This is a genomic window from Halorubrum sp. GN12_10-3_MGM (genome assembly GCF_005435235.1).
Classification (GTDB): Archaea; Halobacteriota; Halobacteria; order Halobacteriales; family Haloferacaceae; genus Halorubrum; species Halorubrum ezzemoulense.
Genome location: NZ_SGUB01000010.1, coordinates 1 through 54566 on the forward strand (window position 1 = coordinate 1; position 54566 = coordinate 54566).

Annotated in this window: 62 protein-coding genes and 1 tRNA gene (1 of these 63 running past the window's edge); 30 read left to right on the forward strand and 33 right to left on the reverse strand. The window is 66.4% G+C overall.

Features of this window, described 5'->3' with window-relative positions:
- Positions 1 to 67: 67 nt before the first annotated feature.
- Positions 68 to 1270 carry a methionine adenosyltransferase gene (locus EXE47_RS09070; RefSeq protein ID WP_137708197.1) on the reverse strand — a complete coding sequence of 401 codons (1203 nt, stop codon included), beginning with the start codon at positions 1268 to 1270 and terminating at the stop codon, positions 68 to 70.
- Between the two features lie 182 nt (positions 1271 to 1452).
- On the opposite strand from EXE47_RS09070, the gene EXE47_RS09075 reads away from it, so the two are divergent.
- Positions 1453 to 2442, forward strand: a complete 990-nt coding sequence (locus tag EXE47_RS09075; RefSeq protein ID WP_137708198.1) for a hypothetical protein — start codon at positions 1453 to 1455, stop codon at positions 2440 to 2442.
- A gap of 25 nt (positions 2443 to 2467) precedes the next feature.
- Here EXE47_RS09075 and EXE47_RS09080 read toward each other — a convergent pair whose 3' ends face one another.
- The 4 genes from EXE47_RS09080 to EXE47_RS09095 all read right to left on the reverse strand — a co-directional run bounded on the left by EXE47_RS09080 (position 2468) and on the right by EXE47_RS09095 (position 5976).
- A complete protein-coding gene (locus EXE47_RS09080) occupies positions 2468 to 3589 on the reverse strand; it encodes a pyridoxal phosphate-dependent aminotransferase (protein WP_049929396.1) in 1122 nt (373 codons plus the stop codon).
- 84 nt (positions 3590 to 3673) lie between these two features.
- The gene (locus tag EXE47_RS09085) at positions 3674 to 4753 is read right to left on the reverse strand and encodes a DUF5821 family protein (protein ID WP_137708199.1); all 1080 of its coding nucleotides are present in this window, start codon (positions 4751 to 4753) and stop codon (positions 3674 to 3676) included.
- A gap of 75 nt (positions 4754 to 4828) precedes the next feature.
- Complete coding sequence (locus tag EXE47_RS09090) at positions 4829 to 5569, reverse strand: tRNA (adenine-N1)-methyltransferase (protein ID WP_137708200.1); 741 nt, start codon at positions 5567 to 5569, stop codon at positions 4829 to 4831.
- On the reverse strand, positions 5566 to 5976 hold the full coding sequence (locus EXE47_RS09095) for a nascent polypeptide-associated complex protein (RefSeq protein WP_137708201.1): 411 nt from the start codon (positions 5974 to 5976) through the stop codon (positions 5566 to 5568). The genes EXE47_RS09090 and EXE47_RS09095 overlap by 4 nt, the downstream gene beginning before the upstream one ends.
- A gap of 142 nt (positions 5977 to 6118) precedes the next feature.
- Between EXE47_RS09095 and EXE47_RS09100 the strand changes: the two genes are divergently transcribed.
- Positions 6119 to 6901, forward strand: coding sequence for a creatininase family protein (locus EXE47_RS09100; RefSeq protein ID WP_137708202.1), 783 nt, complete (start codon positions 6119 to 6121; stop codon positions 6899 to 6901).
- A gap of 6 nt (positions 6902 to 6907) precedes the next feature.
- Here the strand turns inward: EXE47_RS09100 and EXE47_RS09105 are convergent, their stop codons facing one another.
- The 3 genes from EXE47_RS09105 to EXE47_RS09115 form a co-directional block, all read right to left on the reverse strand.
- Positions 6908 to 7633, reverse strand: a complete 726-nt coding sequence (locus EXE47_RS09105) for a 6-hydroxymethylpterin diphosphokinase MptE-like protein (protein WP_137708203.1) — start codon at positions 7631 to 7633, stop codon at positions 6908 to 6910.
- A gap of 162 nt (positions 7634 to 7795) precedes the next feature.
- On the reverse strand, positions 7796 to 9058 hold the full coding sequence (gene folP, locus EXE47_RS09110; RefSeq protein ID WP_199237881.1) for a dihydropteroate synthase: 1263 nt from the start codon (positions 9056 to 9058) through the stop codon (positions 7796 to 7798).
- 405 nt (positions 9059 to 9463) lie between these two features.
- A complete protein-coding gene (locus EXE47_RS09115; RefSeq protein ID WP_049929391.1) occupies positions 9464 to 10036 on the reverse strand; it encodes a DUF192 domain-containing protein in 573 nt (190 codons plus the stop codon).
- 231 nt (positions 10037 to 10267) lie between these two features.
- On the opposite strand from EXE47_RS09115, the gene EXE47_RS09120 reads away from it, so the two are divergent.
- The 4 genes from EXE47_RS09120 to EXE47_RS09135 are packed head-to-tail and all read left to right on the forward strand — an operon-like array spanning position 10268 to position 12718.
- Entirely contained in the window at positions 10268 to 10855 is a 588-nt protein-coding gene (locus EXE47_RS09120) for a hypothetical protein (protein WP_137708204.1), read from the forward strand.
- Positions 10852 to 11673 (forward strand): RNA methyltransferase, encoded by an 822-nt coding sequence (locus tag EXE47_RS09125; protein ID WP_086215588.1) that lies wholly within the window; start codon positions 10852 to 10854, stop codon positions 11671 to 11673. Before EXE47_RS09120 ends, EXE47_RS09125 begins: the two co-directional genes overlap by 4 nt.
- A 2-nt stretch (positions 11674 to 11675) precedes the next feature.
- A complete protein-coding gene (locus EXE47_RS09130) occupies positions 11676 to 12365 on the forward strand; it encodes an AzlC family ABC transporter permease (protein ID WP_049929387.1) in 690 nt (229 codons plus the stop codon).
- On the forward strand, positions 12362 to 12718 hold the full coding sequence (locus tag EXE47_RS09135; RefSeq protein ID WP_137708205.1) for an AzlD domain-containing protein: 357 nt from the start codon (positions 12362 to 12364) through the stop codon (positions 12716 to 12718). Before EXE47_RS09130 ends, EXE47_RS09135 begins: the two co-directional genes overlap by 4 nt.
- Positions 12719 to 12750: 32 nt before the next feature.
- Here the strand turns inward: EXE47_RS09135 and EXE47_RS09140 are convergent, their stop codons facing one another.
- Complete coding sequence (locus EXE47_RS09140; protein WP_137708206.1) at positions 12751 to 13083, reverse strand: hypothetical protein; 333 nt, start codon at positions 13081 to 13083, stop codon at positions 12751 to 12753.
- 99 nt (positions 13084 to 13182) lie between these two features.
- A complete protein-coding gene (locus tag EXE47_RS09145) occupies positions 13183 to 15114 on the reverse strand; it encodes an aldehyde ferredoxin oxidoreductase family protein (protein WP_049929384.1) in 1932 nt (643 codons plus the stop codon).
- A gap of 278 nt (positions 15115 to 15392) precedes the next feature.
- Here EXE47_RS09145 and EXE47_RS09150 point away from each other — a divergent pair, with 278 nt between their 5' ends.
- Positions 15393 to 15875, forward strand: a complete 483-nt coding sequence (locus EXE47_RS09150) for a VanZ family protein (protein ID WP_394348128.1) — start codon at positions 15393 to 15395, stop codon at positions 15873 to 15875.
- Positions 15876 to 15887: 12 nt separating this feature from the next.
- On the opposite strand, the gene EXE47_RS09155 is transcribed toward EXE47_RS09150, so the two are convergent.
- Entirely contained in the window at positions 15888 to 17780 is a 1893-nt protein-coding gene (locus EXE47_RS09155; RefSeq protein WP_089308078.1) for a bifunctional UDP-sugar hydrolase/5'-nucleotidase, read from the reverse strand.
- Between the two features lie 275 nt (positions 17781 to 18055).
- Between EXE47_RS09155 and EXE47_RS09160 the strand changes: the two genes are divergently transcribed.
- Both EXE47_RS09160 and EXE47_RS09165 read left to right on the forward strand, forming a co-directional pair.
- Positions 18056 to 19150: an archaeosine biosynthesis radical SAM protein RaSEA gene (locus EXE47_RS09160; protein ID WP_089307568.1), complete on the forward strand. Its 1095-nt coding sequence runs from the start codon at positions 18056 to 18058 to the stop codon at positions 19148 to 19150.
- 264 nt (positions 19151 to 19414) lie between these two features.
- On the forward strand, positions 19415 to 19618 hold the full coding sequence (locus EXE47_RS09165; RefSeq protein ID WP_086215585.1) for a hypothetical protein: 204 nt from the start codon (positions 19415 to 19417) through the stop codon (positions 19616 to 19618).
- Positions 19619 to 19645: 27 nt separating this feature from the next.
- On the opposite strand, the gene EXE47_RS09170 is transcribed toward EXE47_RS09165, so the two are convergent.
- Positions 19646 to 20395: a 5-formyltetrahydrofolate cyclo-ligase gene (locus EXE47_RS09170; RefSeq protein WP_137708207.1), complete on the reverse strand. Its 750-nt coding sequence runs from the start codon at positions 20393 to 20395 to the stop codon at positions 19646 to 19648.
- A gap of 86 nt (positions 20396 to 20481) precedes the next feature.
- On the opposite strand from EXE47_RS09170, the gene EXE47_RS09175 reads away from it, so the two are divergent.
- The gene (locus EXE47_RS09175) at positions 20482 to 21177 is read left to right on the forward strand and encodes a DUF4013 domain-containing protein (RefSeq protein WP_137691087.1); all 696 of its coding nucleotides are present in this window, start codon (positions 20482 to 20484) and stop codon (positions 21175 to 21177) included.
- 53 nt (positions 21178 to 21230) lie between these two features.
- Positions 21231 to 21851 (forward strand): GTP-binding protein EngB, encoded by a 621-nt coding sequence (gene engB / locus EXE47_RS09180; RefSeq protein ID WP_049929379.1) that lies wholly within the window; start codon positions 21231 to 21233, stop codon positions 21849 to 21851.
- A gap of 492 nt (positions 21852 to 22343) precedes the next feature.
- On the opposite strand, the gene EXE47_RS09185 is transcribed toward engB, so the two are convergent.
- Positions 22344 to 23390, reverse strand: coding sequence for a hypothetical protein (locus EXE47_RS09185; RefSeq protein ID WP_137708208.1), 1047 nt, complete (start codon positions 23388 to 23390; stop codon positions 22344 to 22346).
- Between the two features lie 59 nt (positions 23391 to 23449).
- Complete coding sequence (locus EXE47_RS09190; RefSeq protein ID WP_094552592.1) at positions 23450 to 24157, reverse strand: DUF1405 domain-containing protein; 708 nt, start codon at positions 24155 to 24157, stop codon at positions 23450 to 23452.
- 112 nt (positions 24158 to 24269) lie between these two features.
- On the opposite strand from EXE47_RS09190, the gene EXE47_RS09195 reads away from it, so the two are divergent.
- The 8 genes from EXE47_RS09195 (at position 24270) to EXE47_RS09235 (ending at position 29215) form a co-directional block, all read left to right on the forward strand.
- Positions 24270 to 24893, forward strand: a complete 624-nt coding sequence (locus EXE47_RS09195) for an FxsA family protein (protein WP_094582827.1) — start codon at positions 24270 to 24272, stop codon at positions 24891 to 24893.
- A 104-nt stretch (positions 24894 to 24997) separates the two neighbouring features.
- Positions 24998 to 25071 (forward strand) — tRNA-Ile (locus tag EXE47_RS09200).
- 175 nt (positions 25072 to 25246) lie between these two features.
- The gene (locus tag EXE47_RS09205; RefSeq protein WP_137708209.1) at positions 25247 to 25486 is read left to right on the forward strand and encodes a hypothetical protein; all 240 of its coding nucleotides are present in this window, start codon (positions 25247 to 25249) and stop codon (positions 25484 to 25486) included.
- A 324-nt stretch (positions 25487 to 25810) separates the two neighbouring features.
- Positions 25811 to 26113: a hypothetical protein gene (locus tag EXE47_RS09215; protein WP_199237882.1), complete on the forward strand. Its 303-nt coding sequence runs from the start codon at positions 25811 to 25813 to the stop codon at positions 26111 to 26113.
- Positions 26110 to 26586, forward strand: coding sequence for a hypothetical protein (locus tag EXE47_RS09220; protein ID WP_137708212.1), 477 nt, complete (start codon positions 26110 to 26112; stop codon positions 26584 to 26586). Before EXE47_RS09215 ends, EXE47_RS09220 begins: the two co-directional genes overlap by 4 nt.
- Entirely contained in the window at positions 26583 to 26945 is a 363-nt protein-coding gene (locus EXE47_RS09225) for a hypothetical protein (RefSeq protein ID WP_137708213.1), read from the forward strand. The genes EXE47_RS09220 and EXE47_RS09225 overlap by 4 nt, the downstream gene beginning before the upstream one ends.
- The gene (locus EXE47_RS09230; RefSeq protein WP_137708214.1) at positions 26942 to 28558 is read left to right on the forward strand and encodes a hypothetical protein; all 1617 of its coding nucleotides are present in this window, start codon (positions 26942 to 26944) and stop codon (positions 28556 to 28558) included. Before EXE47_RS09225 ends, EXE47_RS09230 begins: the two co-directional genes overlap by 4 nt.
- A gap of 435 nt (positions 28559 to 28993) precedes the next feature.
- Positions 28994 to 29215: a hypothetical protein gene (locus EXE47_RS09235; protein WP_137708215.1), complete on the forward strand. Its 222-nt coding sequence runs from the start codon at positions 28994 to 28996 to the stop codon at positions 29213 to 29215.
- A 160-nt stretch (positions 29216 to 29375) separates the two neighbouring features.
- Here the strand turns inward: EXE47_RS09235 and EXE47_RS09240 are convergent, their stop codons facing one another.
- Positions 29376 to 30002 (reverse strand): DUF3267 domain-containing protein, encoded by a 627-nt coding sequence (locus tag EXE47_RS09240; RefSeq protein ID WP_137708216.1) that lies wholly within the window; start codon positions 30000 to 30002, stop codon positions 29376 to 29378.
- A 208-nt stretch (positions 30003 to 30210) separates the two neighbouring features.
- On the opposite strand from EXE47_RS09240, the gene EXE47_RS09245 reads away from it, so the two are divergent.
- Positions 30211 to 30978 carry a hypothetical protein gene (locus EXE47_RS09245; protein ID WP_137708217.1) on the forward strand — a complete coding sequence of 256 codons (768 nt, stop codon included), beginning with the start codon at positions 30211 to 30213 and terminating at the stop codon, positions 30976 to 30978.
- 34 nt (positions 30979 to 31012) lie between these two features.
- Here the strand turns inward: EXE47_RS09245 and EXE47_RS09250 are convergent, their stop codons facing one another.
- From EXE47_RS09250 to EXE47_RS09275, 6 genes are all read right to left on the reverse strand, one after another.
- Positions 31013 to 31411, reverse strand: coding sequence for a hypothetical protein (locus EXE47_RS09250; RefSeq protein WP_137708218.1), 399 nt, complete (start codon positions 31409 to 31411; stop codon positions 31013 to 31015).
- 189 nt (positions 31412 to 31600) lie between these two features.
- Positions 31601 to 32692, reverse strand: a complete 1092-nt coding sequence (locus tag EXE47_RS09255) for a hypothetical protein (RefSeq protein ID WP_137708219.1) — start codon at positions 32690 to 32692, stop codon at positions 31601 to 31603.
- Positions 32682 to 33452 carry a hypothetical protein gene (locus EXE47_RS09260; protein ID WP_241997569.1) on the reverse strand — a complete coding sequence of 257 codons (771 nt, stop codon included), beginning with the start codon at positions 33450 to 33452 and terminating at the stop codon, positions 32682 to 32684. The genes EXE47_RS09255 and EXE47_RS09260 overlap by 11 nt, the downstream gene beginning before the upstream one ends.
- Complete coding sequence (locus EXE47_RS09265; protein ID WP_241997570.1) at positions 33449 to 34021, reverse strand: hypothetical protein; 573 nt, start codon at positions 34019 to 34021, stop codon at positions 33449 to 33451. Before EXE47_RS09265 ends, EXE47_RS09260 begins: the two co-directional genes overlap by 4 nt.
- Before the next feature lie 2 nt (positions 34022 to 34023).
- Positions 34024 to 34203 carry a hypothetical protein gene (locus tag EXE47_RS09270; protein ID WP_137708220.1) on the reverse strand — a complete coding sequence of 60 codons (180 nt, stop codon included), beginning with the start codon at positions 34201 to 34203 and terminating at the stop codon, positions 34024 to 34026.
- A 1-nt stretch (position 34204) separates the two neighbouring features.
- Positions 34205 to 34597: a hypothetical protein gene (locus EXE47_RS09275; RefSeq protein WP_137708221.1), complete on the reverse strand. Its 393-nt coding sequence runs from the start codon at positions 34595 to 34597 to the stop codon at positions 34205 to 34207.
- A gap of 138 nt (positions 34598 to 34735) precedes the next feature.
- Here EXE47_RS09275 and EXE47_RS09280 point away from each other — a divergent pair, with 138 nt between their 5' ends.
- Positions 34736 to 35620 (forward strand): IS1595 family transposase, encoded by an 885-nt coding sequence (locus tag EXE47_RS09280; protein ID WP_137708222.1) that lies wholly within the window; start codon positions 34736 to 34738, stop codon positions 35618 to 35620.
- 1 nt (position 35621) lies between these two features.
- Here EXE47_RS09280 and EXE47_RS09285 read toward each other — a convergent pair whose 3' ends face one another.
- Genes EXE47_RS09285 through EXE47_RS09300 form a run of 4 tightly spaced genes read right to left on the reverse strand, consistent with a single transcriptional unit; the run spans position 35622 to position 37964 of the window.
- Complete coding sequence (locus tag EXE47_RS09285) at positions 35622 to 36782, reverse strand: hypothetical protein (RefSeq protein ID WP_137708223.1); 1161 nt, start codon at positions 36780 to 36782, stop codon at positions 35622 to 35624.
- A complete protein-coding gene (locus tag EXE47_RS09290) occupies positions 36779 to 37255 on the reverse strand; it encodes a hypothetical protein (protein ID WP_137708224.1) in 477 nt (158 codons plus the stop codon). The genes EXE47_RS09285 and EXE47_RS09290 overlap by 4 nt, the downstream gene beginning before the upstream one ends.
- A gap of 38 nt (positions 37256 to 37293) precedes the next feature.
- Positions 37294 to 37557, reverse strand: a complete 264-nt coding sequence (locus tag EXE47_RS09295) for a DUF378 domain-containing protein (protein WP_137708225.1) — start codon at positions 37555 to 37557, stop codon at positions 37294 to 37296.
- On the reverse strand, positions 37554 to 37964 hold the full coding sequence (locus tag EXE47_RS09300) for a hypothetical protein (protein WP_199237883.1): 411 nt from the start codon (positions 37962 to 37964) through the stop codon (positions 37554 to 37556). Before EXE47_RS09300 ends, EXE47_RS09295 begins: the two co-directional genes overlap by 4 nt.
- A gap of 113 nt (positions 37965 to 38077) precedes the next feature.
- On the opposite strand from EXE47_RS09300, the gene EXE47_RS09305 reads away from it, so the two are divergent.
- Positions 38078 to 38287 (forward strand): hypothetical protein, encoded by a 210-nt coding sequence (locus EXE47_RS09305; protein ID WP_137708226.1) that lies wholly within the window; start codon positions 38078 to 38080, stop codon positions 38285 to 38287.
- A 239-nt stretch (positions 38288 to 38526) separates the two neighbouring features.
- Positions 38527 to 38784 carry a hypothetical protein gene (locus EXE47_RS19275; protein WP_137708227.1) on the forward strand — a complete coding sequence of 86 codons (258 nt, stop codon included), beginning with the start codon at positions 38527 to 38529 and terminating at the stop codon, positions 38782 to 38784.
- A 94-nt stretch (positions 38785 to 38878) separates the two neighbouring features.
- On the opposite strand, the gene EXE47_RS09315 is transcribed toward EXE47_RS19275, so the two are convergent.
- On the reverse strand, positions 38879 to 39238 hold the full coding sequence (locus EXE47_RS09315) for a type IV pilin (protein WP_137708228.1): 360 nt from the start codon (positions 39236 to 39238) through the stop codon (positions 38879 to 38881).
- 198 nt (positions 39239 to 39436) lie between these two features.
- On the opposite strand from EXE47_RS09315, the gene EXE47_RS09320 reads away from it, so the two are divergent.
- Positions 39437 to 40213: a hypothetical protein gene (locus tag EXE47_RS09320; protein ID WP_137708247.1), complete on the forward strand. Its 777-nt coding sequence runs from the start codon at positions 39437 to 39439 to the stop codon at positions 40211 to 40213.
- 14 nt (positions 40214 to 40227) lie between these two features.
- Here the strand turns inward: EXE47_RS09320 and EXE47_RS09325 are convergent, their stop codons facing one another.
- The gene (locus tag EXE47_RS09325; RefSeq protein ID WP_241997571.1) at positions 40228 to 40473 is read right to left on the reverse strand and encodes an ArsR family transcriptional regulator; all 246 of its coding nucleotides are present in this window, start codon (positions 40471 to 40473) and stop codon (positions 40228 to 40230) included.
- A 402-nt stretch (positions 40474 to 40875) separates the two neighbouring features.
- Between EXE47_RS09325 and EXE47_RS09330 the strand changes: the two genes are divergently transcribed.
- Positions 40876 to 41136: a hypothetical protein gene (locus EXE47_RS09330; RefSeq protein WP_137708249.1), complete on the forward strand. Its 261-nt coding sequence runs from the start codon at positions 40876 to 40878 to the stop codon at positions 41134 to 41136.
- 102 nt (positions 41137 to 41238) lie between these two features.
- Complete coding sequence (locus EXE47_RS09335) at positions 41239 to 42261, forward strand: site-specific integrase (RefSeq protein ID WP_137708229.1); 1023 nt, start codon at positions 41239 to 41241, stop codon at positions 42259 to 42261.
- A gap of 635 nt (positions 42262 to 42896) precedes the next feature.
- Here the strand turns inward: EXE47_RS09335 and EXE47_RS09340 are convergent.
- The 3 genes from EXE47_RS09340 to EXE47_RS09350 form a co-directional block, all read right to left on the reverse strand.
- Positions 42897 to 45572, reverse strand: a complete 2676-nt coding sequence (locus EXE47_RS09340; RefSeq protein ID WP_137708230.1) for a DEAD/DEAH box helicase family protein — start codon at positions 45570 to 45572, stop codon at positions 42897 to 42899.
- A 2-nt stretch (positions 45573 to 45574) separates the two neighbouring features.
- Entirely contained in the window at positions 45575 to 47458 is a 1884-nt protein-coding gene (locus EXE47_RS09345) for a site-specific DNA-methyltransferase (RefSeq protein WP_137708231.1), read from the reverse strand.
- Positions 47459 to 47579: 121 nt separating this feature from the next.
- Positions 47580 to 50279, reverse strand: a complete 2700-nt coding sequence (locus tag EXE47_RS09350; RefSeq protein ID WP_137708232.1) for a DNA methyltransferase — start codon at positions 50277 to 50279, stop codon at positions 47580 to 47582.
- 101 nt (positions 50280 to 50380) lie between these two features.
- Here EXE47_RS09350 and EXE47_RS09355 point away from each other — a divergent pair, with 101 nt between their 5' ends.
- Positions 50381 to 51112: a hypothetical protein gene (locus tag EXE47_RS09355; protein ID WP_089307559.1), complete on the forward strand. Its 732-nt coding sequence runs from the start codon at positions 50381 to 50383 to the stop codon at positions 51110 to 51112.
- A gap of 70 nt (positions 51113 to 51182) precedes the next feature.
- On the opposite strand, the gene EXE47_RS09360 is transcribed toward EXE47_RS09355, so the two are convergent.
- Positions 51183 to 52187, reverse strand: coding sequence for a Gfo/Idh/MocA family protein (locus EXE47_RS09360; protein ID WP_137708233.1), 1005 nt, complete (start codon positions 52185 to 52187; stop codon positions 51183 to 51185).
- 162 nt (positions 52188 to 52349) lie between these two features.
- On the opposite strand from EXE47_RS09360, the gene EXE47_RS09365 reads away from it, so the two are divergent.
- Positions 52350 to 52961 (forward strand): peptide-methionine (S)-S-oxide reductase, encoded by a 612-nt coding sequence (locus EXE47_RS09365; RefSeq protein ID WP_049930071.1) that lies wholly within the window; start codon positions 52350 to 52352, stop codon positions 52959 to 52961.
- A gap of 82 nt (positions 52962 to 53043) precedes the next feature.
- Here the strand turns inward: EXE47_RS09365 and EXE47_RS19360 are convergent, their stop codons facing one another.
- Complete coding sequence (locus EXE47_RS19360; protein WP_233127176.1) at positions 53044 to 53217, reverse strand: hypothetical protein; 174 nt, start codon at positions 53215 to 53217, stop codon at positions 53044 to 53046.
- Between the two features lie 24 nt (positions 53218 to 53241).
- On the opposite strand from EXE47_RS19360, the gene EXE47_RS18940 reads away from it, so the two are divergent.
- A complete protein-coding gene (locus tag EXE47_RS18940) occupies positions 53242 to 53688 on the forward strand; it encodes an MBL fold metallo-hydrolase (RefSeq protein ID WP_256370618.1) in 447 nt (148 codons plus the stop codon).
- Positions 53689 to 53807: 119 nt separating this feature from the next.
- Positions 53808 to 54404 carry a GNAT family N-acetyltransferase gene (locus EXE47_RS09375; protein WP_086220053.1) on the forward strand — a complete coding sequence of 199 codons (597 nt, stop codon included), beginning with the start codon at positions 53808 to 53810 and terminating at the stop codon, positions 54402 to 54404.
- Positions 54405 to 54459: 55 nt separating this feature from the next.
- Here EXE47_RS09375 and trpB read toward each other — a convergent pair whose 3' ends face one another.
- Positions 54460 to 54566, reverse strand: partial view of a tryptophan synthase subunit beta gene (trpB, locus tag EXE47_RS09380; RefSeq protein WP_094495299.1) — the 3' end only. Its footprint extends 1057 nt past the window's final position; 107 of the gene's 1164 nt are visible here — the last part of the coding sequence; the start codon falls outside the window, past its right edge; its stop codon occupies positions 54460 to 54462.

Here is a 54566-nt window from a genome sequence, read left to right on the forward strand (position 1 = left end):
GTGGAGGGCGGGGTGGTCGCGGTCGGCGGGCGGTGTAGGGGAGAGATCGCGACCGGCGGCGCCCGGCTCAGAACGTCGAGACGTCGCCCTCGATGACGCTGCGGGTCACGTCCGTCACGTCGGCCAGCTCGCGGTCGACGATGTCGACGACGTCGGCCTCGATGTCGCTCAGCGTGACGCCGTCCTCGGTGACGATCTGCGCGTCCGCGACGTGCGGCTCGTCGATCGGCCGGCCGATCTGCGAGAGGAGCCTGACCTGGAGGTCGCGGATCCCGTCGACCTCCTCGGTGACGGACTCGGCGACGCGGGTGGAGAGCAGGTTGTAGATCTTCCCGATGTGGTTAACGGGGTTCTTCCCAGAGGTCGCCTCCATCGACATCGGGCGGTTCGGGGTGATGAGGCCGTTGGCGCGGTTGCCGCGCCCGACGGAGCCGTCGTCGCCCTGCTCGGCGGAAGTGCCGGTGACAGTCAGGTAGACGGAGCCCTCGTCGTAGTCGTCGGCCGTGTTCACGTCGACGTTGACCTCGCGGTCGGTGTACTCGCGGGCGAGGTCGTCGACGTACTCGCGGACGGACGCGACCGCGTCGTCGTACTCGTCGAGCCCGTCGACGTAGGCGTCGACCATCGCGGCGGCGACGGTGATGTCGATCCGGTCGCCCTCGCGTTTACCCATGATCTTCACGTCGGGGCCGAGCTCGGGGTGGTCGTCGTGGTAGGTCGTGTTGAGCGCGCGCTCGGCCTCGCGGACGATCGTCTCCGTCTCGGTGAGCGGCGCGTGGCCGACGCCGAAGGAGGTGTCGTTGGCTATCGGAACCTCCTGCGTCTCCTCGCCGAACACGTCCTGGAGGTCACCGGAACCCTCGCCGAGCTTCACGTCGACGACCACGTCGGTGCCGTACTCGAGCTCAGGGATCGCCTCGGCGAGGTAGTCGCGGGCGGCCGCGAGCGCGGTCGAGTCGACCGGGAGCTGCTCGCCGTCGTACTCCTTCGTGGCGCGGCCGACGATGAGGATGTAGACGGGCTCGACGACCTCGCCGCCGCCGAACGCGGGGGCCGCGCGGCCGGCGACCAGCTGCGTCTCGTCGGTGTTGTAGTGGAGCACCTTGCCGACGCGGTCCAAGTAGAGCTGCGAGAGCGCCCGCGAGACCGACTCCGCGACGCCGTCGCAGATCGAGTCTGGGTGACCGATCCCCTTTCGCTCGACGATTTCGACCTCCTGGTCCTCGACCGCCTGCCGGTCGAGGCGGCTGACCTGTATGTTCCGGTCCATTACGCACCGATACTGCGCCGTCGGCACTATAACTTGCGGAAACTCTCCACCGGCAGTGAATAACCTGTAGTTATTTATAGGCGGCTTCGGCGGCCCCGGCCCGGTCCGCGTCGCGCCGGGTGACACAAGCGGGCGCTTGAGTTTCGGCAAGGACTTTGCCGCGGCGAGTGCGACTGCCCCGTATGGACGAACTCGCGCCCTCCCGCCGTCGACTGCTCGCCGGTGCGCTCGCGGGCGGCATCGGCGCCGCCGCCGGCTGTCTCGGGACCGATAGCGACGACGAGTCAGACGACGGGCCGGAACTGCGGCTCTCGCTCTCGCGGGTCGAGGGCTCGCTGCGCGACCGGTACGTTCGCGACCCCGACGCCCCGCCCGAGCGGTGGGACGGGGCGGCGCTCGACGCCGCGCTGGCGGGCGAGCCGTACACGATCCGACACCGGAAGCCGTTCTTCGCGGAGCCGGACGACCCCGCGTACGTCCGCTTCGAGGGGACCTACTACCGGCTCGGGTCGGTGATCGTCGACGAGGTCGCCGAGACCTACCCGGTTCTCCGGCTCTTCGAGGCCGAGAGCGACGGAGCGTCAGCCGGCGACGGCGGCGAAGACGGGGATCTCCCGGAGGCCGACCAGCGGGCCGTCCACATCGCGCACTTTGCCGCGCGGGCCCGCGGTGGCGTGGGCGGCTATCCCGTCGGACTGGTCGAGCGCGGCGGCTACGCGTATCGGGCCGAAGCTTCGCGCGCGGAGAGCGCGCTGCTCGACGACGACGGTCCCGACTACGTGACCTACCGAGACACCACCTACCGGGTCGAAATCGAACGGGAGCGGTTTCACGAGGCCGTCCACCGGCCGACCGCCGAGGCGGTCGCCGAGAGCCCCGAGCGAATGGAGTCGATCCTCCGGGCGGCGCTCGTCGGTCCGAGGCTCGAGCGGGACGAACTCTCCGCGGAGGCCGGACGGATCGTCGATCGGGCCGAGGCAGAGGAGTACGGCGAGACGCACCCGTACTCCGACGCGTACGCCGAACTGCTCCGCGCGATCGACGCGCGCCACTACCTCGACGGGAACGTTCGCAAGGACGCCGGCGTCCGCGAGACCGAAGAAGCGATGATCCGGCACGGCGACGAGTACTACGAGCGGTACCTCCGGATCGTGAACGACGGGGAGAACTGATCGGCCGAGGCGCTTCGCCGTCGCCTCAGCGGGCCGCCTCGTACGCTTCCGCCATCACGTCGAGCGCCTCGCGCAGGTCGCTCTCGTCGGTCGCGTACGAGACCCGCGCGTGACCGGCGCCGTTCTCCCCGAACGCCTCGCCGGGGACGACGACCACGCCGCGGTCGAGACACTCGTCGACGAATCCCTCGGGCACCCGCGGCATCGCGTAGAAGGCCCCCTTCGGGGTGGGACAGTCGAGGCCGATCTCCGCGAACCCCTCCAAGACGATGTCGCGGCGGCGCTCGAAGGACGCCGTCATCTCGTCGACCACGCCGCGGTCGCCCCGCAGCGCGGCCTCGGCGGCGTACTGCGCCGGCGCCGAGGCGCACGCCTGCGCGTACTGGTGGACGCGCAGCATGCGCTCGACGCGCCCCTCGGCGCCGTACACCCAGCCGAGCCGCCAGCCGGTCATCGAGAACAGCTTCGAGGCCGAGTTGACGACGACGACGTTGTCCGTCTCGGCGAACTCGATCGGCGAGTGATGTTCGCCGTCGAAGACGGTGTACTCGTACACCTCGTCGGAGAGACAGAGCACGTCGTGCTCGTCGGCGATGCGCGCGAACTCCCGGACGTCTTCCTCGGAGGAGACCGCCCCGGTCGGATTCCCTGGAGAGTTGACGACGAACGCCGCGGTGTCCTCGGTGATCGCCGCCTCGACCGCGGCCGGGTCGATCGTGAGGTCGTCGCGGAGCGGCACGGGGACGGGTTCGCCGCCGGCCAGCTTCGTCAGCGCGTCGTAGGAGACGAACCCGGGGTCCGGGATCAGCACCTCGTCGCCGGCGTCGACGTGCGCCTCCAAGGCGACGTGGAGCGCCTCGCTGCCGCCCGCGGTCGCGATGACGTTGTCGGGGTCGAGGTCGATCCCCTGATCGGCGCGGTGCTTCTCGGCGATCGCCTCCCGCAGCGCGGGGGTCCCCTTGTTCTCGGTGTACGCGTCCGCCTTTCCGGACTCGATCGCGTCGACGGCGGCTTGGCGGGCGTGGGGCGGCGTCGGGAAGTCGGGCTGTCCGAGCCCGAGGTTGATCGCGTCGTCGCCGGCCGCCTCGAACACCTCGCGGATCCCGCTTATCGAGATCCGTTCGACCCTGTCGGAGAACGTCGTCATACCGTTCTGAGGGCGCCGCCGCGAGTTAGTTCTTGTCACGTCGGATCGACGGGCCGCCTCCGACGGCGAGTCGCGGGCCCGCACTCACCGACGCTTCCGCTCCCAGACCGGCCGGCGTTCGCCGCGGCCGGCGTCGTGTCGGGTCCGCCCGTCCGCGTCGGTCGGCAGATCGAACCGCCCTTCGAGGACGCTCGGCACTTCCTCGGCGCGGGCGCGCAACAGGGCGTCGTCGACCGCGCGGAGGCGGAGCATCGGCCGCCCCGGTCCCGCCGGCACCTTGATCGACTCGATCAGCTCCCGCTCAACGAGGGCCTGCCGGTCGCCGGTGAACTCCTGTGCCGGGGCGATCCCGATGCCGTCGGCGCCGGCCCACGCCCGGAGGTCGCGGAAGAGGTGGTCGTGTCGGGCCGCGAGCGCGACGAGGAGCGACCGGTCCGACGGCTCCGTCGCGCGGCCGAACTCGCCCGGCGGAAGCGACTCCAGCACGGTCGCGAGGTCGTCGGCGAAGCGGTCGTCGAGGATCTCCCGCGCCACCGCGAGCAGTCGCCGCCGAGAAGGCATCTCGACCGGCTCGACCGTCGCGGCGTCGAACCGCGCCGCAGCGGTCGCGCGCGCGGCGCCGACCGCCTCCGGACGGGCACCGGCCGCCGTCGTCGCGAGCGAGCGGTCCCCGCGGGGACCGACCACGGCGTCGGCGCGCTCCGGGGTCGCGAAGAGCGTCCCGCCCGTCCCGTGCCCGAGCGGGTCGCCGGTCCGGACTCGTATTTCGTCGCGTTCGACCGCCTCGGCGACCGCGGTGCCGAGGACCGGCGCGCGAGCGAGCGCGTCGACGACGCCGGGCCGACACGCGACCCGCCACAGCGGTCCCGGCGATCGCTTGCGGGCCGCGAGCACCGCCGGGAGGAGTCGGAGCGGGACGCCGACCGCGACGACCCCGGAACGCCCCGCCAACGCGGCCTCGACCGACTCGGTCAGGGGGTCGTCGGGACGCGGAAGGGCGTCAGCGACCTCCGTCGCGTCGCCGACGCAGTCGGGGTCGGCAGCGGCAGGAGCACCTACCGAGGCGGACCCGTCGCTTCCGGCGTCCTCGGGGGTGCGTGACGACCCGGACCCGTCGCTTCCGGCGGCTGCGTCGGTCTCGGGTTCAGCGTCGTCCGCGCCCACACCGTTTCGACCGTCGCGATCCGAAAGAGCGTTGCGCCGACCGGGGTCGGGAGGAGAGAGGTGTCGGCGGCTGGGTCAGGGGGCCCGGGCGAACACGAGGTAGCCCGTGTGGCCCACGCCCGCGGTGGAGGGGCGCGAGCCGCGGTCGGAGAAGTCCATCTCGCGCTGGATCGTCTCTAACGTCTCGACCTCGGTGAAGCCGGCCTCACGGGCCGCGAGCGCCGCCTCGCGGGTCCCCTCGACGAACGGCGAGTAGACGGCGAGGCGGCCGCCGGGCGCGAGCAGGTCGTCCGCGTGCTCGACGACCGCGGGAGCGTCGCCGGTGTCGAGCGTCAGGGCGTCGAACGGCTCGCCGTCGGCGAGCGCGTCCAGCTCGTCGGTGAGGTCGCCGGTCCGGACGTCGACGCGGTCGGAGACGCCCGCCGTCGCCATGTTCTCGCGAGCGACGTCGGCGAACTCGGGGTCGATCTCGTAGGTGGTCACGTCGGCGCCAGCGCGCCCCAGGTACGCGGCGAGGATCCCGGTCCCGGTGCCGGCGTCGAGGATGCGGTCGCCGCCGGACGCGCCGGTATGCCCCATCACGAGGCCCACGTCGCGGGGCATCATCGGCGCGCCGGTGCGTTCGAGGTGGTTGAACAGGTCCGGGCCGCGGAGCGCGCGGACCTCGAAGACGGTGCCGAGGTGCGTCTCGACCTTGTCGCCGGCCGAGACGTCCTCGGGGACCTCGATCACGCCGAGGTCGGTGCCGAACTCCTCGCCCGGCTCCAGTAGGTACTCGCGGTCCGCGTGGACGAGCAGGTACGCGGCGTCCGTCACTGGAGGTCCGAGATCGCCCGCGCGGGCTCGCCGTTGGCCGCCTCCAGCGCCTCGCGGGCGTCGTCCTTCGAGACGCCAGCCTGCTCGGCGACCAGCCGGACGTCCTCCTCCGGAATGCCATCGTCTTCGTCGGCCGCGTCCTCGGCTTCGATCACGCTCGCGTCCGCACCGCCCTCGACTGCGGCCGCGCCGCCCGCGTCGGCCACCGCGTCGGGCGACCCGACGATCTGGTACGTCTCCTGCCCTTGGGCGTCCATCTTGGTGACCTGCGCGCCGTCGAAGACGAGGTCGTCGCCGTCGGCCGTCTCGATGACGACCCGCTCGGCGTCGAGCTCCTCGACGTCGATCCCCATCTGTTTCATCATCTGTTTCATCTTCCGCGGGTTCATGCCGCCGCCTCCGAACATGGTCACCGGTTCGGCCGGACGACACAAAAAGGGTGTCGACACGGGTCGAAGCAACGGCGCGTCGCGGACGCTCGCCGGTCCCGATCGCGGCGAACCGGACCGAGAGAGCGGGGTTGATACGTGTCGCGCGCGAGGCGGTGATATGTACCTCGCGGACCGCACCTGGCCGGAGCTCGGCGACGCGCTGGCTCCCGGCTCCGTCGCGCTCGTCCCGCTCGGCTCGACCGAACAGCACGGCCCGCACCTTCCGCTCGGGACCGACCACCTGATCGCCGAGGGGCTGGCGACGGCGGCCGCGGACCGATCCGACGCGTTCCGGACGCCGACGATCAACGTCGGCGTTAGTCCCCACCACCGCCAGTTCCCGGGGACAATGTGGGTCGACCCGCCGGAGTTCCGCGACTACGTCGAGTCGTTCGCCCGGAACCTCGCGTACCACGGGATCGACCGCGTGGTGTTCGTGAACGCCCACGGCGGCAACGTCCAGCACCTCCGAGAGGTCGGCCGCCGGCTCCACGAGGATGAGGTCGCCTACGCTGTCGAGTGGATGTGGGACGAGTCGATCCCGGAGCTGGTCGACGACCTCTTCGAGCGCAACGGCCCCCACGCGGGCCCCAAGGAGACGGCGATGGTCACCCACCTCGCGCCCGACCTCGTCCGCGAGGACCGGATCGAGGACGCGCGCGACGGCGGGCTCGTCGACCTCGAAAGCGCCGAGACGACCGTCCACGGCGCGCGAACCTTCTACGACGCGGTCGACAACTCAGCGAACGGCGCGTTCGGCGACCCGACCGACGTGACGCCGGAGAAGGCCGAGCGCCTGTTCGAGGCGGCCGCCGACCAGCTCGTCCAGCTGGCCAAGTGGATCGGCGAGCGCGACGAAAGCGAGCTGTTCCCTGAGCCGCGCGTGGAGCGGTCGGACTGACGCGGGCTACTGGTCGGCCGCGTCTCGGGCGAACGCCTCGCCGAGTATCTCTCGGAGCGCCGCGTCGGCGTCCGCACGCCGCCCGTCGAGCACCGCGAACCGCTCGTCGCGGCGGCGTTCGAGCCAGCGAAGCAGTCTGGCCGCCCAGTCGAGCTTCCGCGCCTTCATCGGGTCGACCGTGGGGTCGTCGAACTCCCACCCCGGAAAGACCAGTTTGCCGGCCCCGAGGTGGTCGGCGAGGAACGCCGCGCGGTCGCCGTCGGTGAACCCGCCGGGGTTGCGGAGCGGCCCGACGGGCGCCGCCTGCGTCGTCGCCAGCGTCCACTCGTCGGCGAAGCGCGGGAGCCACTCGCGGACCGCCGGGAGGTTGTCGCCGTGGGCGTGCGCGGCGACTGGGACGCCATCGCGCGTCAGTTCCGCGGCCGTCTCCGGGTTCTTGTCGAGGTCTGTCACCATACAGTCGACCGCGACGCCGCGGTCAGCGAGCGCGTCCGCCGCGGTCGAGGCCGCGACGACGACATCGGCGTCGCGGGCGAGTTCGACCTCGTCGGCGAGACAGGGGGCCGCGCCCGCGACGGCGACCGTCTCGTCCGCCCAGTCACCGAGGCGGCCGAGCGAGAACGGAGTCGCGAGGTCGGCGGCAGTATCGCGGACGCGCTCGTCGTCGGCCCGGTCGAACCCGAAGTCGGCGAGGATCGCCTCGTAGACGGGCTCGAAGGTCGCGAAGTTCACGTGCGGGCCCCCCTCGGGACGCGCGACTGGGCGCCCGTCGATCGGCGCCGCCGCTCAGCGGGCGAGATATGGTATGGGCCGGAGTGGCACAGAGTACCCCTACCCGCGTGCCCCTCCGGCGTCCGGTCGATCGGTTGTCTACACGAGGGCATAAACTTTCTCTTAACTCACGTGTCGGTCGATACCGTCGATCGCGGCGTCAAGCGCCCGTGAAGCGCCGGATACCGCCTCTCTAACCGAGTCGAGCGCCGCGGGCGTCGCGATCAGGAGCCCGCGGCGGCCGTCAGCGGGGTCGTCACCGCCTGACGACGCCCCGCCGGTGCCGCCGTCGGTCGCGGACGGGGTCGCCGCGGCCGCCCGGTTCGGATCGCCCAGCGCGAACGTCGCGCCGGTCGCGTCGTCGCCGACGGTCGCGGCGCGGAGGGCACCGACGGCGGGGTCGTCGAGCCCGGTGAGTTTGTAGGTACGAACGACGGCGGTGTCGGCGGCGCCGCGGTCGCCCCGAGCGGCCTCCGGCGCGCCGATCCGGTCGAGGTGACGCTCGGCCTCGCGGACCGTCGTCACGTCGAGCTCCTCGACTCCGACCGCGTCGGAGTCGCCGCGAGAGTCGTGTCGGTCGCGGGCGAACTCGGCGCCGACGAGCGCCGCGTCGCGCGTCTCGGCCACGTCGTGGGTGCGGATCACGTGCGCGCCGCGCTCGACCGCCATCGACGTGGCGGCGAGCGAGACCGGCAGCGCCTCCTCGGTGCTGCGGCCCGCGATGGTCTTGAGGAAGCTCTTGCGGTTGATCGAGACGAGCAGCGGGCGGCCGTACCCCCGGAACTCCCGGAGCCGGTGGAACGTCTCGCGGTCGTCCTCGTGGGTCTTGGCCTCGGACCAGCCGCCGAACGCGGGGTCGAGGATCGTCTTGTCGGTGAGGCCGTTCATCGAGAGCGCCTCGTAGATGTCGTCGACGTCCTCGACCGCGCCCGGGCGTTCGAGGTCCGGCGGCGAGGCCATCTTCGACACCGCCACGTCGTGTTCGCGACAGACGTGGGGCATCTCGGGGTCGGCGAACCCGCAGATGTCGTTGACCATGTCGAACCCGCGCGAGAGCGCCTCGTCCGCGACCTCGTGGTAGCGCGTCTCGATCGACCAGACGGCGTCGCCGGAGGTCGATTCGAGGGTCTCGACCGCGGTGTCGAGGCGGTCGAGTTCCTGTTCGGCCGAGAGCACGTCGAGGTCCTTGTTCGCCGACTCAAGCCCCACGTCCACGATGTCGGCGCCCTCGCCGATCAGTTCCTCGTCGACGTACGCGGCGGCCTCGCCGGGGTCGTCGTACACGCTGGGGTCGTACGGCGACTCCTCTGAGACGTTGAGCACGCCCATGATCCGGGGCGGATGGTCGTCGCCGATCCCGAGCCCCGCGGCGTCCACGTTTCGCATACGATCACCACGGGCGCGAGCGACATAAACGGGGCGAGTACCCGAGGCGCTCGCCGGAGAACTGCCCTCGCAATCGCTTATAAATGGTCGGCGGACGGTGGTGCGTGCGACCGAGCGGCCGGAGCGAAGCGGAGGCCGCGAGGGGCACGCGCGAGGGAGTCGCGAACGCCCGAAAGGCGTGAGCGACGAGGCTGGGGAGGCGTGAGGTGCGGTCGCGGTCGGGTGGGACTCGAAGGGGCAGTCGCGAGGGGGCGCAGGCGACGCAAGCACCGCAGGGAGCGAACGGAGTGAGCGACCGAGGAACACAGCGAGCGTGCGCCCCCTCGCGACTGGGGGTTTGGAGGTGTTCGTCGCAGGGCCACGATCGGCTGGTTATAACTGATCGCACACGCCTCCGAACCCCATTTATAGATTAAACCGCACCGAGTCGCCGACCGCGACCTCGTGGCGGTCGGTCCACTCGTAGGGGACCTCCAGCACGTACTGCCCGGAGCCGGAATACCGTTGATCTTCACCGTCCTCGTTCGGTCCCGGTTCGGGCGCGTTGTGGATCGAGGTGATCTCTCGGTCGCCGTCGACATAGACGATGTCGATGCCGAAGTCCATTTCGCGCATCACGTACGTCAGGGGGCCGGGCGAGTCGTGTACGAATAACATCCCGCCCCCGTTGGGCAGCGACTCGGCGCCGCTGAGGCCGAGGATTCGTTTGTCACGGGTGTCCGCGATTGCCGCCGTCACCGACCCCCGAGCTCCCCCGTCCGGACCTTCGACGGTCACGGTCGTCGTCTCGTAGTCGGCGTACGTTCCGGTCGGCCAGTCTGCGTCGTCGGCTCCGCCGTTCGCGCCGTCCGGCCCGCCACCCGCGTCGCCGTCGGTCGAATCGCCGCCGTCACTCGTCGCGTCGTCGCCCCCGAGACAGCCCGCCGCGGCGCCCGTCGTAGCGGCCGCGGCCAGCCCGAGGAGTCGCCGCCGTCTCATGTCTGCGCCGAGGGGGGCCGGAGTGATAAACGGCGGCGTCGGCGTCGCGCCGTCACGGGTCCGGGGAGGGGCATGTCACTCGGTGCGCCCACGACCCGTATGAACTCTCCGTCCACTCCCCGTCGCGGTCTAACTCTCGCTCGCGGCCGCCGCTTCGACCTCGCCGCGGCGTAGCGACCCCTCGTGCCGGGAAGGACGCGCTTTTATCGCCGCCGGAGCGTAGCGTGAGACATGGCGAAAGTGAGCATCGGCCTCCGCGGGTGGCGCTTCGAGGAGGACGAGATATTCACCGACGACGAGGAGCTGAAGCCCCTCGACGAGATCCCCGAAGATCCGCGAGAGCGACTCGTGCGGCTCGTCACCCTCGTCGAAGAGCCCTGCGATGTCTGTTACCTCGAGCACGGCGACGAGGAGATCAACCGCTGTAGGCAGGCGGAGATCGTGTACGGCGAACCGGAGGGCGAAGTGCTGCTCTGCGCCGAGCACGAACCCGACCTGCTCTACTGGTTCCGCGAGGCGGGCGGCAGCGAGTACAAGGGGTCCGTCGAGTTCGCCGACCGGTTCCACGAGTGGGTCGCCGCCGGCAACGAGGCGCCGGAGGGGTACGGCTCGGTCGAGCACGTCGACGAGGACCCCGACGGCCTCCCGGACCTGCCCGATCAGCAGGAGGTCCAGGAGCGGCTCGAAGAGGACTTCCAGGGCGAGCGGATCGACATCGTCGAACTCGCCGGCAAGGAGCGCTCGGACGAGGAGCTGACGGAAGAGGATCTCGCCGAGTCCGACCTCGACCTCTCGACCGACTACCCGTCGGACCGATGAGCGACGAGGAGTCTGACGTCGACGCGGTCGAAACGCCCGCGAGCGGTCGACGGAAGCCCGTGGTCGTCGTCGTCGAGCCCGAGACGCCGGGCAACGTCGGCACCATCGCGAGGGCGATGAAGAACTTCGGGCTCACGGACCTCAAGCTCGTGAACCCGCCGGAGATCGCGGAGGACGGCGAGGCGTACGGCTTCGCCGGACACGCCCGCGAGGACGTGCTTCCGAACGCCGACGAGGTCACATTCGACGAGGTCGTCGCGAACTACCACACGGTCGGCACGACCGCGATCACCGGCGAGGACGACCGTAGCCACGAGCGGTTCCCGTTCAAGACCCCGGTCGAGCTGCGCGAGTCGCTGAAGACGGTCGACGCGCCCACCGCGATCGTCTTCGGCCGCGAGGGGCGGGGGCTCAACAACGAGGAGCTCTCGCGGCTCGACGAGGTGTGCTCGATCCCGGCCGACGACGACTACCCCGTCTTGAACCTCGGGCAGGCCGCGACGGTCCTCTTGTACGAGCTTCGCGATCTCACGGTCGAGGAGACGCAGCTGCCCGACACGGAGGTGACCCGTGCTCCGGAGGCCGACCTCGAGCGCTTCCACGAGTTCTTCGACGAGTTCCTCGCGGCGACGGGGCAGCGCGACCACGTCCGCGAGAAGAACGCGCTGTTGATGCGCCGGCTGCTCGGGCGCGCGCACCCGACCGAGCGTGAGATCCACTCGCTGCTCGGCGCCTTCCGGAAGGCGAACGCGAAGCTGGACCACGCCGACCACCTCGCGGCGAAGTACGACGAGCCGCCGTACCCGCGGGAGGAGTAGCCGTGGGCGGGGGCGTCTTCGACGAGGACCTATTAGCCGGCGTGCGCGACGTCTCGCCGCTCATGCTCGGCGTCGCGCCGTTCGCCCTCGTCGCAGGGATCGCGGCGGTCGACGCCGGGCTCGGTCTCGCCGAGGCGGTCGGGATGTCCGTGATCGTGTTCGCCGGCGCCTCCCAGCTCGCGGCGCTCGAACTGCTCGGCGAAAACGCGCCCCTCGCCGTCGTCGTCGGGACGGCGGCCGTGATCAACCTCCGGATGCTGATGTACTCCGCCTCCATCGCGCCGCACTTCGCCGACTACGGTCGCCGGCTCCGCGCGGGGCTCGCCTACCTCCTCACCGACCAGGCGTACGCCCTCTCGGTCGCTGAGTTCGATGAGAACCCGGACCGGAGCCGGTGGCGCTACTACCTCGGCGCGGCCGCGTCGCTGTGGATCGTCTGGCAGATCGGGACGGTCGTCGGCGTCGTCCTCGGCGCGGGCGTCCCCGACGCGTGGGGGCTCACCTTCGCGGTGCCGCTCGTCTTCCTCGCGCTCCTCGTCCCCGCGATGAAGGACCGACCGACCACCGTCGCGGGCGTCGCGGGCGGCGCGGTCGCGGTCGTCGCGGCCGGGCTCCCGCTCAACCTCGGCCTGCTCGTCGGCGCGCTGTGCGGGGTCGCGGCCGGCCTCGTGACGGAGGTGAGGGTGTCGTGAGCAGTGGTCTCGGCGCCCTCGCCGCCTCCCCGCGCGCTTGGGTCGCAATCGCGGTCATCGGCGTCATCACCTACGGGATCCGGCTCTCCTTCATCCACCTGTTCGGGCGGATCGACGGCGTCCCGACGTGCCTCCAGCGGCCGCTCCGGTACGTCCCGCCGGCCGTCCTCGCGGCGCTCGTCCTCCCCGATTTGGTGACGCTCGGGCCGTCCGTCACCGCGACCTTCCTCGACGAGCGGCTGATCGCGGGCGCCGTCGCCGGCGCGGTCGCGTGGCGGACCGAAAACGTGTTCGCGACCATCGCGACCGGGATGGGAACGCTGTGGGTCTTCCGGTTCGTCGTGTTCGCGTGAGCGGGCAGTGATAGAGACGAGCGAGGCCGCCATCAGCGATCGCGCTCGGTCGCGCGCTCCGACCGGCGCTCGCTCCCGTCCGGGCTCTCACGGTCGACGGGGCGGCCGGACCGGGCGTCGCGGTCGACCTCGCGCTCGCGGGCGGCGGCGATCCGCTGGGCGGCGTCGGCGAGCGAGTCGAGCGCGGCGAACAGCCGGTACGAGAGGTACGGTCCCACGGTGAGGACGAGGACGGTCCAGACGCCGAGCAGTATCTGTCCGAGGATCAGCAGCGAGTAGACGAACACGAACAGGCTCACGGCGGCGAGCGTGATGCCGACGCGCGTGCGGAAGGCCTCGGAGGGCGAGAGCGGGTCGTGTGCCATACGCGGAGCTTCCGGCGGAGCTCACTTAAAAATAAACACGAAGCGGCGAGAGGCGTCGACGCGCGAGCGCTCTCGCCCTCGCTCGGGACGCGTTCCCGCTCAGTCGTCGGCGGGGGCCGCGGAGTCGCCGGCGGAGACGCCGGTGCCGGGGCCGACGTCGATGCCGAGGTCGGCGAGCTTCTCGTCCGGGACGACGCCGTCGACCCAGCCGCGGCTCTCGTAGTACTCGGCCTTCAGCTGGTCGAGTTCGACGAGTTCGCCCTCGCTGGCGCCCGTGCCGGGGATGGCGTCCGGGTGGCCCTCGATGAACCGGTTCGGCAGCGTGTCGTCCGCGCCTTCGAAGCCGGCGAGGTTGTTGTAGTAGCGCTCGAGGTTGTAGATGCGCTCGCCGGCCTCAAACAGCTCGTCCTCCGAGAGGTCTTGGCCGGTCACACCGTTGTACTGGAGCACGTACTCCTCGATCCCCTCAGCGAACGCGCTGAACTTACAGATATCGAACGAGTCCGACACCGCGTGGAGGTCCTGGAAGGTGGCGGTGAGCTCGCCTTTCCCCTCCCACTCGTACGGATCGACCTTCTCCGGGATCCCGAGGATCTCGGCGGCCGGCGTGTAGCCGCGCAGGTGGCACGCGCCGCGGTTCGAGGTGGCGTACGCGATCGCCATCCCCTTCATACAGCGCGGGTCGTAGGCGGCCATCGTCTGGCCCTTCACGGAGAGCTTGTTGCCGTGCGCGTCCTTCGCGTCGGCGACGCGCTCGGGACCCTCCGCGAGGAGGTCGCCGAGGTCGGACGAGCGGTGACCGATCTCCTCGATGAGGTCGATCATCGTCTCCGAGTCGCCCCAGTCGAGGTGGCCGACGCCGTCGAGTTTGCCCTCCTCGCTCATCTCCATCGCCATCGCCATCATGTTGCCGGCCTCGATGGTGTCGAGACCGAGGTCGTTACACTGCTCCAACATGCGGGCGATCTCGTCGCGGTCGGAGTGGCCCGAGTTCGGGCCGAGCGCCCACGCGGACTCGTACTCGTACGACTCCGTGCGGACGTTCATCTCCTGGCCCTTGTGGGTGACGTTGACGTCGACTTCCTTCTTACACGCCACGGGACAGGAGTGGCACGTCGGTTCGTCGACGAGGATGTTCTCGCGGACGTTCTCGCCGGAGACCTGCTCCGCCTCGATGTCCGCGCCCTCCGCGTCGTGGTACGCCTCGGTCGAGGTGTACTTCGCGTTCTTCGTCGGGAGGCCGTCCATCTCCTCGGTCGCGTTCATCAGGACGTTCGTCCCGTACATCGAGAGGCCGCCCTCGTTGGGCGCGGTCACGTCGGACTCGCGGATGACCTCCATCGCCTGCTGGTACCCCTCTTGGAACGTCTCGGGGTCGGCGGGCTTCGGCATGTTGGTGCCCGACTTCACGACGACCGCCTTCACGTTCTTCGCGCCCATCACGGCGCCGGTGCCGCCGCGGCCCGAGGCGCGGTCGTCCTCGTTGATGACGCAGCCGTAGCGGACCTGGTTCTCGCCGCCCTGCCCGATCGCCATCACGGAGACGTCGCGGCCGACCTTCCCGTCGACCTCCTCGCCGATCTGGTCGATCGTGTCGTGGACGCCCTGTCCCCAGAGGTGGGAGGCGTCGCGCACCTCCACGTCGCCGTCCTCGACGAACAGGTAGACCGGCTCGTCGCTCTCTCCGTCGAGGAGGACGCCGTCGAGTCCGGCCCACTTGAGCCGGGCGCCGGACCAGCCGCCGTGGTGCGAGTCGGTGACGGTCCCCGTCAGCGGGGACTTCGTCACCAAGGCGATCCGACCGCTCATCACGGTCTGGGTACCCGTGAGCGGTCCGGTCATGAACGCCAGTCGGTTCTCCGGTCCCAGGGGGTCCACGTCGGGCCCCTTGTCGAAGACGTATTTAACGCCGAGTCCGCGCGCGCCGATGTACTTCTCCGCGTCCTCGTCGTCGATCCCGTGGTAGTTGACCTCCCCGCCGCTGAGGTCGACCTGTGCCACACGGTCGCGGTAGCCGCCCATTTCAGTCATGTAATGCTCTATCATTATAGAAGGACCACAGCGTGTTAGTTGTTGACCTCCGTACGAAACCGTAAAGCGTTACAAAAGTGAACGCCTCGGAGGTGCGACGTTTATCAGTAGCCCGAGCGTTCACCGCGCGAATATCCGGAGACTGCGGCGCGGTGTGAGAGATTCACAGCGTCCGGTAGCGGCGTAGTGTAAACGACCGGTTTCGGTCGGTCTTACGGGTCGGGCGCCGAATATCGCGAAGACGCAGTCCATAATTGCCGGCGACTCGAAGCACGACCGTGACCGACCGAGGCAGACGGGGAGAGGCGACCGCTCGGCGTCCGGGGGAGATCAGGCGCCGCTTAGGGTCGATCAGGCGTGAGCGAGCGAGGGCGTTCGGGTTCGCGCTCGCCGTGTTCGTCGCGTCGGTGGTCCCGGTGCCCGGATCGTCCGGCGGGGGCGAGAGCGCGCTCGGCGGCGTCCTCGACGCTCTCCCCGCCGAAATCGGACTCACCGATCCGTTCCACGTAGTCGGGTACGCGGTCCTCGCCGGCCTCCTCGTTCCGACAACGGGGAGACGGCGGGTCGACCCCTTCCTCGCGGCCGCCGCCGCGGTCGCGTTCGGGTTCGGCATCGAACTCGTCCAGGCGCCGATCCCGTGGCGCTCCTTCGCGTGGGGGGACGCCGCGGTCAACGCGGTCGGCGCGGTCATCGGAGCGGCGATCGCGGTCGCCTGGGGGCGCGGACCGGAGACGGCGGGCGACCGCGACGACGAGCGCTAAACCCGCCTGCGTTCAGCGTCCCGGCGGACCGGCGCTGCCGAGGCCCCGACCGCGGCGGCGCACGGTCGCCGACACGTCCGCGTTCAGCCGAGAGCGTTCGAAGTAGATGTGGTCGTACTCGCTAGACTCGTACTCGGCGTAGATGTCGAGCGCGACCTCGTCGCCGTCGTCCGCGTCCTCTATCGTGTCCGCCAAGTTGCTGTCGTCGACCCGGACGACGAGAGTCTCGTCCTCCTCGTCGAAGACGACCTTCTCCGCGTCGACGTGGTCACCTTCCGGCGTCCACACGGCGACGGTGTCCTCGGCGACCGACTGGACGTCGTCGGGCGCGTCGAACTGAGAGACCACCTTGCCGTTCCCGTCGACGGTGACGGCGGCGTCGGGCAGGTCGCGGTCGACGCGCTGCATCCGCCCCTCGACGGTCGGAGCGATGGTATCTTTCTCCTCTAAGTAGTTCACGACCGTCGTCGCCTGGAGTTCGCCGGTGTCCTCGACGGGCTTGTCGTCGAGCGGGTAGCTGCTCCCGCCGTTTGCGATGAAGCTGTTGACGGCCACTTCGTACGTCTCCTCGGGGTCGAGCGGCTCGCCGTCGACGTACACGTCGCGGATCGGTTCGTCGGCGTCGTTGTGGGGGACCCACTCGAAGCGCAGGCCGCTGGTCTGCTGAGAGATCTCTTCGCCGAAGTTCTGCCCGGTGTCGCTCTCCAGCGTGACGACCTGGCTCTCCAAAGTCTCGACGAGCTCCTCGCCAGTGAGCTCAAGCGAGACGACGGTGTTCGGGAACGGAAGCGTGTTGAAGATGTCTCCGCCGGTGATCTCGCCGGGCCCGTACACCGAGTCGGAGCGGATGCCGCCGGCGTTCGTGATCGCGACGTCGGCGTCGACGCGCTCGCGCATCGCGTCGGTGACCACGTTTCCGTAGTTCGTCTCGCGGTGGTAGTTCGAGCCGAACGTGGCGTCGAGCGGCGTCTCCGTCTCCACGATCACCGAGTCCAGGCTCACCTCTCCGCGGTACTCGTTGATGATGTCGGACGCGGTCGGGTCCTTCTCGATGTCGTCGGTGACCTCGATCAGCTCCCCGTCGAACGCGGTGACCTCGCCGCCGTCGATCGTCAGTTCGATTTCGCTGAGGTAACGGGCGCGGGCCCGAGCCTCGGAGACGATCGATCCGTCGACCTCCTCGGGCGGATAGAACTGCTCGTCGTCGCCGACGACGATCGCGTCGATGTCGTCGTCCGCGTCGGCCTCGGCGAGCGCCTCCGCGTCGCCGATGCCCGTGTGCGCGAGGGCGACGACGGCGTCGACGCCCTCGTCCTCCTTGAGCCGCTTCGCTTCGGCGGGGCCGGTTTCGGTGTACTCTTCGAGGGTCAATCCTTCTTCGTTGAATTTGATGTTCGTCTTTCCGAACGTCGCGCCCTCGTCGACGAGTCCGATCAGACCGACCTTGACACCGCCTCGCTCGACGATTCGGACGGACTCCGTTCCGTCGAACGCTTCGCCGGTCTCGCTGTCGACGAGGTTCGTCGCGAGCCACGGGAACTCGGAGTCGGCCGTCACGTCCGAGATAGGGTCGAGCCCGTAGTCGAACTCGTGGTTCCCGATCACGTCGGCGTCCGGCTCGACCTCGTTGAGCACGTCCACCGGCGCGCGCCACTGCGAGACGGGGCTCAGCGCGTGCGGCCCCACCTCGTCGCCGCCGCCGACCACGACGACGGGCCCGTCGGCCGCCGCCCGGCGCTGTTCGATGAGCGTCACCAGCCGCGGGAACTTCTTGTCCTCCGCCGCAGCCGTCTGAATGTCGTTGTACGACAGGACTGTGAGCGTCGTCGCGCCGTCGCCGTCGGCGGCCGTCGCCGATCCCGAGACGAGCGACCCGCCGAGTACGATTCCACCCGCTCGCAACACGTCACGCCGTCCGTAGTCACGGTCCCGTGACATCGAATTATTTCACTTAGTGATGTGTATAAAATCTTTCTATGAAATAGTATATATTTATCAATTCGCGATGTTTGAGAATCTTTCACAAACAACCCTTCTGAGACGGGTCGGCGAGGGACTCGACCGCGGTGGGCGCGCGGAAGAGTGTCCCCGCGGGCCAGACGCGATCACACCCGCAGCGACGCGCCGGCCGTTCCCGCGATGACGACACCGCTTTACGCGCTCGCCCGCTTCCACCGACAATGAGCCAGCCGAGCCCCGACGCGTACGAGCAGGGGCGCGGGATGGACGCGCACAACGCCGTGATGCGCGACATCCGCGCCGAGCGCTCGGAGACGTACGACCCGACGGAGCCCACCCGCGTCTGGATCGACGAGGACAACACGCCCGACGGCGTCGTGAACTCCCTCACGATCATCCTGAACACCGGCGGCTGTCGGTGGGCGCGCGCCGGGGGCTGTACGATGTGCGGGTACGTCGCGGAGTCGGTCGAGGGCGGCAGCGTCGCGCACGAGGACCTCATGACCCAGATCGACGCGTGCCTCGATCACGAGGCCGAGGAGGCCGACGAGCCGGCCGAGCTGATCAAGATCTACACCTCCGGCTCCTTCCTCGACGAGCGCGAGGTCCCCGCGGAGACGCGGCGGGCGATCGCCGAGACGTTCGCGGACCGCGACCGGATCGTCGTCGAATCGCTGCCGGACTTCGTCGACCGCGAGAAGATCGCCGACTTCGCGGACCACGAGATCGCCACCGACGTGGCGGTCGGGCTGGAGACGGCGACCGACCGCGTCCGTCACGACTGCGTGAACAAGTACTTCGACTTCGCCGACTTCGAGGACGCCTGCGCCGAGGCGGCCGCGGCCGACGGCGAGTTCGCCGCCGACGTGGGGATCAAAGCGTACCTCCTGATGAAGCCGCCCTTCCTCGCGGAGCCCGAGGCCGCCGCCGACATGATCAATTCGATCCGGCGCTGCGCGGCCGTCGACGGCTGTCACACGGTCTCGATGAACCCGACGAACGTCCAGCGGTACACGATGGTCGACGAGCTGTTCTTCGAGGGGGGCTACCGGCCGCCGTGGCTCTGGTCGGTCGCGCACGTACTGGAGGAGACCGCCGACGTCGACGCCATCGTCGTCTCCGATCCCGTGGGGCACGGCTCCGACCGCGGCGCGCACAACTGCGGCGAGTGCGACGACCGCGTCCAGACCGCGATCAAGGACTTCGACAGGCGGCAGGACCCGAGCGTGTTCGAGCAGGTGTCCTGCGAGTGCGAGGCCACCTGGGAGTACGTGATGGACGAGGAGACGAGCTACAACATGCCGCTGGCGCGGTAAGCGCGGTCGGCGCGTCGACCCAGAGCGGGCAGGGGAGCGCCCTCGCGCGAGCACAGCCCCCGCCAAACTCCCGGACGCGACCCGCCGATCCCCCGCCGGTCTCCGCGGAACGATTGTGAACGATGCCGATCAACATTTTCCTCATTTAGTAAACGTACGGCCTAGAATATTCGGAAGCGAGTCACAAATCGGCGTGGTAAAGTCGATCATACTGAACGATCAGGTCGAACAAGGCCCTTATACCTCGGACCCGTACAGTAGAACATGAACGCAGACGCCAGCGGTTCCCCGCCCTCCCGCGGGAAGTCGGTCCTCTTCTGTCCGGAGTGTCGCTTCGAAAGCCCCCTGTCGGACGGGTGGCTCGTCGTCAGTGACGGCGACGAGCGGACGCTCGTCTGTCCGAAGTGCGGCCACGTCGCCGACCACCGGTCGGCGCGATCAGCACCGACGCCGCAGCACGCCGACTGATTCCCGCGGCGAGGGTCGCAGCGGTCGTTATCCTTCTTCCGGCGCCCGTTCCGCGAGAACCGGTATCTCGGACAGCTTCTCCGCGTCGAGCGCGTCCCAGTCGACGCCGTCGGGTCGCGCGTACGCCGTCTCCGTCCGGAGCGCTCGCTCCGGTGTGACGACGAGGTCGAGCGGCACGTCGTGAGCGTCGGGCTCCTGGAGGTCGACATCGGCTCCGACCGCCGACTCTGGTCCGTCGAGGACGGAGAGCTCGTGAACCGTCGTCGCGACCGTCGTGTCGTCATCCACGGCGTCGAGTTCGCGGAGCACCGCCCACTCCAGGTCGCTGTACCCCTCGCCCTTGCCGACCCGGGCGCCGCCCGTCGTGACGCCGACGGAGCCGACGACGATCAGGTCGACGCGCGCGACGCCATCGGGCGCTGTCGGCGTCCCGTACTCGGAGATGCCGGAGACGGTCGTCGCGTCGTCGATCTCGTCGGGCGGGATCTCGGCCGGATCGAGGCGGAGGAACGGGTTCGGGTCGCGGAGCCGCGGCTGCGCGACGTAGACGGTCTTCCCGGCGCGGAGCGCGGCCCGGCGGACCGGCAGCTGCGGCGCGTCGGGGTTGGCCTTCAGCGTCGCGGCCGACTCCCACGCCTCGGTCTCCGCGAGCCGCGTCGCCGCGGCGTCCGCGCCGGCGAAGTTCGGGATCCGGTCGTGCGGCGGGAACGGGAACCGCGCCTGATCGCCCTCGTCGAACGCGTCCCACACCGCCTCGCGGACAGCCTCTTTGTCCATGGGAGTCGGTCGGCCCTCGCGGACAAGTAGTCGGCGACGCGGCGAACGGCGGGGAGTTATATACCCGATCGCCGTCATCACGGCGTATGATCGAAGACGGACTCTCCTATCCCGTGCGCGGCGACTGGGTCGGGCGGATGGTCGTCGGCGGCGTATTGGGGCTGCTCTCGGTGTTGGTGATCCCGACGTTCCTCGTGTTCGGATATCTCGTGCGGGTGCTGGAGCGCACCGTCGCGGGGGACGACGAGCCGCCGGAGTTCGACGACTGGGGCGACCTGCTGGCGAAGGGCGTCGTCGGGGCGCTGATCGCGCTCGCGTACTCGGTCGTCCCGGTCGTCCTCTACGTGGTCCTCGTCACCGTCGTCGCCGGGATCGGGTCGGGCGTCGGCGGCGATCTGGGTGCGCTCATCGGGGTGACCGGCGCGCTGCTCGCGCTGGCGTTTCTCCCGGTGCTGCTGTTCGTCTACTACGCGGTCCCGGCGGCCCTCACGGCGTACGCGGTCCGCGGCAGGGCGGGCGCGGCGTTCGACGTCGACCTGCTCAAACCCACGCTTTTCAGCGCCGACTACCTCCTCGCAGTACTGGCACCGATTCTCGTCGCGATCGGGGTGTTCGTCGTCTCCGTCGTGCTCCTCGTGACCGTCGTCGGGTCGGTGCTCGTCCCGTTCGTCCAGTTCTACGGACAGGTCGCCGTGTTCCGGATGTTCGGCGCGGCGTTCGCGGACCGGACCGACGGGATCGACGCCGGGAGGGAGAGCGTCGGCGACGCCGCGACCGCCTGAGACCGCGCCGCCGCGACGCGCCTTTTAAACCGCTCTACCGACCACGTACGCGTATGTTCGAAGACCGGCCGGACCGCGACGCCGAGGTCGTCCTCGTGGGGCGCTCGAACGTCGGCAAGTCCACGCTGATGCGCGAGCTGACGGGCCACGACTTCTCGACCGGCGGCAAACCGGGCGTCACCCGCCAGCCGAACCACTTCGACTGGGCCAGCGAGAGCTTCATGTTCACGGACCTACCCGGCTTCGGCTTCATGTCCGGCGTCGAGGAGGAGCACCGCGAGCAGATCAAGACCGACATCGTCCGCTACCTAGAGGACAACGCGGACTCCATTCTCGCCGGCGTCGTCGTGATGGACGGGAAGGCCGCGGTCGACATCATCGACCGTCACGCCGAGCGGGGGAATATTCCGCACGACGTGGAGATGTTCGGGTTCCTCGAAGACGTGGGAGTCGAGCCGATCATCGCCGTCAACAAGACCGACAAGATCGACGACCTCGACGAGCGGCTCGACGCGATCTGCGACCGGCTCGGCCTCTACCCGCCGTGGCAGCAGTGGTCCGACCGCGTGGCTCCGATCTGCGCGAAGCGCGGCGACATCGAGGCGCTGGAGGAGTGTCTCCGAACGCGCTTCCACGACCACAACCGCGACGACCTACTGAAATTCGTCTCTTAAGTATCGGTGTGAGACGGTGGAGTCGGTTGCGCAGAGATTTCAGCCGAATTGGTACAATCGGCCAGCTGTGGATCGGCGGAAAACACCTCCAGACCCCAGTCGCTCGGCTGTACCTGACTGACGAACGATCGACGGTGAACAGCTCCAAAGCCCCAGTCGCGAGGGCTCGGTGCGCTCGCTGTCGTTCGAGACGCCGGAGGCGTCTCGTGATAACGTGAGAGCTTCGCTCTCTCGAACCACGCTCCTCGTCGCTCGCTTCACTCGCTCCTGCGGTGCTCGCGTCGCGCGCCTTCGCCCTCGCAACTATCCATTTGAGTCCCACCCCGCAACCGCACCTCACGCCTCTCCAGCCTCGTCGGCCTCCCTCCGCTTCGCTCCGGTCGACCGACTCCCTCGCGCGTGCTGCTCGGCCGCGGAGCGGCCTCGCAGGCACGCGCCACCGCGAATTTGTTTATAAACTACCGCGTCAGTGCCCGGCTCGAATCCCTCGCTTCAGAACTCGAAGCCGACCGCGTCATCGCTCGGGCGGAGCGGGCTCTTCGGGTACGGCGGCTCGGCGTCGGGATAGTTGTACGCGCGCGGCGCCACGTCGTTCGGCCCGCCCGAGTAACAGAGCGCGGCGAGCGTCTGGATCGCGGTGCGGCCGCTGGCGAGTTCGAACTGGCCGCCCCCGTACATCCGGATCCCCTCGCGCTCGCAGTATGCGATCGTCTCGAACAGCGATTCGAGGGTGCCGAACCGCGAGGGTTTGATATTACACCACCCCGGCTCGACGGGGAGCGATTCGAGACTCTCGACGCCGTCGACCGGGTAGTCGAACGAGAGGCGGTCAGCCTGCGGCTCGACGAGCGCGCTGGTCGCGGGCGTGAACGCGGGGTCCTCCACGACCGCCGCCGGGAACGCCGCGAACACGTCGCGGTACAGCTCCGGGTCGGGCTCGACGTCGACCTCGGTCCGCTCGTACCACCCCTTGAGGTCGAGGACGCGCACGGCGTCGGTTTTCCGGAGAGTTTCGAACGCCGACTGCGGCCACTCCGCGGTGGGGTCGAGCTTGAACTCCAAGTCGGCGTTGCGCGCGAGCAGTTCCTCGACCCGGTCGGTCGACGGGGGATCACCGAGGCGAGTGGAGACGACAAACCGAACCGAATCGGGGTCGACGCCGAGCCGGTCGCCCAGCGTCTCCTCGCGTTGCCGGAGCGCCAGGTCGAGCGCCGCGCTCTCGACCGCCCAGCGCCGGTAGTTGCGTGCGGTCTCGTTCTCGGGCGGCGTTCCGTGGAAGAGGTCGATCTCGTTGAGTCGGTCGGAGAGCGCGTCGATCGTCCACTCGCCCTCGATGTCGATCGGGTCGGTCCCGGCGAGCGCGTCGTGGTCGGCGGTCTCGTAGGTCACGTCCTCGCCGCGCCCCACGACGCCGTCGCCGGAGAGCCGGTACTCCGTCGTCGTCCGCTCGAAGCCGCTCGTCGTGTCGGCGACGTACCGCCGGCGGGCGACGGACTCGATCGTCACCGACATGTCGGCGATCCGCTCGTAGTGGCTCATAGCACAGTCGAAGCGGGCCGATCACTTAAATCGGTGAGCGGGAGGTGGCGTCGGACTGGCTACGTCCCGAGGTCGCCCGCGCGGCGTCGGAGCGTCGCGATACGGGTTCCGAGCGTCCAGAACAGCGGGATCACGGTAAGTACGACCGCGCCGGCGGCCGCGACCTGAAGTACGGTCGTCGTGAACCACGGCTCGCCGTCGGCGTACGGCAGCGCGGTGTGTGTCACGTCGCCGATCACGGGGACAAAGTAGTCCATCAGCAGGTCGACGGTGTACCACGCGGTCGCGATCGCCACCGCGCGGAGCGGGAAGTCGGTGATGCGGTAGAGGACGAACGCCTGGACGACCATCGCGAGGTGGCTCACGAGCAGGAACGCGTACAGCCCGGGGCCGTTGACCGCGAGGAACTCCGGCCAGAAGACGACGAGGACGTACGGGGTCCACAGCCCGAGCTTGACGTTGCCGAAGAAGGCGAGCGCGGCGAGGGTGTCGCTCGACCGCCCGAGCGCCCACGCGCCGAGCGCGAGCGCGATGAGCAGCGTCGCGCCGGGGCTGTCGGGGATGAAGAGCCACATCTCCATCGGGAGGGCGCGGAACTGGAACCGGTAGTACCAGAAGCCGAACGCGGTGCCGACGAGGTTGATGACGACGATGACCCACGCGAACCGGAAGGCGACGTCCTCCAGCCGTTTCGGGAGCGGCGCGACCCACCGCGGCAGCGACTCGCGGTCCGGCGGGTCGCGTCCGAGCGCGCCGACGATGTCCATACCGCGGGCTCGGACCGGGCGGGCAAAGCGGTGGCGGTCGCGGTGGACGCGACCGGCGATGCGGGCGACCGCGACGAAAAGGGCTATGCGTGCCCGGCGGGAAGGCGGGGGTATGCGCCCGCGAACGCTGCTCGCGCTGCTGCTCGTCGTCCCCCTCGTGGACGCGCTGTTCCTGATCGTGGTCGCGACGCGGCTCGGGTGGGCCGTCACGGTCGCGCTCGTCGTGTTGACGGCCGTCCTCGGCATGCTCCTGCTGCGCGCCGAGGGACGCGCGACGCTCGCGCGCATCCAACGCAAACTGGCCCGGGGCTCGCCGCCGACCGACGAACTGCTCGACGGCGGGCTGCTCATCGCCGCGGGCGCGTTCCTGCTCACGCCGGGGCTCGTCACCGACGCCGTCGGGTTCCTCCTTGCCCTCCCGCTCTCGCGGGTTCCGATCCGAATGGCCCTGAAGAAGTACGTCGTCGTCCCGTACCTCGAACGCGAGACGGACGGCTTCTTCTCGGGGAACGTCTACGTCGGCGGCTTCCCGGGCGACGGTGAGGGCGGGTTCTCGATGGGCGGCGGCTTCCCCGGTGGTCCCGGGAGCGACCCCGACGGGTTCGACGGCGGCAGCGGCACGGACGCCGACGAGAGCGTCGCAGGGAACGCGGGCTCCGGTGGCGCGTCGACGGACGACGACGTCGTCGACGTGGACTTCACCGTCGAAGAGGAGGAGCGGAAGGGAAGCGACTGACGGCGCCGGGGTCGCGATCCCCCGTGAAACCGCCACACGGCGGGGCGGCCTTCGAAAGGAAACCCTTAAAATCCTACCCGCGCAACGACTGAATGCGCTCACCTGGGCCAATAGCTCAGTCAGGTTGAGCGCTCGGCTGATAACCGGGAGGTCCACGGTTCAAATCCGTGTTGGCCCACCTTAATTCAACTCGGGCTCCGCCCGAGTAAATTGGTGGGCTGGGACTCCCCAGCCACCCAATTTCGGTCTTCTACACCCCTAGAGGCACCGCTGGCGTGTCTTGTCCGGGCAAGAATTAAGCCGGTAGTCACCACCGTCCCCCGATCCGCGTTAGCCGAGGTGGTGTCGGCGTGATGTTGCTCCGATCTCACAGTAGCCGGAGCAACTGCCTTCGCTGCGACGCCCACGTACCCGTGGACTTTCGTCGCGTCCACGGCGACGAGGACGACCGCGCGCACCGCTGTCCCGAGTGCGACTCGTGGGTGCGAATCTGCGAGGGGAGCGCAGCTGGGAAAGACGTCGACACACCGGACCCGCAGACGAGTCCCGCTCGCAACGCCGGCGAGCCGTGGAACGGAGGGCTGTCGGGATGAGCCCGTTCGTCCGCGCGAGCCGGCTCTACGACCCGGCGCAGGGTCCGCGGTCGCACGTCCGCGACGCCGCTCGACTCCGCTGGGAGCGGGACGCCGAACGGGGGCGATCCGCGTGAGCGATTCATCTTCCCGCCGAGAGCGACCGCGGTCGGAGTCGCCCTGGTACTGTCCCGAGTGCGAGCTGTGGGTCGGATGGAAGCTCGACGAGTGCGCGACCGGGCGCCACGCCCGTCCGCGTCTCCCGCTCCGGTGGGACGACGTGCGAAAACCGGCGTTCCGGGTGACGCGCCGCGATCGCGTCCTCGCGAAACTGAGGTGGTTTCGGTGAGCGATCGCGGCGGCGAGGTCGCTGCGATCTTCACGTCGCACGGCGTGCTCGACGCGACGACGACGATCCTCGCGGCCCGAGCAGTCGGTCCAAACGCCGAAGCGAACCCGATCGTCCGCGAGTTGCTCGCGCTCGGTGAGCTGCCCGCGGCGGTCGCGATGCTCGCGGTCGTCGGCTTGTGTTGCGGTGCGTGGCCGACGGCCGCCGACGCGGTCGACGCCCCGACGTGGGTCGGGTTCGGGATCGCGACGATCGGCGCTGCCGTCGCCGCGGTGAATCTGGTGGTGGTGTTCGCGTGAGCCGTGCGAGCGGTCCCGTCTCGTCGAAGCGAGCGGGAGAGAACGCCGAGGCGGCGGTCCTCGAAGCAGTCGATGGGCTCGCGTACGTCCCCGACGACGAGACCGAACACGTCGACGCCCGCGCCGCGACGCTCATCGTGCCGTCGGGGTCGCTCCCGTTCGTCGGGATCTGCCTGCTCGAAGTCGGCTCGCTCGTCGAGATCAAAAGCGCGATCCCGCGGCTCGCAAGCGGTCGCCGGGGGCGGTTCTACCTCCGGCGTGAGCAGCACGAGCAGCTCCGCGACGCCGGCGGGAGCTACCTCTTCGCGGTGTGCGAACCGCGACCCGGCCGCGACCCGGTCGCGATGAAGGTCGTGCCCGCGACGGTCGTCAACGACGCGATCACCGGGTGGCGCTCCGGCGGAGACGACCGCCCGGAGTGTTCGCAGGTCGCGTGGTCACGGATCTTCCACCCGAGCGAGGTGGAGCCGTGAGTTCCGCAGCCTACGGACTCCGGCGGCCCGCGGCGCGCTGGGAAGGGAGCGAGAAGTACGCCGCGTGTCCGCGGTGTCAGGAGGAGGTGACCGAGACGCTCGGGGCGCCGGCGGTCGCGACGCTCCGGCTCGCGAACCAGAACCCGACGCGTGTCGACGGTGACGCGATCAACGCCCGCGGATACACCTGCGACGCGTGTCGGTACGTCCTCGCGATCGCGCCCGAAGCCGCGATCGTCGACGTCGACGATCCGACCGACGAGTCTGACCGGGCGCCGTGGGTCCGGCTCGGTGCGGTGTTCGTCGACGGGTCGAAGCGCCCGATCGTGGTTCCGCGTCGCGAGGTGCGCTCGCGATGAAGGCCGTCGAGACGGCCCCGCACGAGTACATGGCGAACTACGTGTACTCCGGGCTCGGGGCATGGTTCGGCTCCGCGCGGCTCGTCGACGCGACCGGAAGCCGGCGCGGGAGCTTCACGCTCGACGGCGAGAAGTGGCGCGTGACGCTCTCCTATCAGGAGTCCGGGCTCGCGCCGCCCGACGGGGGCGAGACGCCGGACGGGACGCGCGTCGACTTCGACACGCTCCGGGAGTTCCGGCTGAACGCGGTCGCCGACGACGAGGTCGGCGAGCGGAAGGTGAAGGCCCTGATTCAGCCGCGGTGGCGCGGGCTCGAATCCACCGAGGGGAAATCGGTCGCGCGGCCGATGTGGGATCTCGGCGACGCGGTGAACGTCCGGGTGAACGCGTCGAACGTCGAGTTCGACGAGGTGGAAACGGTCATCCAGCGCGCGGCAGGGGCGGTGACGCTCGATCCGATGTACTTCGAGAGCCGCAACGACGAGTACAGCGTCGTCATCGACGCGGCGCGGTACGTCCGGATCGACCGGGACGTGTCCGGCGCGATTCACTCCCGCGAGGGCCCGCTAGCCCGGATGGGTCACCTGCTCGAAAGCGACCGCTCCGGGTACCGGAAGGTCGTTCAGGACGACACCGAACGGGCCGGGTACTACCACACGGTGACGCTCGGGCCGAAGCGGATCCGCGAGGCGTTCCCCGACCACCGGATCCCGAAGGAGTTCAAGCACTACTACGCGCGAAACGCCGAGTCGCTCCCCGACGAGCACCCGCTCGCGCACCCGAAGGTCGAGGCGTCGTATCAGTCGAACCGGTGGGACGAGACCCTCCGGCCGGTCGACCACGCGGCGATCGCCGACGAGCTCGAAGAGGCGATCCTCGCGACCCTCAACGAGGCGGGGCTTCCCACGCAGCCGCTCGACGACGACGGACCGGGCGGCGGTCGCACGTTCGTCGAAGATACGTACTTCGAGGCTGAGACCGTCGACCGCTCTCGAGTCCTCCCGCTGAACTTAGAGCGCATCGAGAGCGACCAGCGGAACGTGGTCGTGCGCCAGCTCGCGGACGGGCTCTCGCCGGTCGAGTGGGACTCGCTGAAGACGCTCGTCGCGGATGGCGGCGACGTGTCGCCGGCGGAGATCGCGGACGAACACGACTGGCACCCGGACAGCGTCCGGCGTGGTCTCCGAAGGATCGAGGACATGGTCGTTCGCGAGCAGGGCTCGGTGGCGTTGCGGTCGCACCACGTCGCCGAGCAGGTCGTTGAGGCGCTCGACGCGGCGCGTGAGGGCGTCCGGAACGCAATGGGGGCCGCGGCGAACGCGGTCCAAAACGCGGAGCGCGAGTCGCTCGACGAGCGGACGGACGAACTGATCGCGTTCTGCCAAGCAAACGGGATCCACATCGACGAGCGCGAGGCGCACCTCCGGGTGCGGATGGGGAACCTCGCCGACGAGTCCTGGTCGGAGCTGGTGACGCGGCTCAAGCGGTACTGGGTCGGTGCGGGTCGCGATCCGGAGCGCCTGAAAGAGGCGGTGTCGCACTACCGCGACGCGTCGGGTCCGAAGATCCGGCCGGTGCGGAGCGCGTGGGGGAAGGGGCAGACGCTCCGGTAGCGCGGCCCCTCGTGAGTGGCAACACTATCCAGATCCTCTTTTCCCGGCTGTTTTCGCCCCGATCAACCCTCTCGACCGGGAGGTTCGCGACGATCTCGACCGCAACACAAGCGCGATCTCGGTCTCGACGACCTGCTCGTCGACGCCGAACCGACACCGGGGGGTCGGTTGGCGGTTAGGGGTGTGGCTAAGGCCACACAGCTAAGGTACCACCACCGTTTTAACGAGATGGGCCGCGCGCCGATGGCGCGCTCGAAAATTTTAGCCCTGTTGAAAGTCGCAAACGGTGATATATTCTTAGCATTCTGCCGAATGTAGGGCGCGTATCTCGCACAGAAGCTCTTCAGAAGACGAACTGTTCGGATCGGTCAATACAGGTGACATACCTATCGGTACTGGGGAACCGTTTTGACTGCGAGAGTCGTTAGTACACGTATGTCGACAACTATCAGAACACCCGACGTTGACGAGGTATGTGTGTACTGCGGGTCACGTATCTTCGACCACGATCCCATCTGTGTCCGTGACTGTACTGATGACTGTGGGTCAGCAGAGTACTTCTGTAACCACGCCTGTCTCTCCGCTCACATCGATGAGGAAGATCTCACAACGGGCGATGCGTGTGAATGGAATCCTGACGGAAACAACTGCTGCTAACCCGAAACGTCAACAGATACGCACGTTCAACTAACGGGTGATCCATCCGATTTGACGCGAAATAAGCGAAGCCCTTGTGCCGGCTTCATCTTCTGTATCTCGCACCAGTTTTTCAGGGTTTTGACAGAGCCATTGGGTCATAGCAATTGAACCTTGTACATCACTCTGGTTCGTAAATAAAAGACCGAGGTATACCGTTCTCGTGGGTATGATAAATGACAGTCCCGCTGGGCCGTCGAAACAGCGTTATAAACCCCTGAATATCGCCGCTCGCAGACACCGTGTTGACCACAAAAATACCAGCAAATAGGACGGTGAAGAGTTGATTTGGAATCAGATAACTAGCACCAAGTGAAACTGAAGAGATAACCATTAGCGGTGATATGAGACTGATTAGGTTATGATTACGCTCTATCATCTGTTCCTCGATTAGTGCGTATGAGATTGGGACTCCATAGTTGATCTCAGCTGAGTACCCGAAGTACTTCATTACGGCTTTATGTACATGCTCGTGGAGGATCACCGTTCCAAATGCGATGATGCTGAACCCACCAAACACCAGTACAATAGCAGATAATGCTGAATTTCCGCTCATCGAGCCTATGACACCCGCGACCAACTCCGCGTCAATCGGAATTAATCGAACCACTCCCACAAATAGTACGACTGTGAGGAGTAGGTTAGCAACACCCGTAGATGTAAGGAATGTTCTCTTGAGAGTTCCTGCCTCTTCATACTCATCTGGCTCTTGATATCCTGGCGGAGGATCCGGTATGGAAGTGCTCATTAGTAGGTATAATACATCTATTTGTAAATATAATATTTATCATCAATTTCTTGTGCCCTTCTGTCTAGCAAATGACTCACATCTGTACTGAGCGATTCATGAGTCCCCTATACTGAACACGAGAGCCCGGGATGTACCATCTGTTGAAGATTTCAACAGAGCCACTTACCCTTATACTAGGACGGAGGATATATTAGACACATCATATATGTGGAGCAAGTACGATTTTGAATTCATTGAAGCTCTTCATGAGGAAGTCGCCGAAGACTACTCTGAAACAAACCACCCGCACGGCGAACACGCTCGGGTACTTCTCACCGCCACACAGAACCTCCACGACACTGACACCGCCCTACGACACCTACACGGCGATGTCATCGGCGATGAACACAAAATGCAATTGTTCTATCTTCGGAGAGGGATCAGAGCGCTCTTTTCAGTATACCACGCCGTGAAATACCACCACTATAGCACGGCATACTCTCGGATCCGTGTACTGCTTGAATTGTACCTTGTGGTTAGAGAAATGAATCGGAAACAGGAGAAGACAAAACAGAAGTTCCAGGATGCGCGATTGGAGATCAAGGAGAACGAGTACGATCCGTTTGACTCTCTCCCATTCTCAGATTACGTGGACGGGCTTCGACGACATCTCCTCGGTACACTCACAGACGAATATGAGTCGCTAGATACCCTAATCGGACGACTTAGCGACTTCGGTGCGCACCCCACTTCGATTAAAACGCCACAGAGAGAACTGGAACATATTGATATTCTTGAGGAGAATGTGCTCGGCTTCGCGCTCATATTTACATTTGGTCTCGCCGCGCAGTACACCCGTACATTCAGAGGTACTGCGATTGAACGCACTATACGGGAGGATATGGATGCGGTATTCGTTGCTGTGCTGTGGCAAGTCGGATCATTACCCGAGTTTTTTGAGGAGGATTTGGAGTTCGGATCACAGATCGGGTAACAATGACGCTTGGTTAGCTAATCTGGATTTGTGCTTAAGACCGAAGATGCCCAGCAGAGATCTGGGCCTCGTGTGAGTGACTACGGTAATGCGTTTCTCCCGGATTCGTCCAGTTCATGATCTCTAAGTCCCGAGCGCGGACCGTCCGTGACGACACCACCGTAATCTCCCGCCCCTCAGCCCGATACCATACGAGCGCGTACCCGCCGTCAGCGTCCCCGAGCGTCTCGTGCTGGTCCTCCCAGAACTTGAACGTCGGTCGAACGCCGTTCACCATCGACCCCTTCACGTCCCACGGGCGGCCGTCCTCGTCGGTCGCGTCGAACTTGAGCCCGTCAACGACCGGATAGTCGAGCGTGAGCGGGTAGCGGTCGGTCGCCCACAACTCGACGAGCTTCCCGTACCGACCGACGATCGCCGGGTCGTAGCTCACGACGATCCTCGTTTGGGTTGCGGTTGGTCGCTGCGACGATCGCCGTCGACGAACGAATTTCGACCGAACCCCGGCCGCGCGGCCCCCCGCGGATTCGGACCCCCCGCCGCGATCGCACGCGTATAAACAGAGGTATGCGCCGGGGCGGGCGGGTGAATGAACGAGCGAATCCCCGCCGCGTCTATCGATTCACGCGGCGGCATCGTTCACTACCTCGCCGTACTCACCGTTCCTGTATTCAGCCATCCGGTCGGAGACCCACGCCGCGGAGTAGCCGACGAGATCGCCCGCGTCGGCGTACGTCATCCCGTGATTTTCCACCGCGCGGATCGCCTTGCTGATCGCTTCCTCGCGCCGGACCGAGTCGGCGTCGACGCCCTCGCTCTCGTCGTCCTCGTCGACGAGCTCGATCGCGAACTCGCTCGGCTCGTGTTCCGGATAGTTCGCCGCCGTATCGGTCAGGCCCTTGTAGTCGCTCCCCTCTTCCCAGTCGTCCTTGCCGCCCTCGCTCTCCAAGAGGCGAGCGCGACCGGGGTCGGACCGCGAGGGCTTCTCGATCGCGAGCGACGCGACCCGGCGGATCGACTTCGCCGTTTTCGTGCGCGTATGCCCGACGAGCAGGACGCTCCCGCGCTTCGGATTCGGCCCGTGTTTGGACTCCTTCTTACGGATGAACAGCAGCGAGTCCGAGAACTGCTCGGCCGCCTTGTTGCCCGAGCCGAACCCGGAGAGCTCCTGCGCGATCTCGTCGAGGACCGCCAGCACCGGCCCCTCGATCTCCGCCATCGCTTCGAGCATCTCACGGTCGGAGCGCACGACACGGTCGAAGCCGTCCCACGACGTGTTTCCGATGAGCGCACCGCCGGTCCGGATCTTCCACGACATCGCCACGTCGAGCGTGGTCGCGGTCTTGCCCGAGCCGGGCGCTCCGAACACGAGTCCGATGGCACCCTCGTGCGCGAGCTCGCCGGCGGCGTCGCGGTACAAGTCGCCGCCTTCGCGCTCCTGTCCGGTGAGGCCGGTCGCGCTCTTCATCTGCGAGACCGAGCCGTGTCGGACCGCCTCGTCGATCGTCTCGGTCGCGGCGTTAGATATGATGAGCCGACCGATCCGCGTCTCCTCGATCGGCTCGTCGAGCAGACCGTCGTAGTAGTTGAGGACCGCGAGCGTCCGCCGGTCGTCGACGAGTCCGGCGTACCCGCGGACGTGCTCGCCGGGCTCCTCGCCCCGGAGCGCGCTCGCGAGCTCGGCCGCCGCGTACGCGCCGGTCTTATCGCTCATCATCCACCTCCAGCGCCTCGGTCTCGTCGAGCAGCTCGAAGCCGATCGTGTCTCCGTGGCCGTTCCGCTCGGTGTCGATGTCGTCTCCCTTCATGCTCTGTGGTTTCAGATCGTCCGGTAGTTCCTCGTCGAGAATCGCCGAGACGGTCGCGCCCTCGTCGTCGAACGACGGGGTGAGCGTCGGGTCCAAAATCGCCTCTTGGTCCTTGAGCCGACGCTTGTCGAGCTTCCGCGCGATCGATCGGAGCCGACGCTTGAGACGCCGGGCTTCCTGTGCGTCCGGCTCGAACTCCTCGCGGAGTTCGGAAACGGCTTCGAGCGCGTCGACCACCTGGACGTTGCCCGCGAGTTCGGAGCCCGCGACGGACTCACGCCAGTTGGCGACGGCGACGTTGTCCTCAGGCCGGTACTCGCGGCATTCGTAGACGCGCTTCGCGACGGGCCACTCGAAGAGGCTCCCGGCGTGGATGTCCATGTCCGCGAACTGGTCTTCGGAGAGCTCCCACACCTCCCCGCCGGTGTCGTCGTTCGCCTCGAACGCGACGAGATAGATCCCTTCCTCCTCGGGAAGCAGGTCGACCACGTAGCCGCCGGCGACGTACCCGCCGATAGCGATCGCGACCGCGGCGGTCACGACGACACCGGCGCCGTCGATCTCCCACGGGTACGGATACCGACCGGTCTCGGCGCCGGCGACGAACAGCAACACAAGCCCGCCGGCGAGGATCGGTCGCTCGCGCGCCGCATCGACCGGATTCATAGCACCCTCTCGACGGATTTCTCTTCGTCCTCGCGGCGCTTCTTGACGACGCGGAACGTGAGTCCGGCGCCGCCGACGCCCGACAGGAGGATAAGGATCTGGGCCCGCTCGTAGCTGATCGGCGGTCGGTCCGGCGTTGTCTGTCCCGTCGAGACGTACGCGAACCGGTTGTTCGCGATGCTGCCCGGCGTGGTCATGGTCACGGCCGCCTGCCCGGCGCGGAGCGGCACCGAGACGAACACCTCCGTCTGCCCCTGCGGGAGCCGGTGCTGGTAGATTCGGCCCGAGCCGGAGCCCTCGCCGAACTGGACCGCCTCGGTGAGCGTGATCCGCGTCGACTCGTCCGTCTCGAAGAGCAGTCTGAACCCGCCGCGGTCGCGGTCGTACTGCCACTCGACGAGCCGGGTGTCGGCGTCGATCTCCTGGGCGTACGTCTCGGGCTCGCCGACATCGACGGACGCGTTCGTTTCGAGTCCCGGTCCGCTTCCGTTGCTCTGCGCGGCGGCGCCGCCGACCGCAACACAAGCCGCGAGGCTCACCGCAACACAAAGAATCAGGATACGGCCCACGGTCAGACCCCCGGAATGAACGACCGAATCGTCATCTCGATCCAGTTCACCGCGAGGCCGACCGGGTCATAGCCGAGCGCGACCATGACGATCCCGATCGCGACGATCGCGAACCCGAGCTTGAGAATCGGCTCGACGGCGAAACTGATGATCGACAGGTACGGCGCAAGCGGGTTCACCATGCTAGGAGTCCCCCTGCGTGAAGAGCGCGTACACGACGCCGCCGCCACCGAGAACCGCGGCGATCACTCCCGTGTTCGGACCGCCGCCAAAGAAACCGGCGCCGGCTCCTCCCGGGGTCGATTCTTGCGCTTCCTCTTGGAGTCTCCTCTTCTCCTCTCGGATCTGCGCTAACTCCTCCTCTAACTTGCTCACGTCCGAAGTTTGGTTGATATTCGGCTCGGGAGAGACATTATCCACCGCGTTACCATCGGAGTCCGTCGCCTCTAGGACGGTGAACGGTTCCACTAGCTGAGTGAAATCCGTGGTTCGCTCTCCCGACTCAGTGTCTACATACTCATAGGAGGCGTATATCGGGGCATCGAAGTTGTCGGGGTCGTATGTCTCTCCGACCACGAATCCCGTGGGGTTCCCCGCATCGTCCTGCGGATTCGCGTTCGTGTACGCTCTTCGGAAGCAGATTGTTGGTCAGGTAGAGCTGTCGCTGTGAAAGCGTAGCGGGCAAGGGTGACGCGAACGCGTCACCCGAACGCAATGTTCCCATTTGAATTGCTGAGCTCAGAGGCGAGCGCCGCGAACCTGCTGGAGCAGGTTCGCTGGCGCGAGGGCCTCTGTTGCCCGCGCTGCCGGTCTGAATCGGTGATCAAACACGGCAGCTATCGAGAGTACCAACGGTATCTCTGTAAGGATTGCGACCGCACGTTCAACGACAAGACCGGCACGATCTTCGCGCACGCGAAGATCGGCCTCGACAAGCTGTTGTTCGCGTTCTACTCGTTCCTCCGGTTCAACACGAGTATCCGCCAGCTAGACGCTGAAATTGACGTTTCGTATCGCTCGCTCCGCTGGCGCGTCGAGCAGTTCGCCAGAACGCTCGACGCGCCAGACATCTCTCTGGTTGGCCCGGTTGAGATCGACGAGTTCTACGTCTCTGCCGGGAAGAAAGGCCGCGAGCGCGACCGAAAGTCGCGCTCGCGTGCCCTCTCGAAACGCGGACGAGGAACGTATGAAGCGGACAAACCCCCGGTGTTCACGCTCGTTGATCGCGGCACCGGTCAGCGGTACGTCGTCCCGGCGAAATCCGCCGACGAAGCGACGGTGCGACTCCTTCTCGACAACCACAAGAAGGAGTCGCTAACCGTCTATACGGACGGATTTCGGGCCTACGATCCGCTTGAGAATGACGAGAACTTCCACCGAGAAGCAGTTATTCACGGTGACGGCGAGTACGTTGATGGAGACGCGCACGTGAACACGTGCGAGAGCCACGCGTCGCTGGCGCGACGGTGGCTCTCGCCGCATCGAGGCGTCTCAAAGGACAAACTGACAGCGTATCTCAGGCCGCTCCAACTTCGGCGACGAATCCTTCGCAAACCGGGACGAGAAGCACTGAAACAGATTATTCGAGAAGTTCTCTGACTCACCAACAATGTACTTCACAAGAGCGGTTCGTGTATATCTCGGCGTCGACCTGATACATTCCTCCGCTGCCGTCGGTGATCTCTAGGCGGAGTGAGAACCCGGCCGACGTTGGGATGCCCATCATCCCGGCCGCGGCCGCTTGTGATGAAAGTCCCGTATCAGTTCCCAATTCGGTCGCGGCCGTCACCGGGTCTACGAACTCCTCAGTCGGTACTTCTCCCGGTTCGTACTGATTCGATACGTCGGTCGTGAATCCATTTAGGTCTGAGGTGACATTATCTCGCGATGAGATAATCTCGTTCATCGTGTCTATGTATTTTTGGAACCCGAAGTCGATTTCACCGTCTGACTGACTACTTGCGTCCTTGAATCTCAACCATTCTGCCCCTCCGCTCTGCGTTTTGGGCTCCCAACCTCCCACCGTTATATCAATTGATCCTTTGAGAGTCTGGAACTGCTCGACTTGAACAGTCGACCCGTCTACGAGAGTGAAATCGTCTGTTGACTCCGACTGAATCCCGCTCCCGCTGTCTGCGATGGCGATATAGTTAGTCGTGGCTCGCGCCTGTATCGGGATTGTATTGTTACTATTCGTCTCTGTGTTTTCGTTGCTTGTAATCGACTGAATCATGCTCCGTATTTGATTAACCTGTGCGTTCACATGGTTGATCAAATTCTGCTGGATGTTTGCGAAATACCCATTTACCGCCTCTTTCATCGCGGTATTAGCCTCGGATTCAGTCGCGCCGTTGTTGTAAGCCTCTAGAATAGCGGCTTTGCCTTTTGTTAGACCGACGTTTTCGGCGTTTGTGACGTTATTCCGGAGGGAGGTCATCACCCGTTCGTCGGCAGACTTCATCTCTAGCGCGTCTTTGTACACTGATGAGTAAAGAGCGTCTCCGCCGGTGTATCCCGAATAATCGGCTTGAGTGTTTCCGGTCGCCGTTTCGGCGTTTTTGTACATCAGGTATCCGAGTCCGGCTGCTCCGGCGTAACCGAGTGCGACGATCGGGGCGATCGCCCGCGCTCCACCGACCGGAGACGCGCCGAGTTTCGACGCCCCGCCAATCGTCGCGGTCGAACCGACACCCACGGCGGTCGCTTTCAGTACCCCCCGTCGCGTGAGTTTTCGATCCGAATCTGGTTGTGTTGCGGTCATGAGCTACCTCTCATGAAGAGAAAAGCGACCGCGACCACGAGGGCCGCGAGCGCCCCGGTCGAGCCCACACCGGAACCGATCTCTCCACCTCCCCCACCGAGGAAGCTCGTCACGGTGCCCGCGTCAACCGAGGAAATGAGCGATCCGTCGCCGCTCGAAGTCACGGTGTATTCAACTCGGTCGTATGTTTCGATTTGAGTCGAATTAAGACCGTACTCGTAGGATTCGACGGTTCCGTTCGAGAGTGTCCGACTCTCATCAAGAAGGACGACACCCTCGCCTGCGGCCTGACCCTCTTGAAGTCCTTCGAGTGACACCGTCACGTTCGGGTCCGGCTCGGTGGCGTAGTCGGAAACGGTCGTGACATCGACAAAGACCGAATCCGTGTCGTTAGCGACCGTGATGGTCCCGCTTCCGTTTTGGACCTGCGCGGCAGCGGGCCCGGCCGCGCCGATCGTCACGACGAGGAGCACGAGTGCCGCGAGCGCGACGAGGGCGCTTGTGTTGCGGTTCATGAGCTGTCCTCCCCGCGGAGGGAGTCGACGACGTCCGTCACGTCGTAGACGCCCATGTGGTCGGCGAGCGTGACGACGCCGGCGACGGCGACGGCGCCGTAGACGACGGTCGCTGCGGTCGGCGACGAGAGCGCGGCGGCGAGCTCGTCGACGGCGTTGTAGTCGAAGAACTCCAGGAGCCCCCAGTTGACCGAGCCGATCGAGGTGAGGATCCAGATGACCCCCGCGATCGTGTCCTCGCCGTCCCAGATCGAACTCATAGCATCCACCCCAGCGCGAACTGCCCGGTCGTAACCGCGATCACGTAGAGGAGGCCCCACAGGTCGGAGCTCTGGAAGAAGCTGCCGACCGTGTCAGGGAGCGCGACGAACGCGACCGGGAGCACGAGCGTCCCGATAGCCGCGGCCATGTACCAGCCCTGAAGACCCTGAATATCGTCCGAGAGGGACTGAAAATCGGTGTTGTCGTTGGTGACGATGACCCCGACGATCGACGCGTACCCGAGGATCCACGCCGTCGAGAGTCCGATCCCGGAGATCGTGAACTGAGTCGCCGTGAAGTCCACGTCGAACAGTTGGAACGATGCGATACCGACGAGCATGAACGCCGAAGCGAGCCCCGCCACGACGAGGGCGGCGTCGACGGCGTCGAATTCCATTTTCGCCATGCGGGCGGCCGGGCCACGGTGATCCCCATATACTCCCGCATTCAGTACGATCTACGGCCGTCACGTGTCACCTTGAGGTATCTTTAAGTGAACCACCGTGCCCGCGAGGGTCGATGGGATTCAAAAGTCTCGTCGACCGCGACGGTAGCGGAACCGTAACGATCGACAAACAGCACCTCGAACTCGACGGATTAGTCGCAGAGGATGGCTCGATCAAAGGAGCCGACGCGCACACGCAGCGCGTCGGCGAGCGCGCGTACCTGGTGCGCTTCCCCGAGGACGGCGAAGTGCCGACGCTGCTAGAGCTTGTGGGGCGAGCGTGAAACCTCGCGGAAGGGGGTTCTCGGCGCGACCCCGTGGGGTCCGACGCAGATGTATTGACGATCCGCGATCTATGTACCTCAGTCGATCCGATCGGCGCGTGAGGTACATAGAAATCGGCCGGGTTGGGGTCAGCGGTCAGCGCGCACGTGGCCGATCTGGCGGTTCCACTTCAACACAGACTGATTCCGTCACTCCAGAACGACGGGATCGAGACCCCCGTACGTACGATGTGATATAAATGACCCGCCGAACTAGCCTCAAAATCACCGACGACCGCGAACGGCAACTCGAAAAGGCGAGCGAGATCGTGGCGGGCGGTCCCGACGATGACCCGCCGATGAGCGTGGTGATTGATGCTGCTCTCGCTCACCTGATCCAGTCGGAAGCAAATATATCTCGGGCCCGTGACAATTTAGAGCCACAGATAATTCAACGATTCAATACAGATGTTATAGGTCTACGATATAGAACGTATATTGAATCGAATTGGCGATAGAATAGTAGTAAATTCTGCTTATATAAATTCTTGTAAGATGGCCTTACTCAGACGCACAGTAGCTAAAAATGTAGTCCGAGGTCAGATCGTGCGATTAATCGACCGTACGGAGGAGGGTTTGTTCTCCGTCATCGCTAACCGCAATTATCGCTACTGGCTTCTCTCCACTGATATTTTGGGTATCTCCGACATTTTCTAGCTTCTCCGAGAATGAACTACCACTAGCCGTTCCGTTCACCCACACAAAGTCGGCTGTACCTGTATTACTCAGGGTAACTTCATCTCCACTGACAGACACACCGGCGGTAGCCGCCCCACCGATCGAATCTCCGAGTCCGAGCACGAATGTCCCGATGACGGCGGCCAGAATCACGGTGATTGCGACCATAAGGATAACGCCGATGACAGGGCTTACAGCCCGGTCTTGCCCGTTGAATTGGTTGCTTAGTTTCATTGTTTGAACCCAGCGGCATCCGATGAACGGAAATCTGGGAGTCCGATGCCATAGACATCGGAGTAACCCGGCGACCGTTCAGATCGGTTGCTGGTTGCTTGTAAGGACGAGGATCTCCCTTATGTACCTATTGGCATGAGTATCAATGGAGAAAATTGGAGAGATAGAGTCAAATTCGTTGACGAGAGTGATGTATTCATGGACCCCACGGCGAAAGCCCTCTCCCGGACTTACAGCGACCGCGTGTATCCGGATCCGTGGGACAAGATCCTCGATTACCGTCGCGTTCGCAAGTACGCGGCGGAACACCCGGACGCCGGCCGGACTCGGGTCGGCCGTACCCTCGATCTCCCTCCCGGACGCGTTCGCGGATGGCTCAAGGATACCGTTCCGGACCCCGTCCGCGGCATCAACGTCGCGATCGATCGCGGGTGGCTCGACCCCGACCCCGACAGCGAGATCGCCGCCGCGCTCGTCGAGCTGCTCGCGCACGTCCTCGCCGGCGGGAGTATCACCGCGAGGAACTATTCCCTCGGTGTCGCTCCGGGAGAACGAGTCGACAGCGAGGAGATCCGAGATGCTTTCGAGCGGGTCGGCGTCGAGACTCGGACTCGAAACGCGGACGCGCCCGGTCGAGCCTCCGAAATCGTTCCCACCTGCGACGGGACGGTTCTTGGTCGGTGCCTCGTCGCGATGGGAGCACCGGCGGGCGAAAAGACGACGCTCGAACAGCTCCCGGCCGTGGTGTGGGACGTTCCTCGGCCGGTTCGCCGGTCGTTCGCGCAAATCTACGTCCGGCATCGCGGACTGAAGTTCTCGGACAAGGCGACGACACAAGTACAGGTTAAACGTCCCGACTCGTTTATCACCGAACTTCGCGACCTACTCGACGACGTACTCGGCGCGCCAATCGGCGAAGCAAACACGAGGCTCACGATTTCGGCGGACGCTGCTCGCGAGCTCGGTGTTGAGTAGCCACGGACCCCACCTTACTCGTCTTCCAGGTCACTGGCGTCAAGCTCGCCAGCGAGGTAGGCTCGACCGCGGTTGGTGATACGAGTGTATCCCTGTGGATCTTCGTAGCGTTCTACGAGTCCTGCGTCCTCAAGCTTTGGAAGACGTCGATCGATCGTGGGACGCGATACATTTTCGACGTTGAAGGCAATTGCCCGTGGAGGGATTGCTATCCCACACTCGTCGAGAATCTCAAGGATAGCGTCATCGGACTTAGTCATCCAACTCACCACGGGTCTCATGACCATCTACTACTGTTATACGGGTCTTAGTTATGTGGAAATTCTCTGATAATGATTGAGAAATCTATTGTTACTGATAGAGAACAGCATCAAAGTTATATGCCCAGTACACTGTGTAGGTGATAACGGAAGCACTCTCGCGGACCCGTCGCTCTCCGATGGGTCCGGCTCGAAGGAAAGCGGACCCCGCTGCTGGAGACAGTGGGCCCGCGTGGACTTCCGTGAATGGGCACGAAAGCCATGTTCGACCACTACGCGCCGGGGTTTGAAATCCCCGATCGACCGAGGAACCGCAACACAATCGCCGGAGGAGACTACTTTCAGTTTCACTCCACGCGTCTGGATCTTTTCTTTTTAACACCCGTTCGTCAGTCGGAATCGATGCCTCCGAAAGAAGTTGTGCGGATCGAAGACCAGCAGGACAGGTGGCGGTTCGTGTGTCCCCGCGGCCACCGCTCGTGGGAACCGACGAATCACCACTTCTGGTGTCAGAAGTGCGCCGCGAGCGACGACTACGACGGCGTATTTCATACCCTCCGCGACCGCAAGACCGGCGCCGAGTTGCCCCGCGATCGGGTGCGGCTCGTGACGCCGGTCGGTCCCTACGACCGCGATCTCGACGGCGAGGAGGGATCCGCGTGAGCGACGAGAGCGGACATGCTCGTCGGATCGCCGAGCAGCTCGCGATGTACGACGACGAGGACGGCGAAGGCAAAGAGAACGCCGAGGAATGCGAGGATACCGATGGGTGACGACGATCTACAGGACATCCCGCCATCGGTCGCGCGGGATCTCTACCTCGATCAACGGCGCGAGGAAGTGAGTACGTCGACGCTCAAATCGCACCGATACCGAGTCGATCAGTTCGTCGAGTGGTGTGAGGAGAACGGGATCCGGAGCATGTCGGAACTCGACGGGCTCGACCTCCACAACTACCGGATCAAGCGTCGCGAGGAGGACGGACTCAAGACGATCTCCCTACAGGGTCAACTTTCGACGATCCGCCAGTTCCTCCGTGTGTGTGCGAACGTCGAGGCCGTCGAGGAGGGGCTTCACGAGAAGATCATCCTCCCGTCCGTCCCGAAGTCGGAGCAGTCGAACGACGAGCTGCTCGCGAAGGGGGAAGCGGAGGCCGCGCTCGAATACCTGGACCAGTATCAGTACGCCTCGCGAGAACACGTCGAGCTGCTACTCCTGTGGCGTACGTCGATGCGTCGGGGCGGACTCCGGGCGCTCGACTTAGGCGACTTCGACCGCGAGGAGTCGGTTCTCGAAGTCCGCCACCGGCCCGAGAGTGAGACGCCGCTAAAAAACGGTGAGTGGTCAGAGCGCGACGTTCAGGTTCACGACTCGGTCCGGGACGCGCTGATCGCGTACATCGAAGGTCCGCGGAAGGACATGGTCGACGACTACGATCGCGCTCCGATACTGACGACGACGCACGGTCGCGTCGCCCGCGGAACGGTGAAACAGGACATGTACCGGGTGACCCGACCCTGTATGTACGGGGTTGAGTGTCCCCACGATCGCGATCCTGACGAGTGCGAGGCGACCGAGGCACGCAAGGCGAGCAAGTGTCCGTCCTCGCGGTCGCCGCACGCGATTCGGACAGGATCGGTCACGGCCTACCTCGACGAGGGGACGCCGAAAGCTGTCCTCGGCGACCGGGTCGACATGACCGAGAAGACGATGGAAACGCATTACGACAAGGCGAGCAAGCGCGAGCGAATGTACCGCCGGACCGACTACTTGCCGGAGGATTTCTGATCATGAACGCGACTATCGACGAGACAAATCCGATCCCGACCGACGAGGGGCATCGCCGATCATTCAGCCGCTACCCGTGTTGGCCCACCTACAGCGTCCACGGTCTTTGGCCGTGGCGTGTTAGGGGCCGGGAACTCCCCAGCCACCTAATTCCGTTCCAACTCTCGATAGTTAGAGCCTTCTGTACCAGTAGAATTCGACCGTTGTGTCCACGGATACCGCGACGTGGTCAGCCCCGTCGTAGCCTAGCCGTAGCGCACGGCGCCACGTTCGTGGACCTCCGACCGCGTCGACGAGCGCGGACCGGTGACGGTATCGATCGAGTTGCGATCGACGACGGTGAAACTGGAAGCCGTCCCGAAGCAAGCGAGGAGAGATATGCGCGGGTCTGCCTCTGACGTGGTGTTCCGGTTACACCGATCTGTTAGAGGGACTAGAGGCGGAAAAATTTGCTGAAATATGTTGTCGTCCCTTCGCTGAGAGCCCTCTGGCAGAGGCCATTGAGAACGACTCACACGGCTCTGACTGTGCGTTCGGGCCGATACGCGAACGGTCCGAGGACGAGCGGAGACCGGCCGTGAGCGAGGGCAGCGATATCGGCCCACTCCGAGACCGATCAACGCTCGGTGAGCGCCTCACTCGGCGTCGACGTCGATGTTGAGGACGTCTTCGATGATATCGTCGTCCCGAAAGTCGGTCGCGAGGTCGAAGTCGACGTTCAGCGCGTCGTAGTGAGCGCGGGCGCACTCGATCTTCGTCGCCTCGGACGGCCGGAGGTCGTCTTCGGTGCCGAACTTCGTCTCCCTGATGAGGTACAGTCGGCGGTCTTCCGCGTCCGCGCGGACCGCCGTCTCCTTGTCGAAGAGGACGGCCCAGTCCGGGTTGTACGACCCTATCGGCGTGGGGAGCTGATACTCGCGCGGGAGCTTGATGAACAGCGCGACGGAGTCGTCCCGGTCGAGGCGGCGCGCGAACCGCCGCTCACCCTCGCTGTCGCAGATAACCTTATCGTAGACGCTCTTGTCCACGCTGACAGTATTTTCGGCGTAGGTCTCGACCTCGCTGAGGATGTCCGTCGGGTGCGCATCGCCGATCCGCTCGTAGTCGATGTGTTCGACCACGTACTCGGTTTTGACCGCGTCGATCGTCTCGCGGGCCGCGACCCGATACGCGTGGGGGTTCTTCAGTAGCTGGTCGACCGTCTCGGATTCGAGGATGATCTCTGCGACTGTTTGCTTCGTCAGCCCCGTCTCGGCGGCGATATGACTGACGACATCCGGGAGCGGGCCGTCGCGGTCGACGGACTCCACCTGCGAGGCGATGCCCACCGTCTCGATGTCGGCGCCGTCGTCCATCGATAGCTCTCCGCGGGAGACGCGGAGCCGCGGCTCGTCGACCGTGACGCCGGCGAGTTCGGCCGCCGCGCTCTCGACGAGCGCCGGCGAATCGATCGTCGTCGTGTACGTCGTTTTCGGCGCGATCCGCTCCCACAGCCTCGCGAACGCCGGGGACTCGTCGGCGACCTCAGTCCGCGGCGTGACGACGGTCCGGTCCCGGTGATCGTTCGTCTGCGCGCGCATGTCGTCGCCGTAGTCCGTCGCCGAACTGTACTCCGCCTGGAGGTCGTCGGCGTAGTCGGCGTAGCTCTCGTTGGCGATCACCGTGAGGCGATTGCGCCGGTCGCCCGGCGGCAGGCGCGTCCCGTCCTGATAGACGGGGAGTCGAACGCCGCGTCCGATCTCCTGACGCTTCTTCACCGAACTGACCGTATTGTTGAGCGTACAGATCTGGAAGACGTTGGGGTTGTCCCACCCCTCCTGGAGCGCGCTGTGCGAGAAGATGAACTGCGTCGGCTCGTCGGCGGAGAGCAGCGTTTCCTTATCTCGCATGATGAGCTCGTACGACTCCACGTCGTCCCGGATCGAGCTCTCTCGCACCTTGATGTCGCCGCTCGTCGTCGTGGCGAAGTACGCGCCGGCGACGTCCTCCGGCGACTGATCGGGGAACAGATCGCTGTACCGGTCTTCGGCCTTCAGCTCGGTGAACGCCTCGCAGAAGGCTTCCCAGAGGTGGCCGGTCTCGTCGCCGCTCCTGCCGCGGAAGTTGTCGATCCGATCGATGAAAAAGAGGCTCAAGACTTTGATCCCGTCTCGGCGGTAGTCGAGCGCCTTCTCGAAGTGCTCGCGGACCGTCTCCCGGATCTGCCGGTGCTGGATCGTCTCGATGTCGGTGTCCGTGGACTCCCCGCTGTGGAGCCGCGTCCCGTCGCTGAGCTCGATGACTTCGTGGCGGGCGTCGATCGACGCCACCTCGACACCCTCGTACGGCGGTAAGCCGTTGCTCGCCGCGTAGAGGCTGTCCCCGGCGCGGACCGTCTTCTTGCCGAGTTGGGCCCCGGTCGACCGGTCCTTGTACAGCTCTATCCGTGCCTTCGGACCGGCGTCGAACGACAGCGGTCGAACGTATCGCTTGTCGAAGTCCTCGTCTTGGACGACGGAGAGCACTTCGATGGTTTTCACCAACCCCTTCTCGTGCGCGTCGACGGGCGAGAGCTCGTACACCTTGTTTCTGATCCGTCGGTGCGTCGCCGAGTACCGAAGGGTACAGAGGGGGTCCAACGCCGAGATGGCCGCTTTGCTCTTCTCGCCCTCCATGTTCTGCGGCTCGTCCAAGACGGCGATCGGATTGGTCGCCGCGATGCGGTCGACCGGGCGGTCGCCGTTGAGCTTGTCGTGAGGCCGGAACATGACGTTCTCGTCGCTCCGGTTGATGCTCTGGAGCGTCATGACCATGACCTCGATCTGGCTGCTGCTGCCGAACCGGATCACGTCGCTCAGCGTCGACGAGTCGTACTCGGTCCAGTTGAACGGCGGCCGCGAATACAGCGAGTCGAAGTGGGCTCGCGTCTGCTGTATCGTTTTCACGACGCCCTCGCGGATCGCCACGCTCGGGACGACGATGAGGAACTTTCGCCAGCCGTACCGCCGGTAGAGCTCGTGGATCGTCCGGAGGTAGACGTACGTCTTGCCCGTCCCGGTCTCCATGTCGACGCTGAAGCTCAACAGGTCGGTCGTCTCGCCGTCGACCGCCCGATAGAGGTCGTCGCTCTGTGCGAGGTCGTGACGCCGCTGGACCTTTCGCGTGTTGGCCGTGAGCTGCTCCTCGGAGAGCGCTAACTCGTTCGGAACGGTCGTCCCGTGCGTCCCGAACGCGGGCTGCTCGCCGACGTTCGGCTGGCCGTCGAAGACGTCGGTGACCGCGTCGACGGCCTCCTGCTGATACTCGAGGTCGGGATCGAATTCGAATTCCATGGTCAGATCGTTCGGAGCGAGAGGTCGCGGTTGAGGCGTTCCTTGTCCGTATCGGAGAGGCTCCCGTCCAAGCAGACGTACTGCGTGTCCGCCGGGAGATCGAACTCGGTGAGCGTCTCGTACGTCACCGATTCCGCGAAGGTGACCAGCGCGTCGCGGTCGTCTTCGGACAGGTGATAGGTGTGGTCCGCGAGGGCCTCGACGGCGGCGTCCAGCGAGAACCCGAGCAGGAGCTGTACCTCGACCAGCGCGGCGTCCGGATCGGTCAGATCGACGGCCGAGCCGGCGCCGGCCGCGTATCGTTCGAGCGCGGCGCGGGCTTCCGACTCCGTGTCGGGGCGTCCCCACCGCTCGAAGCGCGACTCCCCGAGCGTGTACTTGTCGAAGCCGAGCCCCGGAGCGGCGCCCGGCAGGTCGTGGTCGTCGGCGACCTGCTCGCTCGCCAGCCGCAGGCGCCGCTCGCAGACCTCCGCGTGGGTCGTCTCTTCCCCCCGCGGCTCGTCGAGTTCGTCGTCCAGTTGGACGAGCATGAACCGGACGGGGTCGTCGAACTCCTCGGTCGCGTTGAGCTGCATGACCGCGTGGCCCGTCGTCCCCGATCCCGCGAAGAAGTCCAAGACGATGTCGCCGCCGTCCACGCTGTGGCGGATCAGCTTCCGGATCAGGTCCGTCGACTTGGGGAAGTCGTACGCCTTGTAGCCGAACAGCGATTTCAGCTCGCGCGTCGCCGTGCCGGTCATCCCCGTCTGGAGGACGGTGCGGTCGAAGGCGTCCTCGAACAGCTCGATGTCCTCGTCGGTCGTCGTCGTTTCGATCCACGACGAGAGCGGCTTGTACCGGCTCTCGATCTCGTTTTGGAAGCGTTTGAACTTGGGCACGCCCTCGCCGTCGTCGGGGAAGAGGATCCGACCCTCCTCGATGTACTGCCGCATTGTCTCCTCGCCGAGGCGCCAGACGCTGTTCGGGTCCGGCTGATAGGTGTGGCCGGTCTCGGGGTCCGTGATCTCGTAGAACATCGTCGGCCGCTCGTCTTTCGTCCGCGAGTTCTTCAGATCGCCGGCGACCCACGGGCCGCGGGGATCGTCGTCCGGGTTCGTGTAGTTGTCGAACGACTTCTCGACGCCCCGCATCTCGAACGCGTCGGACCGCTGGTACACCACGACGTACTCGTGGTCGATGGACATCCCGCCCGAGTTCCGTGCGTCGGGGGTCCGGCGCTTCCAGACGAAGGTGCCGACGTAGTTGTCCTCGCCGTAGATCTCGTCCATGAGGTGGCGGAGGTTGTGGTGCTCGTTGTGATCGATGCTCACGAAGATCGCCCCGTCGTTCCGGAGGAGATTCCGCCCGAGGAACAGCCGGGGATACATCATCGACAGCCAGTCGCTGTGATACCGCCCGTTCGTCTCCGGGTTGCTCACCAGCTTGTCGCCGTCCGCCGTCCGCTGGCCGGTCTCTCGCTCGTAGTCGGCGGCCGCGGTCGAGTAGTCGTCCTTGTAGATGAAATCCGACCCGGTGTTGTACGGCGGGTCGAGGTAGATCATCTTTATTCGCTGCTGGTAGGACCGCTGGAGCGTCTTCAGGGTCGCGAGGTTCTCGCCCTCGATGAAGTGGTTGCCCGACTCCCCGTAGTCGACGCTCTCGTCGGGACGCGGGACCAGCGTCTGCTCCGTCGCCGCCTGGGCGCGTGCGGTGGCCTCGCGCTTTCCGGCCCACGAGAGCTCGTACCGCTCCGCCCCCGACGACTCCCCGTCGGCGTCGAGCAGCGATTCGAGCTTCGCCGCGTCGAGCTCTCCCTCGGAGAACGCGCTCGGCACGATCTCACGGAGTTTCGCCCGTATGGCGGCCGCGTTGGACGGTTTCTCCAGTCGGTCACGCTCATCACTCATATACACCCGGAGAGAACCGACACGGGGTTAAACCATCGTACTGGGGACCGAGATCGGGCCCGAGCCTCGTTGAGAGCCCGGTCGACGACGCCGGTTCGCGTCGCGGGCGGGGCTCACCGAGTCAGGGCGGCGTCGTCGCGAGTTCGAACAGCCGTTCTTCGCCCCGCTCCGCGGGCGACCGGCGCCCGCTGAGGAGCTCGATCAGCTTCGAATACGTGAGACAGCGGAACGGGTTGTCGTCGGTCAACTCGTCGAGGGCGGGCTGCGTGACGGCCTTCTCCCATCGATCGTATCGGTTGTCGGGGACGACGGACACGGCCCGGGGCGTCGCGCCGGTTTCCGCGTACGCGTTCCCCATGCGAACGATTCCGTCCTGCGGGTCCGTCGAGTGCTCCACCTCGAACATCGCGACCGGCGTCTCGCCGTCGAACCAGATCAGGTCGACGTTCCTGAGCCGCTCGCGAACGGTGTCGGAGAAGTCGCCGGGTATCCGCAGCCGCGTCTGCGTATCGCGGAGGACCTCGCTGCGATCGGTCTCCGGGTCCCCGATCCACGCGTCGTAGCCGACGGACTTGCCGAACTCGGCGAGTCGGTTGATGATCCGGTCGTGGTCCAGTTCCAGCTGCTCGCGCTGCGTTTCCGTGTCGACCAGGCCTTCCTCCTCGGCCAAGGTGTTTCCGGCGAGCGTCTGCTGGTACGAGTCGCGTCGCCGCCAGTAGACGACGCCGTCTTTCTCGACCGGCTCAGCAGTCGACTGTAATACGTCCAATATCTCTTGGTTCTCCGGCGTCTGCGCGTCCTTGAGGCTCGTGAAGATCCGCGAGAGGATCTCATCGAGCGTGGCGGCGGACCCCTCCTTCCCCGCGTAGACGGATTCGATCAGCCACCTGATGCGGCGCTGGAGCGGGATGTACTCGACCTCGTCGGTCGCCGCCCAGTCGGCGGTCGTCCACGCGTCGCCGTCGGCGGTGCGTTCGAGGTAATCGTCGAAGAGGCGGCGATAGTCGAAGTCGCGCACCTGTTCGGAGTGCATCCTGTTGTCCTCGATGAGCCGCAGCGTCACCCCGCGGACCAGCTGATCGTACGTCGCGCGGCCGTCGTGGAGCCGGATGACGCGCTTCGCCTCCTCCAAGATGGACTCCCGGACCGCCTGAATGTCACCGAAGTCCAGTTCGGGCTGTTCCCGGGTCTCCGGTCGCCGGAACGTGATGTAGATGTCGCCGTTCATCGTCCCCGGCTTCCGGCGGTTGATCCAGTTCGTGTACTCCTGTGCGGGAACCTGATAGACCGCGTCGACGTAGTCGAACCCGGCCTGCTGGATCGCGTGCATCAGGGAGTTCCAGTATTTGAGTTCGCTGCTGTGGAACGTGACCGTCAGATGTCCGCCGCTCTCGAGCACTCGGAACACCTCCTCGAACGCCGCCGCGAGCATCTCCTCGTAGCGCTCCCGCGGCTTCTCTTGGCGCGGATTGACGACGATTTCGTCCTCCCAGTTGACGCTGCTGTCCAGCCAGCTGTTCGCCATGTAGCTGAGCTCGAAGTACTGGACGGCGTCGCCGTACTCGGGATCGGTGAACACGTACTGTACCGACTGGTCGTCGACCGGGAGGTCGCGCGCGTCTCCCTGGATGAACCTCCCTCGGTCTCCCACGGGGTCGCCCCCGTTCAGTTCGTCGTTCGCCTCGCGCATGCCGTCGAGCACGGTCGAGAACCGGTTCCGGAACGCGTGCGCGACGTTGAGTTCGAGGTTCTCCGGGTGGATGACGTAGTTCTTCGCCGCCCAGCCCTTCTTGTTCGGCCGCTGCATCCGGCTCACGTGTTCGAGAATGGCGACGAAAGTGAGCAGGAGGGCGTCGACGACGGTCCGGTCAAATCCCTGTGTTTCCAGCCGGTGTATCTCGTGCCGGAGGATAGACAGCGCGATCAGATTCCGGTCGGTGAACAGCTTGTCGACGCGCTCGGTCCCCGGACGACTCGTGTAGAAGTCCTGTCCGTTGGGGTACACCAGCTCGTTGTCGGGGTAGTAATAGGGGGGCGAGAGCTCGCCGATCCGGTCGAGTTTGGCCTCGTCCGCCTCGTCCAGCGGGACCGTTTCACTCGCGTCGCACTCCGGACAGACGTACTTGAGCTCGTTCGGAACGTCCTCCTCGATCCGGATGTACCCGTTTTCGAACAGCCGCTGGTTGATCGCCCGCGTTATCTCCGACTTGCGCGCGTCGCCGAACTCGTCTAAGTCGATGCGCTCCACCAACGCGTCGTGCGAGAGGCGCTCGGCCTCGCTGAGCTGATCGTAGATTTCCGTCGCGAGGGCATCGAGCGTCCCGTCGCCGGATATCGGCTCGCTCGCTTGCCCCGGACTGGGCGAGTACACCCGAGTCGCGGTCGTTTCGAGCGTCCGCGCCCGTTCGTGGCCGCAGTTCCGGCACGTCGTCTCGTAGAGCCACCGGAATGACCGCTGCGCGTCGCCGTCGGCGCCGCCGACCTCGTGGCGCCGGTACCGGAGGTTCTCCATCACGGTGTCGAACCCGTCTTCGAGTTCGTCCAAGTCCACGTGAGCGGCGGTCGTGCGGGCGATGTGGCGGAACAGCGGGTTCAGGTCGTTGTAGATACCGCGACGGTCCGCCCGGAGCGCCTCCAAGGCGGTGACGCCGCTCCCGGAGAACGGGTCCAGCACCGTCTCCCCCTCGTCGGTGAACTGCTCGATGTAGCTCGTGACGAGGTTCTGTGGCTTCCGCCCCCAGAACCGAACCATGTTGTACATCGGTGTGTTCGGCGAGGAGACGGCGTGTTCGGGGGGCTCCGTGATATCGTCCGCAGGCATATCGATCGGTTACCGGGGGGAGGTAGCTGCCGGGGATAAGGCCACCGCCTCACGACCGGCGATATCTCTATAAGATAGCTGACTGTTTAGACGGAACGTCGATGGACATCACGACGGAAACGATAGACTGCGACGGGCACGGCGGCTTCGACTGCGTTCGGTATCGGTTCGACTACGGCGGCGAGGACCGCGCGCTGCTCGACGAGCTACGAGACGACGGGGAGCGTCTCGCTGAGGGCTCCGACGGACGGATGGCCCGGGATAGCTCCCGCGGCAGGTCGGCCGACACGCAGAGCGTCGACGGTATCTCGGGAGTGCTGGCGGAGTGGGTGTGGAAAGACTGGCTCACCCGAACGGCCGAGCGGCGCGACACGGGCGCGGACGTGTTCCAAGACGACGAGTGGGACACCCCACAGGAACAGGTCGACATCACCGTCGACCGCGGCCGCGGCGAGAGCGCCGCCGTGGAGGTCCGGTCGTCGTTCCCCTACACGGGCGCGGAGAAGGCGGTGTGTACCCACTTCGACGTGATTGGCTGGTACAACAACGAGGTGAAGAAACGCGAGATACGGAAGGACTACTACGTCCGCGTGTTGTTCCCGTTCCACAAGAGTAACTTCTGGACGGAGTTCGAGTCGAACTCCTTCGACGTCTACCTGGCCGGGGGTGCGCCCCGAGCGATGCTAGAAGACAGCCCGCACGCCGAAGACAAGCCGTTCACGCCTCACTGGGACGACTCCTCCGACGGTGGCCAACGGGGGACGTACCGGGTGATCAGCCCGATCGCGAACGCGATGGACACGCCGGCGATCACCGACGAGATTGTCGCGTAGGCGGGGCGAACGTCGAACCGAGCGCCACGGCCGCCGGAGCGACGGCGATCTGTACCCCAAGCGATCCGAGTCAGAGGTCGATCGGAGAACCGTTCGCGGCGCTCTCCGACAGCGCGTCGAGGATCCGCATGTTCGCAACGGCCGACGCGCCGTCGGTCACGGGGGTCGCGTCGCCGGCCACGCGGTCGGCGAAGTGCTCGACCTGAAGCCGGTACTGATCGACCGCCGGGAACGTCTCGACCCCGCGACGGCCGTCGATCTCGTACTCCAGTTCCAGCCGCTCGTCGGCCGGGGCGTCGAAGGCGTTCTCGACCGCGACCCACCCGTTCGTCGCGTCCACGCGGTACCGCTCGACGTGGCGGGTGTCGAACCCGGAGGCGACCCGGGCCGACCGGCCGTCGCCGTACGCCAGCACGCCTGCGAGTTCGGTGTCGACGCCCGCGTCGCGGGTGTCCCCCGTGTGGGCGTACGCCCGGTCGGGAGCGCCGAGGACGGTGCGAGCCAGCGAGATGGGGTAGCAGCCGATGTCCATCAGCGACCCGCCGGCGAGCTCCGGGTCGAGCCGAACGTCGTTCGGGCGGTCGGACAGCGGGAACCGGAACGTCGCGGTCACCGTGCGCACGTCGTCGAGTTCCGTCGCGGCGAGCTCGACGGCGCGCTCGGTCCGGGGGTGGTACCGGTACATGAACGCCTCCATCAGGGTGACGCCGCGGCGGTCGCAGTGGTCGGCGACCGCTCGCGCCTCGGCGGCGTCGGCGGCCAGCGGCTTCTCGCAGAGGACGGCGAGCCCGGCGTCCGCGGCGCGTTTCGTCCACTCACCGTGGAGCCCGTTGGGGAGCGGGACGTACACCGCGTCGATGGCGTCGTCGTCGAGCAGTGCCTCGTAGGTGCCGTAACTGCGGGGGATCGAGTGGCGGGCGGCGAACGACGCCGCGCGGTCGGCGTCCCGGGACGCGACCGCGCCGACGGCGTGGTCGCTCGCGGCGATCGCCGGGACGACGGCCTTGTCGGCGATTCCCGCGGTACCGAGGACGCCGAATTCGAGGCGGGCCGGTTCGGTCGAGTGAGCGCTCATGTCCGCCGCGACGCGGCCCCACCTCAAGTGGTTTGGGTCCCGGCCGAACGAGACGATCGACGTGGGGCGGCGCGCAATGTATCCGTCTGCGAGCCCGAGACACGGGCGATGCGGTCCGACCCGCGAACCGCGCTCCGGCGGCTCTACAGACAGGTGGCACCCATGGAACTCACACGGACACAGGTACGCGAGTACGACCGCCGCGCGGCCGACGCCGGCGAGACCGAGACGGCGACGTTCGGCGTCGGCTGCTTCTGGGGCCCGGACGCGCAGTTCGGCGCGGTGGAGGGCGTCGTCCGCACCCGCGCGGGGTACGCGGGTGGGACCAAACGTGACCCGACGTACCACTCGCTGGGCGACCACACGGAGGTGGTTCAGGTCGATTTCGACCCCGAAACGATATCGTACCGGGATGTGCTGGAACGGGTGTTCGCGGCGCACGACCCGCGGCGGCAGTCCCGGAAGACGCAGTACCAGAACGTCGTCCTCGTCGAGCGCGCGGCCCAGCGGGAGGCCCTCGACGAGTTCCTCTCGGCGCGGGGACTCACCGCCGACGGGATCGACACGCGCGTCGAGCGGCTGTCGCGGTTCTCTCCCGCGGAGGACTACCACCAGAAGTACAGGCTCAGGTCCGCCTCGTCACTAATTGAGCCGTTCGACGCGGCCGGATACGACGGCGCCGAGCTGCGAGAGTCGCCGCTCGCCGCCAAGCTGAACGGGTACGTCGCCGGACACGACGTGAACGTCGCCGAGGAGCTCCCGGCGCCCGAGTGAGTCCGTCGAGGCTCGCCCGCTTGAACTCGATCGGCGACCAGCGTTCGCCATGGAACTCGCGCCGGGCGTACGCGCACTCCCCCTACACGTATCGCTGGACGGCCGGGAAGCGACACTCACTCCCACCGCGGTCGAGACCCCGCAGGGACTCCTCCTGATCGACGTTGGCCTGCCCGACGAGGTCGGCGTCCTCGGAGACGCGCTCGCGGACAAGGGGTTGTCCCTCGACGACGCGCGGGGCGTCCTCGTCACGCATTAGGAGCTCGACCTCGCCGGCTGTCTGGCGGCCGTGGTCGACCGGACCGGCTCCGCCGTGTTCGCCCACGAGGCAGAGGCCCTGTACCTGGAGGGCGACAAGGAGCTCGTCAAGTCGAGCGAGGAGCGGCCGACGGCGATCGAACCGGCGACCGTCGACGTCCGCCTGACCGGGGGCGAGACGTTCGCGACGGCGGCCGGTCCGACGGAGGTCGTCCCGACCCCCGGCCACAGTCCGGGGCACGTGTCGGCGTACTTCCCCGACGCCGAGCTGCTCGTCAGCGCCGACGCGCTCACCGTCGCCGACGGCGAACTCGCCGGGCTCAGCCCGGAGATGACCCCGGACCTCGACACCGCGCTGGAGAGCGTCGCGGTCCTCGCCGACCGGGACGTGGCGGAGACGGTCTGCTTCCACGGGGGCCACGTCAAGGCCGGGACGGAGCGCCTCGAAGAGATCGCTGGCGGTGAGTAGGGTCGACGCGCTGAGCGCGGACGCGTCGAGCGCGGATGTGCGGTAACGTCGACGCTCAGAGAGCGAGCGCGCCCCCCGCGATCCGTGTCTTCAAGCCGGACGCGCCGTCACGGTTCGTCGTGGACGCGAACGAACTCTCGCTCCGGTCGTACGACCCGCGGGACGACGCGGCCGTGTGGGCGCTTCACGAGTGGGCGATGCGGGAGACCGGGGTCGACCCGTCCGACATCCCCGGCACCGACGACCTGCGGTCCGTGGCGGCGTCGTACCTCGACGCGGGGGGCGCGTTCGTCGTCGGCGTCGTCGACGCCGTCGACGCCGACCAGTCGCCGGACGATCCGTCGCCGGAGCGGCAGTCGGTGGATTCGGCGGCGTCACGGGCCCCGGACCAACTGGCGACCCACGACGGGACGCTCGCCGCGATGGGCGGCTACGTGCCCAACGAGGCCGGGCACGGCGACGAGCGCGACCGCCCCGGCGCCGCGGAGCTCCACCGGATGCGCGTCGCGCCGCCGTATCAGCGGCGCGGCTACGGACGGGCGCTGCTCGACGAGCTGGAGCGGCGGGCGGCCTCCGGTGGGTTCGAGACGCTCCTCGCGACGACCTCGACGCGCCAGCCCGCGGCGCTCGACTTCTACGCGAGTCGGGGATACGAGCGGACGGACACCTCGACCGCCGGCGCGTACGAACTCGTCCACTTCGAGAAGGAGCTCTGAGCGCCGCGCCGGAAGGGGTCAATCGGGCGGGAGAGTCTCACCCGGAGAGGTGACCTCACCCGGAGAGATCGAAGTGCTCCGCCGCCGTCTGCATGTCCTTGTCGCCGCGCCCGCAGAGGTTGACCAACAGCGTGTCGTGTCGGTCCTCCTCGGCGAGCTTGG

Coding starts and splice junctions, on each gene's coding strand:
- EXE47_RS09070 (WP_137708197.1), bottom strand. CDS start 1,270: ATGGACCGGAACATACAGGTCAGCCGCCTCGACCGGCAGGCGGTCGAG.
- EXE47_RS09075 (WP_137708198.1), top strand. CDS start 1,453: ATGGACGAACTCGCGCCCTCCCGCCGTCGACTGCTCGCCGGTGCGCTC.
- EXE47_RS09080 (WP_049929396.1), bottom strand. CDS start 3,589: ATGACGACGTTCTCCGACAGGGTCGAACGGATCTCGATAAGCGGGATC.
- EXE47_RS09095 (WP_137708201.1), bottom strand. CDS start 5,976: ATGTTCGGAGGCGGCGGCATGAACCCGCGGAAGATGAAACAGATGATG.
- EXE47_RS09100 (WP_137708202.1), top strand. CDS start 6,119: ATGTACCTCGCGGACCGCACCTGGCCGGAGCTCGGCGACGCGCTGGCT.
- folP (WP_199237881.1), bottom strand. CDS start 9,058: ATGCGAAACGTGGACGCCGCGGGGCTCGGGATCGGCGACGACCATCCG.
- EXE47_RS09115 (WP_049929391.1), bottom strand. CDS start 10,036: ATGAGACGGCGGCGACTCCTCGGGCTGGCCGCGGCCGCTACGACGGGC.
- EXE47_RS09120 (WP_137708204.1), top strand. CDS start 10,268: ATGGCGAAAGTGAGCATCGGCCTCCGCGGGTGGCGCTTCGAGGAGGAC.
- EXE47_RS09125 (WP_086215588.1), top strand. CDS start 10,852: ATGAGCGACGAGGAGTCTGACGTCGACGCGGTCGAAACGCCCGCGAGC.
- EXE47_RS09140 (WP_137708206.1), bottom strand. CDS start 13,083: ATGGCACACGACCCGCTCTCGCCCTCCGAGGCCTTCCGCACGCGCGTC.
- EXE47_RS09145 (WP_049929384.1), bottom strand. CDS start 15,114: ATGACTGAAATGGGCGGCTACCGCGACCGTGTGGCACAGGTCGACCTC.
- EXE47_RS09160 (WP_089307568.1), top strand. CDS start 18,056: ATGAGCCAGCCGAGCCCCGACGCGTACGAGCAGGGGCGCGGGATGGAC.
- EXE47_RS09165 (WP_086215585.1), top strand. CDS start 19,415: ATGAACGCAGACGCCAGCGGTTCCCCGCCCTCCCGCGGGAAGTCGGTC.
- EXE47_RS09170 (WP_137708207.1), bottom strand. CDS start 20,395: ATGGACAAAGAGGCTGTCCGCGAGGCGGTGTGGGACGCGTTCGACGAG.
- EXE47_RS09175 (WP_137691087.1), top strand. CDS start 20,482: ATGATCGAAGACGGACTCTCCTATCCCGTGCGCGGCGACTGGGTCGGG.
- engB (WP_049929379.1), top strand. CDS start 21,231: ATGTTCGAAGACCGGCCGGACCGCGACGCCGAGGTCGTCCTCGTGGGG.
- EXE47_RS09185 (WP_137708208.1), bottom strand. CDS start 23,390: ATGAGCCACTACGAGCGGATCGCCGACATGTCGGTGACGATCGAGTCC.
- EXE47_RS09190 (WP_094552592.1), bottom strand. CDS start 24,157: ATGGACATCGTCGGCGCGCTCGGACGCGACCCGCCGGACCGCGAGTCG.
- EXE47_RS09195 (WP_094582827.1), top strand. CDS start 24,270: ATGCGCCCGCGAACGCTGCTCGCGCTGCTGCTCGTCGTCCCCCTCGTG.
- EXE47_RS09205 (WP_137708209.1), top strand. CDS start 25,247: ATGTTGCTCCGATCTCACAGTAGCCGGAGCAACTGCCTTCGCTGCGAC.
- EXE47_RS09230 (WP_137708214.1), top strand. CDS start 26,942: ATGAAGGCCGTCGAGACGGCCCCGCACGAGTACATGGCGAACTACGTG.
- EXE47_RS09235 (WP_137708215.1), top strand. CDS start 28,994: ATGTCGACAACTATCAGAACACCCGACGTTGACGAGGTATGTGTGTAC.
- EXE47_RS09240 (WP_137708216.1), bottom strand. CDS start 30,002: ATGAGCACTTCCATACCGGATCCTCCGCCAGGATATCAAGAGCCAGAT.
- EXE47_RS09245 (WP_137708217.1), top strand. CDS start 30,211: ATGTGGAGCAAGTACGATTTTGAATTCATTGAAGCTCTTCATGAGGAA.
- EXE47_RS09255 (WP_137708219.1), bottom strand. CDS start 32,692: ATGAGCGATAAGACCGGCGCGTACGCGGCGGCCGAGCTCGCGAGCGCG.
- EXE47_RS09260 (WP_241997569.1), bottom strand. CDS start 33,452: ATGAATCCGGTCGATGCGGCGCGCGAGCGACCGATCCTCGCCGGCGGG.
- EXE47_RS09270 (WP_137708220.1), bottom strand. CDS start 34,203: ATGGTGAACCCGCTTGCGCCGTACCTGTCGATCATCAGTTTCGCCGTC.
- EXE47_RS09280 (WP_137708222.1), top strand. CDS start 34,736: ATGTTCCCATTTGAATTGCTGAGCTCAGAGGCGAGCGCCGCGAACCTG.
- EXE47_RS09285 (WP_137708223.1), bottom strand. CDS start 36,782: ATGACCGCAACACAACCAGATTCGGATCGAAAACTCACGCGACGGGGG.
- EXE47_RS09295 (WP_137708225.1), bottom strand. CDS start 37,557: ATGAGTTCGATCTGGGACGGCGAGGACACGATCGCGGGGGTCATCTGG.
- EXE47_RS09300 (WP_199237883.1), bottom strand. CDS start 37,964: ATGGCGAAAATGGAATTCGACGCCGTCGACGCCGCCCTCGTCGTGGCG.
- EXE47_RS09305 (WP_137708226.1), top strand. CDS start 38,078: ATGGGATTCAAAAGTCTCGTCGACCGCGACGGTAGCGGAACCGTAACG.
- EXE47_RS19275 (WP_137708227.1), top strand. CDS start 38,527: ATGACCCGCCGAACTAGCCTCAAAATCACCGACGACCGCGAACGGCAA.
- EXE47_RS09315 (WP_137708228.1), bottom strand. CDS start 39,238: ATGAAACTAAGCAACCAATTCAACGGGCAAGACCGGGCTGTAAGCCCT.
- EXE47_RS09320 (WP_137708247.1), top strand. CDS start 39,437: ATGGACCCCACGGCGAAAGCCCTCTCCCGGACTTACAGCGACCGCGTG.
- EXE47_RS09325 (WP_241997571.1), bottom strand. CDS start 40,473: ATGACTAAGTCCGATGACGCTATCCTTGAGATTCTCGACGAGTGTGGG.
- EXE47_RS09330 (WP_137708249.1), top strand. CDS start 40,876: ATGCCTCCGAAAGAAGTTGTGCGGATCGAAGACCAGCAGGACAGGTGG.
- EXE47_RS09335 (WP_137708229.1), top strand. CDS start 41,239: ATGGGTGACGACGATCTACAGGACATCCCGCCATCGGTCGCGCGGGAT.
- EXE47_RS09340 (WP_137708230.1), bottom strand. CDS start 45,572: ATGGAATTCGAATTCGATCCCGACCTCGAGTATCAGCAGGAGGCCGTC.
- EXE47_RS09345 (WP_137708231.1), bottom strand. CDS start 47,458: ATGAGTGATGAGCGTGACCGACTGGAGAAACCGTCCAACGCGGCCGCC.
- EXE47_RS09350 (WP_137708232.1), bottom strand. CDS start 50,279: ATGCCTGCGGACGATATCACGGAGCCCCCCGAACACGCCGTCTCCTCG.
- EXE47_RS09355 (WP_089307559.1), top strand. CDS start 50,381: ATGGACATCACGACGGAAACGATAGACTGCGACGGGCACGGCGGCTTC.
- EXE47_RS09360 (WP_137708233.1), bottom strand. CDS start 52,187: ATGAGCGCTCACTCGACCGAACCGGCCCGCCTCGAATTCGGCGTCCTC.
- EXE47_RS09365 (WP_049930071.1), top strand. CDS start 52,350: ATGGAACTCACACGGACACAGGTACGCGAGTACGACCGCCGCGCGGCC.
- EXE47_RS19360 (WP_233127176.1), bottom strand. CDS start 53,217: ATGCGTGACGAGGACGCCCCGCGCGTCGTCGAGGGACAACCCCTTGTC.